The following is a 56929-nucleotide window of genomic DNA, read 5'->3' on the forward strand; positions in this document are numbered from 1 at the left end:
CTGGGACAAGGTCGCCGAGTGCGAGAGCGGCGGCTCCTGGAGTGCCAACTTCGGCAGCGGCGCGTACGGCGGGCTGCAGTTCACCCAGGAGGAGTGGAAGAGCGCCGGCGGACTCGACTTCGCCGAGCGCGCCGACCTCGCGAGCCGCTCCCAGCAGATCGCCGTGGCCGAGCGGGTGCTGGCCTCGCAGGGGCCGCAGGCGTGGCCGCTGTGCGCCACCTCGGCCGGGCTGGAGCAGCAGAGCCCCGCCGCCCAGGTGGATCCCGGTCTGGCCGGCAGCACCGGGACGATCGCCCCCTCGCCCTCCCGCCCGGACGACGCGGTGCCGTCCACCACCGGCGGCGAGCCGGCCAAGGACTTCGGCGCCCCGACCCACGCGGCCCCCAGCCCGACCGGCAGCCCCTTCCTGATCCCCGACGCCCCGTCCGTCGGACTCCCCGTCATGCCGGCGCCGGACGTCCCGACGACGCCTCCCGTCGACCCGTCGCAGCCGACGGTCCCGGGCACCCCGGGCACCACCCCGCTGCCGCCCGTCGACCCGACGGCTCCGACCCTCCCGGTGGACCCCTCGTCGCCGACGACCCCGCCCGCCACCCCGGGGGCGACCCCGACGGACCCGGCCGCCCCGACCGCCCCCGCGACCCCGGGCGCCACTCCGGACGGCGCTGCGGCCGAGGGCAGCGGCAAGCACCGAGGCGCCCCCGCGCCCGAGGCCCCCGTCCCGTCTGACGCCGCGTCGATCCCCACGTACACGGTCCAGGAGGGCGACAGCCTGGCGACCATCGCGGTTGCCAAGGGAGTCAAGGGCGGCTGGAACGGCCTCTACGAGGCCAACGAGCAGGTCATCGGCGAGGACGCCAACCTGATCAAGCCCGGCCAGAACCTGGATCTAACCGCGCAATAAGGACACTTCAGGCGCCCGGAAAGAACTGATTGTCGGTTATCTGTAAGTGAGACATGTGTCTCTTCCGGTCAACTGGCGTGTCCCGCCCCGGGGCTTCCGCAAACCCCGCCCTCACCTGCGCAAACACCCCTGCGGAGAGCGCAAGTAGGGCCCCTCTCTCCCCGATGTTCCTCGTTGAACATCGGGGAGAGACCTGTCTACCTTCTGATTCGCCCGCCACCGCGGGCTCCTTCGACCGCATCGCCGAATCCTGCCGGCGGACGGGGGGAACAGTCGTCGCGTCAAGCGCCGAAGGCAGGAGCGGGGGAACCAAGGTAGGCGCCGGGAGCGGCCGTTGAGAGACGGTCACGCCACCGGCTAGGGGTTAAGACGTGCGCTAGGTCGCACGGCCGGGCAACTCACTCGCCCGAACCCGACAGCTCACCTCGTAGGCGTCGGTGAGGAGAAACTCCATGCTGCTTTCCGGCAAGGGCAAGCACCGTCGCGCCTCCAAGGCCGTCCGCATCGTCACGCTCGCCGGTGTCGCCGGTGTGGCCGTCGCCGCCCCCCTGATGGCCGCGGGCACCGCCAGCGCCGCCACCGCGTCCGAGTGGGACAAGGTCGCGCAGTGCGAGTCCGGCGGCAACTGGTCCATCAACACGGGCAACGGCTACTACGGCGGACTGCAGTTCTCGTCCTCGACGTGGGCCGCGTACGGCGGCAAGTCGTACGCCGCGCAGGCCAACCAGGCCTCGAAGTCCCAGCAGATAGCCGTCGCCGAGAAGGTCCTCAAGGGCCAGGGCAAGGGCGCCTGGCCGAGCTGCGGCAAGGGTCTGTCGAACTCCTCCTACACCGGTGGCGGCACGGAGACCTCGACGCAGAACAAGCCGAAGGCCGACTCGAAGAAGACCGAGCAGAAGTCCACCCCGAAGGCGACCCCGAAGGCCACGCCGAAGAAGGAGACCAAGCGCTCCGAGGCCCCGACCACCCGCTCCGAGCGCCCGGCGGCCCCCGAGGCCCCGAAGACCGGCAACGGCTCGTACGAGGTCAAGCCCGGCGACACCCTCGGCACCATCGCCGAGGCCAACGGCGTCAAGGGCGGCTGGGAGAAGCTCTTCGAGCTGAACAAGGACATCGTCTCGGACGCCGACCTGATCTTCCCGGGTCAGAAGCTGAAGCTCAGCTGAACACTGCGGCAATAGCCGCAGCAGCGCACGCAACGCACAGCGTTCCCCCCGCCCGGCGCGTCTCCCCCCACGCGCCGGGCGGCGGTGTGCGCACCGGGTGACGGGCGGCGAACCAGAGACCTAATGTCCCGGAAGCGGGGTATTCGGTCCCTTTTTCGTCCCAGGGGTCGGGCGGTCGGCCGGCCGAGTGCCCCGGGCCGGTTAGGCTCTAAGCGGCAAGGCCGTCCCACGGCCTGACATGCCACCGCACACCCAGCGTCACATCCCAGAAGGAGATGCTCGTGCCGTCCATCGACGTCGTCGTAGCCCGGGAAATCCTGGACTCCCGAGGCAACCCCACGGTCGAGGTCGAGGTGGGCCTCGACGATGGCAGCACCGGCCGTGCTGCAGTCCCGTCCGGCGCCTCCACCGGTGCATTCGAGGCCATCGAGCTCCGTGACGGTGACCCCAACCGTTACTTCGGCAAGGGTGTCGAGAAGGCCGTCCTCGCCGTCATCGAGCAGATCGGCCCGGAGCTCGTCGGCTACGACGCCACCGAGCAGCGCCTGATCGACCAGGCCATGTTCGACCTGGATGCCACCGACAACAAGGGCTCCCTCGGCGCCAACGCCATCCTCGGCGTCTCCCTCGCCGTCGCGCACGCCGCGTCCGAGGCCTCGGACCTGCCGCTCTTCCGCTACCTCGGCGGCCCGAACGCGCACCTGCTGCCCGTTCCGATGATGAACATCCTCAACGGCGGGTCGCACGCCGACTCCAACGTGGACATCCAGGAGTTCATGATCGCCCCGATCGGCGCGGAGTCCTTCTCCGAGGCGCTGCGTTGGGGTGCCGAGGTCTACCACACCCTCAAGAAGGTCCTGCACACCAAGGGCCTCTCCACCGGTCTGGGCGACGAGGGCGGCTTCGCGCCGAACCTGGAGTCCAACCGCGCCGCGCTCGACCTCATCGTCGAGGCCATCAAGCAGGCCGGCTACACCCCGGGCAAGGACATCGCGCTCGCGCTCGACGTCGCCGCGTCCGAGTTCTACAAGGACGGCAAGTACGAGTTCGAGGGCCAGTCCCGCTCGGCCGCCGAGATGACCGAGTACTACGAGGAGCTCGTCTCCGCGTACCCGATGGTCTCCATCGAGGACCCGCTGTACGAGGACGACTGGGCCGGCTGGAAGACCCTCACCGACAAGCTGGGCTCCAAGGTCCAGATCGTCGGCGACGACCTCTTCGTCACCAACCCGGAGCGTCTGGCCCGCGGCATCGAGGAGGGCTCCGCGAACGCCCTGCTCGTGAAGGTGAACCAGATCGGTTCGCTGACCGAGACCCTGGACGCCGTCGAGATGGCCCAGCGCAACGGCTTCAAGTGCATGATGTCCCACCGCTCCGGTGAGACCGAGGACGTCACCATCGCCGACCTCGCCGTCGCCGTGAACTGCGGTCAGATCAAGACCGGCGCCCCGGCCCGCTCGGACCGCGTCGCCAAGTACAACCAGCTGCTGCGCATCGAGGAGATCCTCGACGACGCCGCGGTGTACGCGGGCCGCAGCGCCTTCCCGCGCTTCAAGGGCTAATCACCCCCCTGAGGGGCTGGCCTCCGTACGTCCCCGCACTCGGTCCCGTACCGTGTGCGGGGACGTATTTGCGTAGTGCGTACACAGGGGAGGCGGACCAATGGCCGGGAACCGGGATCGGTTCTCCACCTTCTCCACCGCGACCAGGCTCAAGCAGCTCGGTGAGCGGACCGCCGCCCACGTCTACCGCTCGCAGTCGCGCCGGCAGGTCCGCCGCAGCCGGCTCACCGGCCGGGCCGCGCTCCTGGTGCTCGTCCTCTGTACCCTGGTCGTCGCCCTCGCGTATCCGATGCGCCAGTACGTCTCCCAGCGCTCGGAGATCGCGGAGCAGCAGCGGGCCGCCGCCACCGCCCGGGTCCGCCTGGAGCGGCTGCGCGACGAGAAGGCCCGCTGGCAGGACGACGCCTACGCGGAGCAGCAGGCGCGCAGGCACCTGCACTTCCTGCGCCCGGGGGAGATCGGCTACATCATGAGCGACCCCGGGGCCCAGCCCCCGGAACCGCACCGGACCGGCCAGGCCGGCTCCGACCGCCCCTGGTACTCGAACGTCTGGGACGGCGTCGACAAGGCCGACCGCCCCGGCGACTGAACCAGTTCCATCCGTCATAGAACCGAACGAAGAGACTTCCTCCAGGCATGCAGACGCCCCCGCCCCAGACCGACCGGACCGAGCCGACCGACGCGGACATCGAGGCGTTCGAGCAGCAGCTCGGCCGCCCGCCGCGCGGGCTGCGTGCCATCGCGCACCGCTGCCCCTGCGGGCAGCCGGACGTGGTGGAGACCGCCCCGCGGCTCCCCGACGGCACCCCCTTCCCCACGCTGTACTACCTGACGTGCCCGCGCGCGGCCTCCGCGATCGGCACGCTGGAGGCCAACGGCGTGATGAAGGAGATGCAGGCCCGGCTCGCCGAGGACCCGGAGCTCGCCGCCGCCTACCAGGCCGCGCACGAGGACTACATCCGGCGCCGCGACGCCATCGAGGTGCTCCAGGGCTTCCCGAGCGCCGGCGGGATGCCGGACCGGGTGAAGTGCCTGCACGTGCTGGTCGGCCACTCCCTGGCCGCGGGCCCGGGCGTGAACCCGTTCGGCGACGAGGCGCTGGCGATGCTGCCCGAGTGGTGGGCCAAGGGCGCCTGCGTCACCCCGTGCGCGGAGAAGAAGGAGTCGGACGCGTGATCCGGGTCGCCGGCATCGACTGCGGTACGAACTCCATCCGGCTCCTCGTCGCGGACTGCGACCCGGCCACCGGCGAGCTGATCGAGCTGGACCGGCGGATGACCATCGTCCGCCTCGGCCAGGGCGTGGACCGGACCGGGCGCCTCGCCCCGGAGGCGCTGGAGCGCACCTTCGCGGCCTGCCGCGAGTACGCCGCGGTCATCAAGGAGCTCGGCGCGGAGCGGGTGCGCTTCGTGGCCACCTCCGCCTCGCGGGACGCCGAGAACCGCGAGGAGTTCGTGCAGGGCGTCAAGGACATCCTGGGCGTCGAGCCCGAGGTGATCTCCGGCGACCAGGAGGCCGAGTTCTCCTTCACCGGCGCCACCAAGGAGCTCGTCGCCCACGATCACCTGGAACGGCCGTTCCTGGTGGTGGACATCGGCGGCGGTTCGACCGAGTTCGTGGTCGGCGAGGACCACGTGCGCGCCGCCCGCTCCGTGGACGTGGGCTGCGTCCGGATGACCGAGCGTCACCTGGTGGTGGACGGGGTCGTCACCGACCCGCCGTCCCCGGCGCAGATCGCCGCGATGCGGGCCGACATCGAGGCCGCCCTCGACCTGGCCGCCGAGAGCGTCCCGCTGGGCGAGGCGCGCACCCTGGTGGGCCTGGCCGGTTCGGTGACCACGGTGGCCGGGATCGTCCTCGGCCTGCCGGAGTACCTCTCCTCGGAGATCCACCACGCGCGGATCTCCTACGAGCAGGTCCGCGAGGTCGGCGAGCGGATGCTGACGGCGACGCACGCGGAGCGCGCGGCGATCCCCGTGATGCACCCGGGCCGGGTGGACGTGATCGGGGCCGGCGTACTGGTGCTCCTGGCGATCATGGAGCGGATCGGCGCCACCGAGGTCATCGTGTCCGAGCACGACATCCTCGACGGAATCGCCTGGTCTATCGCCTGAACGACCTTCGAACGTGGGGTTGGGGGGTCTCCGGACCCGTGATCCACATAAAGTTCGTGAAGTTCTTCACAAGGAAAAGGGGCCTGTAGGGCCGATGGAAGGGCCGTTTGGGCCTCTCCGGAGGCCCTCGGGCCCTTTTCTGTGCCTGTTCGTGCGATCGGCGGACGCTGCGGGTTCCGCGTCAGAGGTATGGACGAACCCCTGTGGTCCAGTCCGGTTGAGGCCTTGGAGGCCAGTTCAGGACGGGTGAACAACGACTCCCGTTACACGGTGGTTCCCGTTGCGCGCCATGACGTCCGTCACGTGGGCGGCGGAGTGTAGCAGAGGCCTTCCGACTCCTTGTGAAGGGGCTCACGAGCGACACCCCTTTGGGTGCTGGATACTCGTTTCCATGAGCACCACGGAGCGTCCCAGGATCCTCGTTGTAGGAGGTGGGTACGTAGGCCTGTACGCGGCCAAGCGGATCATGAAGAAGATGCGCTATGGCGAGGCGACCGTCACGGTCGTCGACCCGCGGTCGTACATGACCTACCAGCCCTTCCTCCCCGAAGTGGCCGCAGGCAGCATCTCGCCTCGGCACGTCGTCGTCCCGCTGCGACGCGTGCTGCCCAAGGCAGAGGTTCTCACCGGCCGGGTCACCAGCATCGACCAGGACCGCAAGGTCGCCGTCGTCACGCCGCTCGTCGGCGAGGCGTACGAGCTGCCCTTCGACTACCTGGTGATCGCGCTCGGCGCCGTCTCCCGCACCTTCCCGATCCCCGGCCTCGCCGAACAGGGCATCGGTATGAAGGGCGTCGAAGAGGGCATCGGCCTGCGCAACCACGTCCTCGAGCAGCTCGACAAGGCCGAGTCCACGACGGACGAGAACGTCCGCCGCAAGGCCCTCACCTTCGTCTTCGTCGGCGGCGGCTTCGCCGGTGCCGAGACGATCGGCGAGGTCGAGGACATGGCCCGCGACGCCGCGAAGTACTACTCCACGATCAAGCGCGAGGACATGCGCTTCATCCTGGTCGACGCGGCCGACAAGATCCTTCCCGAGGTCGGGCCCAAGCTCGGCACCTGGGGCAAGGAGCACCTCGAGTCCCGCGGCATCGAGATCTACCTCAACACCTCCATGGACTCCTGCGTGGACGGCCACGTGGTGCTGAAGAACGGCCTCGAGGTCGACTCCAACACCATCGTGTGGACCGCCGGCGTCAAGCCCAACCCGGTGCTGGCCCGCTACGGCCTGCCGCTGGGCCCCCGCGGCCACGTCGACGCCCAGCCGACCCTCCAGGTCACGGGCACGGACTACATCTGGACCGCCGGCGACAACGCCCAGGTTCCCGACATGGCCGCCCGCAAGGCCGGCGTCGAGAACGCCTGGTGCCCGCCGAACGCCCAGCACGCGCTGCGCCAGGCCAAGGTCCTCGGCGACAACGTCATCTCGGGCATGCGGGGCTTCCCGCAGTCGGAGTACTCGCACTCCAACAAGGGTGCGGTGGCGGGCCTCGGCCTCCACAAGGGCGTCGCGATGATCGTCATGGGCAAGATGAAGATCAAGCTCAAGGGCCGGCTCGCCTGGTACATGCACCGTGGCTACCACGGCATGGCCATGCCGACCTGGAACCGCAAGATCCGCGTCTTCGCCGACTGGACCCTCGGCATGTTCCTCAAGCGCGAGGTCGTCTCGCTGGGTGCTCTCGAAACCCCGCGCGAGGAGTTCTACGAGGCCGCCAAGCCCGCCCCGGCTCCGGCCGCCACGGCCCAGAAGGCCAAGGCTTCCTGACCCGGCACCAGCCGGCAGGACCCTGAGCGACACCTGCACGTCCCCGAAGGGGCCGCCCGCCATCCGTGGTGCGGGCGGCCCCTTCGGCGTACCCGGGCCCCGGGATGGGTAGACGGAGGGGTCGGAGCTTTTGTGGAGGTGCGCCATGACCGACGCCGCGCCGCGGCTGGCTGCTGTTGCCGAGACACTGCTGGGTGCCCCGCTGCCGGTGCGCGTCCGGGCCTGGGACGGCAGCGAGGCCGGCCCGCCCACCGGCCCCGTGCTCGTCGTCCACGACCGCCGCGCCCTGCGGCGGGTGCTGTGGAAGCCCGGCGAACTGGGCCTGGCCCGCGCCTGGGTGGCGGGGGAACTGACCGTCGAGGGTGACCTCTTCGACCTGCTGGACCACGTGGCGGGGGTCCTGTGGGAACGCGGGCGCGCCCCGCTGCCCACCGGGCCGGGGGAGCTCCCGGCGCGCCCGGAACGCCCCCCTGCGGCCACCGTGGCGCCGGGCGCGCGTCCGGGGCCCCACACGGCCCGCAAGGGCATCGCGGCCCGCCCGCGGCTGCCCCGGCTGCCCGAGCTGCCGGGGGCCAAATGGCGGGACCCGGCGCACCGGGCGGCCGTACGGGAGCTGATCGCGCTCGCCGGACCCCTGCCGCCGCCCCCGCCCCCCGCCGAGGAGGCGGTCCGGCGGGGCGGGCAGCGGCACAGCAAGCGGCGCGACCGCCAGGCCATCAGCCACCACTACGACGTCGGCAACGACTTCTACGAGCGGGTGCTCGGCCCCTCGATGGTGTACTCCTGCGCCTACTGGAGCCCCGGCTCCACCCTGGAGCAGGCCCAGCGGGACAAGCTCGACCTGGTCTGCCGCAAGCTCGACCTGCGCCCCGGTGACCACCTCCTCGACGTCGGCTGCGGCTGGGGCTCCATGGCGCTGCACGCGGCCCGCGAGTACGGGGTCCGGGTCACCGGGATCACGCTCTCGCGCGAGCAGGCCGCGTACGGCCGCAAACGGGTCGCCGAGGCGGGCCTGGCCGACCTCGTCGAGCTGCGCATCCAGGACTACCGGGACGTCAGGGACGGCCCGTACGACGCGATTTCCTCCATCGGGATGGCCGAACACGTCGGATCCGACCGCTACCGGGAGTACGCCCGCACCCTGCACGCCCTGCTGCGCCCCGGCGGGCGGCTGCTGAACCACCAGATCGCCCGCCGGCCGGAGCCGGACGAGGAGGCGTACCGGATCGACGAGTTCATCGACGCCTACGTCTTCCCCGACGGGGAGCTCTCCCCGCTCGGCACCACCGTGGGCGAACTGGAGCGGGCCGGCTTCGAGGTCCGCGACGTGGAGGCGCTGCGCGAGCACTACGCGCTGACCCTGCGGGCCTGGGTGGCCAGGCTCCAGGAGCACTGGGACGAGGCCGTACGGCTGACCTCGCCCGGCCGGGCCCGGGTCTGGCAGCTCTACATGGCGGCCTGCGCGCTCGGCTTCGAGCACGGCCGGCTCGGGGTCAACCAGGTCCTCGCGGTGAAGCCCGCGGCGGGCGGCGACGCGGGCCTGCCGCTGCGGCTGCGCACCTGGGGGGTGGCGCAAACCCCGTAGCCGAAACGTATGTGCACAACGGGCAGGGCCCCGGGGCGTGTTGCCCCGGGGCCCTGTCTCGTCGTCGTCCCGCGTCCCGCTACTCGGTCTTGATGGCGGTCAGCATGTTCAGGCGGGCGGCGCTGCGGGCCGGCCACATGGCGGCCAGGACGCCGACCACGGCGGCCAGCAGGAGGAAGATGCCGATCCGGTCCCACGGGAGGACCAGCTCGTAGTTCGGCATGGACTTCGCGATCGTGGTGCCGACGGCCCAGGCGAGGAAGACGCCGATGGCGACACCCAGGACCGCGCCGAAGAGAGAGATCACCACGGCCTCCAGGCGGATCATGTTCTTCACCCGGCTGCGGTCGAGACCGATCGCCCGCAGCATGCCGATCTCCTGGGTCCGCTCGAAGACGGACATCGCCAGGGTGTTGACCACACCGAGCACCGAGATGATCAGCGCCATGCCGAGCAGGCCGTACATGACGTTCAGCATGGTGTTGATCATGCCGCCCATCTCGTTGCGCATGTCCTGCTGGGTGGCGACGGTGATGGCCGGGTTCTTGCCGAGGGCGTCGATGACCTTCTGCTGGCCGGCGGCGGAGGCCCCGCCGTCGACGTTGACGTACACCTGGGGGATGTACTGCTCCTCGCTGTGGGCGCCGAGGATCTTGTTGTCGATGACGTACGGGGAGAGCAGGCCCTCCAGGTCCTTGTAGACCGCGCCGACCTTCAGGGTGCCCTGCTGGCCGTCGTCGAACTGGACCTGGAGCGTGGAGCCGACGGCCAGGTTCGCCTTCTTGGCGGTCTTCTCGGCGACCGCCAGCTCGCCCTTGCCGAGGGCGTCCATCGAACCGCTGACGACCTCGATGTTCAGCATCTGGTCGATGGCGCCGGGGGTGACACCGGAGGCCGAGCGGAAGTCCTCGCCGATCTTGAGGAAGCCGGCGGCCTGCGGGGAGACCGCCTTGATGCCGGGGGCCTTGGCCAGGGTGTCGGCCACCGACTTGTCCAGGCTGCCGATGTCGCTCGCCATGGAGACCCGGTAGTCCGCCTTGAGCTTCTCGGTGCTCATGCGGTCGACGACCTTGCCGACGGTGATGCCGAGCACGGACAGGGTGGTGACCAGGGTCAGGCCGATCGCCAGGGAGGCGGCGGTGACGGCGGTGCGGCGCGGGTTGCGGACGGCGTTCTGCGCGGCCAGCTTGCCGGGAACCCCGAACGCCTTCTGGAGCAGCGGGCGGACCGCCGAGATGACCGGCTTGGAGAGCAGCGGCAGCAGCACGATCAGGCCGATGAGCATGAAGAACGCGCCCGCACCCATGATCATGCGGCCGCTGGAGCCGCCCGTGGACACGCCCAGCAGGACCAGGCCGACGGCGAGGACGCCGATGACGGACCCGATGACGTTGCGCACGATGAGGGACTTCGCCGAGGCCGGCAGGTGGGCGCTGCCCATGGCGGCGACGGGGGCGATCCGGCCGGTGCGCCAGGCGGGCAGCAGCGCGGCCAGCGTGGTGACCAGGACGCCGATGACCAGGGCCGCGATGATGGTGCCCGGGGCGACGACGAGGTCGCCGCCCGGCAGCTTGGCGCCGAAGGAGCCGATCAGGGAGCGCATGCCGATCGCCAGGCCGAGGCCGCTGAGCAGGCCGATGGCGGCGGACACGGCGCCGACGACCAGGGCCTCGGCGAGGACCGAGCGCATGACCTGGCCGCGGTTCGCGCCGACGGCGCGCAGCAGGGCCAGCTCCTTGGTGCGCTGGGTGACCAGCATGGTGAAGGTGTTGTAGATCAGGAAGATGCCGACGAAGAGCGAGATGCCGGCGAACACGAGCAGCATGGTGCTCATGTTGCTCATGCCCTTCTCGATCTGCTTGGCCTGCTCCTTGGCGAGGGCCGCTCCGGTCTGCGCCTTGGTGTGCTTGTCGTCGAGCAGCGGCTTGATCTCGGCGAGCAGCTGGTCGGCGGAGGCGCCGGCCTTGGCGGCCACCGACAGCTCCTGGTAGTAGCCGGGCTTGAGGTAGAGCTCCTGGGCGACCTTGGTGTCGAAGAGCACGAGGCTGCCGCCGGCCTGGACGGCGCCGTCCTCGGTGGTGAAGACACCGGCGAGGGAGTACTCCTTGACCGGGCCGTTGGTGGCGACGCGGACCTTGTCGCCGACGTGGTAGCTGCCCGCGTCGGCGGTCGCCTTGTCGAGCGCGATCTCGTCGGCCTTGGCCGGGCCGGCGCCCTGGGTGAAGACGTAGTGCGGGTCCTTGCCGTCCTTGACGGGGGCGTAGTTGGAGCCCTTGTTGGACCAGCCGGCGCCGATCAGCTTGCCCTTCTCGTCGCCGACGCCGGCGAAGCCGGAGACGCGGCCGGAGACGGAGTCGACCCCGCCGAGGGCCTTGACCTTGTCGAGGGTCTGCTGGCTGAGGCCGGGCTCGCCCTCCTTCTGTCCGTTGTCGTCGCGGCCCTGGCCGTACGAGGTGACGGAGACGGCCACGCCTTCGTAGCTCTTGGCGGACTGGCCGGAGAGGGACTTCTTGAGGGTGTCGGTGAAGACGAGGGTGCCGGAGACGAAGGCGACGCCGAGGGTGACGGCGAGGACCGTCATCAGCAGCCGGGCCTTGTGCGCGAGGACGTTGCGCAGGGCGGTACGGAACATGGGGGATCTCAGTCCTGGGGCTGGAGGTCTGGAGGAGGGCGGGGAGGGAGATCCCGGGTCAGCTGGTGCGGCCCTTGGCGTCGAACGCCTTCATGCGGTCGAGCACGCCGTCGGCGGTGGGCCCGTACATCTCGTCGACGATCCGGCCGTCGGCCAGGAAGATGACGCGGTCCGCGTAGGAGGCGGCGACCGGGTCGTGGGTGACCATCACGACGGTCTGGCCGAGCTCGCGCACCGAGTTGCGCAGGAAGCCGAGGACCTCGGCGCCGGAGCGGGAGTCGAGGTTTCCGGTGGGCTCGTCACCGAAGATGATCTCGGGGCGGGAGGCCAGGGCGCGGGCCACGGCCACGCGCTGCTGCTGGCCGCCGGAGAGCTGGGTGGGGCGGTGGCCCAGACGGCCGGCGAGGCCGACCATGTTGATCACGTTGTCCAGCCACTGCTTGTCGGGCTTGCGGCCGGCGATGTCCATGGGGAGCGTGATGTTCTCCAGGGCCGTCAGCGTCGGCAGCAGGTTGAAGGCCTGGAAGATGAAGCCGATCTTGTCCCGGCGCAGCTGGGTGAGCTGCTTGTCCTTGAGGGCGCCCAGCTCGGTCTCGCCTATGCGGACGGAGCCGGCGGAGAAGGTGTCCAGGCCGGCGACGCAGTGCATCAGCGTGGACTTGCCGGAGCCCGAGGGGCCCATGATCGCGGTGAACTGCCCCTGCCCGAAGTCCACCGAGACGTTGTCCAGGGCGACCACCTGGGTCTCGCCCTGGCCGTACACCTTGGAGAGGCCGGTGGCGCGGGCGGCCACGGCCTGAGTGGTGTGCGGGGCGTAGTTCATGGTGGTCACAGGACGGCTCCTCGATCTGCGGTGCGGGACGTTCCCATCCTCGCCGCGAGCACCCCCGCTCCGGATCAGCCGCCGAGCTTGTTTCCCGGCCCACTGGAGTCTGACAAGGGGCCTCGCTCCTCCTCCTCTGGTATGACAGGAGCCCTGATCGGCGGGGCGGTGGCCCGGGGTGGCGCGGAGGGTGGCGCGCGGGGTGGCGGGGCCGTCGAAATCCCGTCAATCCCGTACAGGTGGTGAGCGGCGCCCAGAACGGGCCGACCGTGCATTCTCGGGTCTGACGATCCCTCAAGCGCCAATAAAATCAGACAACATCGGGTTGACGGGCGATCAACGACGACGGTGTTACGGATAGGCTCGGATCAAGCGTTGAAGGCTTTTCCACGGGGGCCGCCACGCCCTGCCCGGATGGTGGAATGCAGACACGGCGAGCTTAAACCTCGCTGGCCTTCGGGCCGTGCCGGTTCAAGTCCGGCTCCGGGCACTCCGCAGCTCTCGCGAGGCCCGCTCTTTTATCTCCTGCGCTTCGCCCTGCCTTCTCCTAAGATCCTCCTCCAGCAGTAGGGTGCTTTCTTTGCGAGCGCATTACTCTTGTTGCAAGGCCGCGCTCGGTGGCCACGGAGGAGTGAGATGAGGAGCAGTAACCCGGTCTTCTCGCGACGGGGGTTCAGCCGCGACAACGGTGGCCACGCGGGCTTTGAAGCGCCGCAGCACCAGCAGGCCGGGACCAACCCGTACGCGACGAACCCGTACGCGACCGACCCGACCACGGGTATGCCGCAGGCACCGGCGCGCGCCGACGCGATGACCATCGACGACGTCGTGAGCCGTACGGCCATGACGCTCGGCACGCTCATCGTCACGGCAACCCTCTCCTGGGTGCTGCTGCCGGTCGACCCGGCCAACCTCGGCAAGTCGTATGGCATCGGCTTCGCCGCGGGCCTTGTGGCCTTCGTCCTGGTGATCATTCAGTCCTTCAAGCGCAAGGCCTCCCCGGGCCTGATCCTGGCCTACGCGGCCTTCGAGGGTGTCTTCCTCGGGGTCATCAGCGCCGCCGTCAGCACCTACCTCAGCCCCGGCGTGGTCATCCAGGCCGTGATGGGCACGATGTGCGTCTTCGCCGCCGTGCTCCTCGGGTACAAGATGGGCTGGATCCGCGTCACGCGCCGTTTCTACGGCTTCGTGATGGCCGCGACGCTCGGCTTCATCCTCCTGATGCTCACGAACACGCTGTTCGCGGTCTTCGGCGGCGGTGACGGCCTCGGCTTCCGCAGCGGCGGCCTCGGCCTGCTGTTCGGTGCCATCGGCGTCATCCTCGGCGCCTGCTTCCTCGCCCTGGACTTCAAGCAGGTCGAGGACGGCATCGCCTACGGCGCCCCGCGCGACGAGTCCTGGCTGGCGGCCTTCGGCCTCACCGTGACCCTGGCGTGGATCTACGTGGAGATGCTGCGCATCTTCTCGATCCTCTCGGGCGACGACTAGCAGGACCCGCAGGCCACCCCGGCCTGCGCACGCCACACGGCATGGGGAAGGCCCCGCGAGCACACCGCTCGCGGGGCCTTCCCGCGTCCAGGGGAACGGGGGTCGGGGGAGGGGGTCAGCCGAACCGGCGCGCTGCTCTGCGCAGGTCGTACTCGTGGATGATCGCCTTGGCCTGGCCGTACGACAGCTCGTGCGCGCCGCGGAGCCAGCTGACCTTCTCCTCGAACCGGACGAGTGAGGGGCCTTCGTCGACGGTGCGGAGCCAGTCGGAGACCTCACGACCGGTGGTCTGGGGGATTCTGTCGATCATGTTGCGGTGTGTGTGTTCGGAGAACTCTACGGACATGGGCGCCTCCGGAGGTATCGCCGTGCTGTTCTCTTCACGCCACCGTGCCGGAGAGTTCGCCCGTTGGCAATGGTGCCCGGGCGGCGCGTAAGGTCGGCCGGGTGCTTGATACTTCGCCCCTGACCGCCGTCGTGGAACGGTTCGCCGACCGGCTGCGGGCCGCGCCGCAGAGCCGCCTGCAGCAGGGAGCCGCCGCCGCGGCCCTGGAGCTGGCCCGCGAGCTCTCCGTACGGGCGCAGCGGCTGGAGACCCCCGGACAGGCGCCGCGGGAGCTGCCGGACGCCGGCATCTTCGTCGTCGGGGACCAGGTGGCCGTGACCGGACTGGACCTCGCCGAGGCGCTGCGCGCCGCGCCGGCCGGCCCGGACGGCGCGACGGCCCCGTCCGAGGTGCTGGACGAGGCCGTGGGGCTGGTGGAGCAGGCGGAGATCAGAGCGATGCGATGACGCGGTCCGCGAGGATGTAGACGTTGCTGTCGGGGTCCTCGGAGTCACCGCAGGAGAAGGTCAGGGCGTAGGCGCCGGAGATGCCCGAGCCGCCCAGCAGGACCGGGGCGGTGCCCGAACGCAGGGCCTCGGCGAGGCGCTCCGCGGTCTCCCGGTGCCCGGGGGTCATGCAGAGCGTCGTGCCGTCGGTGAAGACGTACACGTCGAGCGTGCCCAGCGGGCCGGGGCGGACGTCCGCGAGGGCCGTACGGGCCTCCGCGAGCTCCTCCAGGCGGTTGACGGTGCGCTCGTGGTCGGCGCCCGGGTGCGAGGCCTGGACCGGTACGAAGTCGGGGTGCGAGGGGTGGCGCCGGCGGGCGGCGGCCAGCTCGGCCGAGTCCTCGGGGTAGCCGGGGAGCTCGTCGAGGACCTCCTCGCCCAGGACGGACTCCAGACCCACCATGTCGGCCTGCCGGGGCAGGAAGACGGGGCTGTCCTCGCCGAGCCCGGACAGGCCGCCCAGCAGCGACGGGGCGTCGGCGGCGTCACGGGCCTCCTGCGCGGCCCAGAAGGCGCGCGCCTCGGCCAGCTCGCGCTCGCGCTCCTCGGCGAGGGCCTCGGCCACGGCGGCTCGTATCTCGGCGGCGGGGGACTCCACCGCGCTGCGGGCGTGCGGGACGGTCGCACCGCGGTGGTGGACCGGCGCCGCCAGCTCGGTGCGCAGGGCGGTGACCTGCTTGCGCAGACCGTGGACGGCGTGCAGCGCAGCAGCGCCCACGGCCGCGGCGGCGGCAGTGGTCAGCAGCAGGGCAAGAGACATGGCGCTCACTGGCTAACTCCTGAGGTGATTCGATCCCCCGACTTCCTACATCAGAGTGTCCCGACCTGGGAATGGCGTGCAGTGCATTACGTCACGAATTGGACAGGGCTTTGGTCACACCGACGCCCCCTGTACTGCCGCTGACCTGCACAAATGCCAATCCCCCAGGAGATAGGTCACATCCTGGGGGAGATTCGGTCACAGGTCGGCCGCGACGGGATTAGATCCGGTGTCAGTACGCCGCAGGGGATCCGGCCGGATCCCTTGCGGCGACTGGGGCCTGCTCTTGATCAGATCGCTTTGGATCAGTTCAAACCGACAGGTTTAGCTCAGGCGCTCGCTTTCTTGGTCGCGCTGAGCTTCGCCACCGCTGCGGGCAGGTGCCGCCCCTCGTTCCTCGGTGCGACCCCTACCCTCCGCTACGGCTCAGCTCAGGCGCTCGATGACCATGGCCATGCCCTGGCCGCCGCCGACGCACATCGTCTCGAGGCCGAACTGCTTGTCGTGGAACTGCAGGCTGTTGATCAGAGTGCCGGTGATGCGCGCACCGGTCATCCCGAAGGGGTGACCGACGGCGATGGCCCCGCCGTTGACGTTCAGCTTGTCGAGGGGGATCTCCAGGTCCCGGTACGACGGGATGACCTGGGCCGCGAAGGCCTCGTTGATCTCGAAGAGGTCGATGTCGCCGACCGTCAAGCCGGCCCGCTTCAGGGCCTGCTTCGACGCCTCGACCGGGCCCAGGCCCATGATCTCGGGGGAGAGGGCGGTGACGCCGGTGGAGACGATCCGGGCCAGCGGGGTCAGGCCCAGCTCGCGGGCCTTGGTGTCGCTCATGATGACCAGCGCCGCGGCGCCGTCGTTGAGCGGGCAGCAGTTGCCGGCCGTGATCAGGCCGTCGGGACGGAAGACGGGCTTGAGGCCCTGCACGCCCTCCAGGGTCACGCCGGCGCGCGGGCCGTCGTCGGTCGAGACGACCGTGCCGTCCGGGGTGGTGACCGGGGTGATCTCGCGGGCCCAGAAACCGTTCTTGATGGCCTCTTCGGCGAGGTTCTGCGAGCGCACGCCGAACTCGTCCATGTCCTGGCGGGTCACGCCCTTGAGGCGGGCCAGGTTCTCCGCGGTCTGCCCCATCGAGATGTAGGCGTCAGGGATCAGGCCGTCCGCGCGCGGGTCGTGCCAGGCGGAGCCCTCGCTCTGCGCGACGGCGGCCGTACGGGCCTCCGCGTCGCCGAAGAGCGGGTTGTGCGTGTCCGGCAGGCCGTCCGAGGAGCCCTTCGCGAACCGGGAGACCGCCTCGACGCCCGCGGAGATGAAGACGTCGCCCTCGCCGGCCTTGATGGCGTGCAGCGCCATGCGGGAGGTCTGGAGCGAGGAGGAACAGTAGCGGGTGATCGTGGTGCCGGGCAGGTAGTCCATGCCCATCTGCACGGCCACGATGCGGGCCAGGTTGTGGCCCTGCTCGCCGCCGGGGAGGCCGCAGCCGAGCATCAGGTCGTCGATCTGGCGCGGGTCCAGCTCGGGGACCTTGGCGAGGGCGGCCTGGATGATCGTCGCGGTCAGGTCGTCCGGGCGGACGTCCTTGAGGGACCCCTTGCCGGCGCGCCCGATGGGAGAGCGGGCGGTGGAAACGATGACGGCTTCGGGCATCGGGACTCCAAGGGGTGCGTCGTTGCGGGACCGCATGCGAAGTTACCGCCCCGTACGGTCGAGGTCACCGGGGTGGGGGTGTGATGCCGGTCGCTCCCGCGGGGGGTGCGGTGCCTTGGGCGGGGCCCGACGCGTTCGAGACGTGCGGCGCCGCTGGTGGGGCCTTGCCCCACACCCCGCGCCTCAAACGCCGGCGAGGCTGAAAGAGCGGGGCTCCGCCCCGCACCCCGCTCCTCAAACGCCGGAGGGGCTGAAAGATCGCCTCAAGCGCCGGCGGGGCTGATGGGGGCGGCTGGAAGGGTGGTCAGGTGGGGCCCGAGACGCCGGCGGGTGGGGATGAGGGGTCTTCGGCCTGTACGCGGCGGCGGCGGCGGTGTTTGAGGAGGACCCAGGGGCCGCGGGCGGCCGTGACCTCGGTGCCCGCCTGGCCCGCCGCGGCGGACGCGGCCTTCGCCACCGGGAGCATGTCCTCGTCGCGGGACACGTCCAGCCGGTCCGACTCCGGCCACAGGCCGAGCGCCGCGCACAGCGTCGGCAGCACGGCCATCGCGGCGGTCGCGTACCCCTCCGCCGACGGGTGGTAGGAGTCCGGGCCGAACATCTCGCGCGGGTTCGCGGCGAACTCCGGGCCCAGCAGGTCACCCATGGAGACCGTACGGGCGCCCAGCGCGACCACTCCTATCGTCTGCGCGGCGGCCAGCTGCCGCGAGACCCGCCGGGCCACCCAGCGCAGCGGCTGGTACACCGGCTCGATCGTTCCCAGGTCCGGGCAGGTGCCCACGACGACCTCGGCCCCCGCCATCCGCAGCCGCCGCACGGCCGTGGTCAGGCAGCGCACGGAGTGGGTCGGCGGCATCCGGCGCGTCACGTCGTTCGCGCCGATCATGATCACGCACACGTCCGGGGCCGGTGCCTCGTCGTTCAGCAGCAGCCCCACCTGCCGGTCCAGATCGTCCGACATGGCCCCCGACAGGGCCACGTTGCGCAGCTCCACCGGGCGCTCGGCCACCGCCGCCAGCCCGGACGCCAGCAGGGCCGCCGGCGTCTGCCGGGCCCGCCGTACGCCGAGCCCCGCGGCCGTGGAGTCACCCAGCATGCCCAGGCGCAGCGGTCCCGGGCTCTGTTCCGGGCCGCCGAACTCGCTCCCGTACAGCCCGTCGGCGCGCGGCGGCTCCCCCAGCCCCGTGCCCACGGTCCGCTTGGCGAACTGCACCTCGGCCAGCACCAGACCCACCGCGGCGGCCCCGACCAGTCCGAGTCCGCCCCCGCCGTACGCTGCCCCCGCCGCGATCCGGCGGGCCGTTCTCGCCCTGGACACCCTTCAGGCCACCTCCTCGGTCCTCATTGATCCCTACCTGCCCCGTACGCACGGTCGGCCAATCCCTTTACGCATACTCTGGCCAGACCTCCCGGAGAACCCGTGGAGTCCCCTCCTTGGAGAACATGGTGCAATTCCACGACTCGATGATCAGCCTCGTCGGCAACACCCCGCTGGTGAAGCTCAACCGTGTGACCGAAGGCCTGCAGGCCACCGTCCTTGCGAAGGTCGAGTACTTCAATCCCGGTGGATCCGTGAAGGACCGGATCGCCGTACGGATGATCGAGGCCGCCGAGCAGAGCGGAGCCCTCAAGCCCGGCGGCACCATCGTGGAGCCGACCAGCGGCAACACGGGTGTAGGACTCGCCATCGTGGCCCAGCAGAAGGGCTACAAGTGCATCTTCGTCTGCCCTGACAAGGTGTCCATGGACAAGATCAACGTGATGCGCGCGTACGGCGCCGAGGTCGTGGTCTGCCCGACCGCCGTCGACCCCGAGCACCCGGACTCGTACTACAACGTGTCCGACCGCCTCGCGCGCGAGCCCGGCGCTTGGAAGCCCGACCAGTACAGCAACCCGAACAACCCCCGTTCGCACTACGAGACCACCGGCCCCGAGCTGTGGGACCAGACGGACGGGAAGATCACCCACTTCGTCGCGGGCGTGGGCACGGGCGGCACCATTTCCGGTACCGGCAACTACCTCAAGGAGGTCAGCGGCGGGAAGGTCAAGGTCATCGGCGCCGACCCCGAGGGTTCCGTCTACTCCGGCGGCTCCGGCCGCCCGTACCTCGTCGAGGGCGTCGGCGAGGACTTCTGGCCGACCGCCTACGACCCGAACGTCACGGACGAGATCATCGCGGTGTCCGACAAGGACTCCTTCCAGATGACCCGCCGCCTGGCGAAGGAGGAGGGCCTGCTCGTCGGCGGCTCCTGCGGCATGGCCGTCGTGGCCGCGCTCAAGGCCGCCGAGGGCCTGGGCCCGGACGACGTGGTCGTCGTCCTGCTGCCGGACAGCGGCCGCGGCTACCTCAGCAAGATCTTCAGTGACGAGTGGATGGCGGGACACGGCTTCCTGGAGGAGGCCGGTCCCGCCGCGCGCATCGGTGACGTGCTGAACGACAAGGAAGGTGGCATCCCCTCCCTCGTCCACATGCACCCCGAGGAGACCGTCGGCGAGGCCATCGAGGTCCTGCGGGAGTACGGCGTCTCGCAGATGCCCATCGTCAAGCCGGGCGCCGGTCACCCGGACGTGATGGCCGCCGAGGTCATCGGCTCGGTCGTCGAGAAGGAGCTGCTGGCGGCGCTGTTCGCGCAGCGGGCCTCCCTGACCGACCCGCTGGAGAAGCACATGAGCTCGCCGCTGCCGCAGGTCGGCTCGGGCGAGCCGGTGTCCGAACTGATGGCGGTGCTCGGCGAGGCCGACGCGGCGATCGTGCTCGTCGAGGGCAAGCCCACCGGTGTGGTGAGCCGTCAGGACCTGCTGGCGTTCCTGGCCAAGTCCGCCAAGTAGCCCGTACGGGGCCGCGCGTGGCCTTCGTGCAAACGGTACGGGCATGACACGTGACGGCAGCACCGGCTTAACACGGCTGGGGCACAGTGGTGGTTGTCGGCAGGGGAGACCGGGAGACCGGAACCCGGCCGGCACCACCGAACGGCGTACGCGTACCTCCGGAGCGGCTCCCGGACCGCGCGGACGTCACGGACGCGGACGGCCCTGACCCGGCCGTGTCCTTCGCGGGGACCGCCGTCGTCCCGCCCCTCGGGCAACCGAGGGTGCGGCGGTCCCCGCGCACAATCTTGTCCGGCCTTATTCGGCGGACCGGCGCCGGAACCGTTTGTTGGCGTGGATGAAGTTCACGCCCACGATCCCGGCCCAGGCGACCAGCAGACCGCTGAAGTCCGCCTGCGCGGCGGCGATGGCCGACAGCGGCACCGCCAGCACCAGCGTGATGATCGCGAAGCCGAAGCGTTCGCCGAAGTTCCCGTCCGCGGGCGAGGCGGAGGGGCGGGTCTCGCCGCGGGCCGCGGCCAGGCGTTCCTCCGCGAGGCGCCGCCGGACCTGGGTGTCGACCTTCTCGACGAACGAGTCCACCAGCGCGGCCTCGTACTCCGGACCCAGCTCCCGCCGGGCGTCCAGCGTGGCGTCGAGTTCCTTCTTCAGCTCTTGGGCGTGGGCGTCCATACCCCCACCGTAGGAAGCGCCGCGGCCCCTGGCACTGGGGCTAGCCCCCGTATCCCCGCGCATCCGCCTCCGCATCCGCATCCGTATCGCGGGCGCGGCTTGCCGAGCTGCATAACCACATGCAGAGTGCTCGGTGACTGAATGGATCCACGGGGACGGAGGGGACGGGAATGAGCGACAGCCCGGCCGCGCGGCTGCAGAAGCTGTTCGAGGGGCACCGGCTGACGCCCACGCAGCGGCGGATCGCGCACTGCATGGTCCGCGGGGCGGCGGAGGTGCCCTTCCTGTCGAGCGTCGAGCTCGCCGAGCTGGCGGGGGTGAGCCAGCCGTCGGTGACCCGGTTCGCGGTGGCGCTGGGCTTCGACGGATACCCCGCACTGCGCCGGCACCTGCGCGAGGTGGCCCCTGCCGAGCGGGTCGAGGCCGCGCAGGAGGACTCGTACAACGAGTACCAGCAGGCCGTCCTGGGCGAGATCGAGAACCTGCGGCAGCTGGCGGAGATGCTCGCCGATCCCGCGCCGGTGGAGGAGGCGGGGCGGCTGCTCGCCGCCTCGGCCCCGCTGCCGGTGCTCGGGCTGCGGGCGGCGTCCTCGCAGGCGCGCGGGTTCGCGTACTTCGCCGCCAAGGTGCACCCGGACGTACGCCTCCTCGACGAGGGCGGCTCGATGCTCGCCGACCGCATCGACGCGGCCGCCGGGGCGGGGGCCTCGGCACTGCTGTGCTTCGCGCTGCCGCGGCATCCCCGGGAGGTGGCGGAGGCGCTGGAGCACGCGCGGGCGGCCGGCCTGACCGTGGTGACGGTCGCCGACTCGGCCTTCGCGCCCGTGGCCCGCCACTCGGACCTGCTGATCCCGGCGCCGGTCGGGACGGGGCTGGCCTTCGACACGGCGTGCGCGCCGATGCTGTTGGGGCGGGTGCTGCTGGAGGCCATGGCGGACGCGCTCCCGGACGCGCAGGCCCGGTTGGAAGCCTTCGACGCCCGAGCCGCCGCGCGCGGCCTCTTCGTGGAATAGCCGCCTCCACCGCCGGCGCGGCCAATAGCCCGAGGCTCGGCCCCAGCCCCCGCGCCTCAATCGCCGGCGAGGCTGAAAACACCGGGGCTCCGCCCCGAACCCCGCCGGGCTCTGCCCGGACCCGCTCCTCAAACGCCGGAGGGGCTGGAAAATCCAGCCCCTCCGGCGTTTGAGGAGCGGGGTCTGGGGCGGAGCCCCAGGTTTTGAAGCGCGCCGGGCCCCCCGCGGCGGTTACAGCAGGGCTTCGGCGTGGGCGGCGCCCGCCTCCGCGACGATGGCCTCGACGGACTGCGCCGGGCGGGCCAGCGCGAAGCGGACACGGCCCTCCGGGCCCACCGTGAAGCCGTGGATCGCCGGGCGGGGGAGGCTGTTGTAGCCGTAGTGGGCCGTGAAGAAGTACGCGCCGGTGTCCGGGACACCGATCAGGTCGCCGGGGGCGAGCCGCGGCAGCTCGCGCGCCGTGGCCAGCAGGTCCCCCGCGAAGCAGGCCGGCCCCGCGACGTCCTGCGCCACCGGCTCGCCGCCCCGCGGGACGCCCTTCGCGTCGTACGCCAGGATCCGCACCGGCCACGCCGCAGGCGCGTACGCGGTGCGGGTCGCCAACTGCACCCCGGCGTGCGTGAGCGCGATCGGCCGGGCGCCGCTGGTCTTGGTGTACTCGACCCGGGCCAGCACCAGCCCGTGCTTCGCCAGCAGGGCCCGGCCGAATTCCGTGACCAGGCCGTACGCGCCGGAGAAGAGCCCGGGGGCCGCCTCGCGCAGCGCGGCCACGTACGTGTCGAACCGGGGCGTGTGCTCGTCCGAGGCGAAGTTCACCGGCAGGCCGCCGCCGATGTCGAGGGTGTCGACCTGGCGGCGTCCGGCCGCCTCGTTGATCTCCTCGGCCAGTGCGTGCAGTTCCCGTACGCCCTCCGCGATCAGGGCCAGGGGGACGCCCTGGGAGCCGGAGTGGACGTGCAGGCGGGTGAGCCAGGGCCGGTCCAGGTACGCCCGTACGAGCCACTCGCGCGCGCCGGGATCCCGTAGCGCGATCCCGAACTTCGAGGTCGACGTGGCGGTGGACAGCGCGTCGATGGTCCCGGCGCCGGTCTGCGGGTTGATCCGTACGCCGATCGGGGACCGGGCCGGGCCCGCTCCGACGAGTGCGTCGAGCCGTTCCAGTTCCTGCGGGTTGTCGGCGTTGACGGCGATGCCCAGGGCCAGGGCCTCGCGCAGTTCGGCCACCGTCTTGGCGGGGGAGTCCAGGACGGTCCGCCCGGCCGGCACCCCGGCCGCCCGGGCCAGCGCCAGCTCGCCGGGGCTGGCCACCTCGCAGCCGAGCCCGGCGTCCGCGAGCAGCCGCAGGACCGGGACGAGCGGGGCGGCCTTGACGGCGAAGGCGTGCAGGACGGGGGTGCCGGGCGCCAGGGCGTCCGCGAAGGCGCTGGTCAGGGCGGCGGCGGAGGACCGGATCCCGGCGGTGTCCAGCAGACAGGTCAGGGGCTCCGCGGAGTCGGCCCCGCCCACGAGTCCCTGTTCGACGGCGGCCCGTACGGCCAGATCCCGACGCGCGGCGGCGTCCTCGTCCGCATGCGTGTGTGCAGCCATGTCCGTCATCCCATCATTCGACGGGGCCGCCCGCAGCTGTTGACTGAATCTATTCAGGACGTCAGGATGTGAATGGATATACCAACATCGGAGGAGGCACCGCCATGTCAGGACCCCGCCCCGTACGTGCCGCGCGAGGCACCGAGCTCAGCACCCTGGGATGGCAGCAGGAGGCCGCGCTGCGGATGCTCCAGAACAACCTCGACCCCGAGGTCGCCGAGCACCCCGACAAGCTCGTCGTCTACGGCGGCACCGGCAAGGCCGCCCGCGACTGGCGCTCGTACGACGCCATGGTCCGCACCCTCCAGACCCTCAAGCAGGACGAGACGATGCTCGTCCAGTCCGGCCGCCCGGTCGGCGTGATGCAGACCCACGAGTGGGCGCCGCGCGTCCTGCTCGCCAACTCCAACCTGGTGGGCGACTGGGCCAACTGGGAGGAGTTCCGCCGCCTGGAGCACCTGGGCCTGACCATGTACGGCCAGATGACGGCCGGCTCGTGGATCTACATCGGCACGCAGGGCATCCTCCAGGGCACCTACGAGACCTTCGCCGCCGTCGCCGCGAAGAAGTTCAACGGCACCCTCGCCGGCACCATCACCCTCACCGCCGGCCTCGGCGGCATGGGCGGCGCCCAGCCGCTGGCCGTGACGATGAACGACGGCGTCGCGATCTGCATCGACGTCGACCCGCGCGCCATCGACCGCCGCATCGAGCACCGCTACCTCGACGTCAAGGCCGACAACCTGCGCCACGCCCTCCAGCTGGCCGTCGAGGCCCGCGACGCCCGCAAGCCGCTCTCCATCGGCCTGCTCGGCAACGCCGCCGAGCTGCTCCCGCAGATGCTCGCCGAGGGCGCGCCCATCGACATCGTGACCGACCAGACCTCGGCCCACGACCCGCTCGCGTACCTCCCCGTCGGCGTCGACTTCGACGACATGGCCGCCTACGCCGCCAAGGACCCGGCCGGTTTCACCACCCGCGCCCGCGAGTCCATGGCCACGCACGTCGAGGCCATGGTCGGCTTCATGGACGCCGGCGCCGAGGTCTTCGACTACGGCAACTCCATCCGCGGCGAGGCCCAGCTGGCCGGCTACGACCGCGCCTTCGCCTTCCCCGGCTTCGTCCCCGCCTACATCCGGCCGCTGTTCTGCGAGGGCAAGGGCCCCTTCCGCTGGGCCGCCCTGTCCGGCGAGGCCTCGGACATCCACAAGACCGACAAGGCGATGCTGGAGCTCTTCCCGGAGAACGAGTCCCTGCACCGCTGGATCAAGATGGCGGGCGAGCGCGTCCACTTCCAGGGCCTGCCCGCGCGCATCTGCTGGCTCGGCTACGGCGAGCGCGACAAGGCCGGCGAGCGCTTCAACGAGATGGTCGCCGACGGCACCCTCGCCGCCCCGCTGGTCATCGGCCGCGACCACCTCGACTGCGGTTCGGTGGCCTCCCCGTACCGCGAGACCGAGGCCATGCTCGACGGCTCCGACGCCATCGCCGACTGGCCGCTGCTCAACGCCATGGTCAACGTGGCCTCCGGCGCCTCCTGGGTCTCCATCCACCACGGCGGCGGCGTCGGCATGGGCCGCTCCATCCACGCGGGCCAGGTCACCGTCGCCGACGGCACCCCGCTGGCCGGCGAGAAGATCCGCCGCGTCCTCACCAACGACCCGGGCATGGGCGTCATCCGCCACGTCGACGCCGGCTACGACATCGCCGAGTCCGTCGCCGACGAGCGCGGCGTCCGCGTCCCCATGCGTGAGGGCGACGACGCGTGACCTTCCACGAGATGTGGGCCGAGCTCGCGCCCATCGGCCGCCACGCCGACAGCGGCGGGTACCGCCGCTACGCCTGGAGCGGGGCCGACGCCGACTGCCGGACCTGGTTCCAGGAGCAGGCCGAGGCGCGCGGGCTGACGTACGAGACCGACCGCAACGGCAACCAGTGGGCCTGGCTCGGCGACCCCCTCGCGGGGGACGCCGTGGTCACCGGCTCCCACCTGGACTCCGTCCCCGACGGCGGGGCCTTCGACGGCCCCCTCGGAGTGGTGTCCTCCTTCGCGGCCCTGGACGAGCTCCGCAAGAGGGGCGCGGAGTTCTCCAGGCCGCTCGCCATCACCAACTTCGGTGACGAGGAAGGCGCCCGCTTCGGCCTCGCCTGCGTCGGCTCCCGGCTCGCCGCCGGGCAGCTGACCAAGGAGAAGGCGTACGAGCTCCGCGACGCCGACGGGATCTCCCTGCCCCAGGCCATGGAGGCCGCCGGCTACGACCCCGAGGCCATCGGGGCCGACCCCGAACGGCTCGCCCGCATCGGCGCCTTCGTCGAGCTCCACGTGGAACAGGGCCGGGCCCTGGACCTGTCCGGGGACCGCGTCGGCATCGCCTCCGCGATCTGGCCGCACGGCCGCTGGCGGTTCGACTTCCGCGGCGAGGCCAACCACGCCGGCACCACCCGGCTGGTCGACCGCCGCGACCCGATGCTCACGTACGCGGCGACCGTCCTGGCCGCCCGTACCGAGGCGGCCCTCGCCGGGGCCGTGGCCACCTTCGGGAAGATCTCGGTCGAGCCCAACGGGGTCAACGCCATCCCCTCCCTCGTGCGCGGCTGGCTCGACTCCCGGGCCGCCGACCAGGCCACCCTCGACACGGTCGTCACCGCCATCGAGAAGGCCGCCCGTGAACGCGCCGACCAGGACGGCATCGACCTCGGCATCGTCCGGGAGTCCTTCACCCCGGTCGTCGAGTTCGAGCACGCCCTGCGCGACGAGATGAACCGGATCCTGGGCGGGGCCGTCCCCGTCCTCGGCACCGGGGCGGGACACGACGCCGGAATCCTCTCCGCGGCCGTCCCGACCGCGATGCTGTTCGTACGGAACCCCACCGGCGTCTCCCACTCCCCGCGGGAGTTCGCCGCCGAGGACGACTGCGTGGCCGGCGTCCTCGCCCTCGCCGACGTACTGGAAGGCCTGGCATGTCGTTGACGACGTACTGGCTGGAGCACGCCTGGCTCGGCACCCATGTCGAGCCGGGCGTGGCCCTGGAGGTCACGGAAGACGGACGCATCGGCGCCCTGCGCACCGGGGTCGAGACCCCGCCGCCGGGCGCCGAGGTGCTGCGCGGCCTGACGATCCCGGGCCTGGCCAACGCGCACAGCCACGCCTTCCACCGGGCCCTGCGCTCCACGGTCCAGGTCGGCTCCGGCACCTTCTGGACCTGGCGCGACTTCATGTACAAGGTCGCCCAGAACCTCACCCCGGACAGCTACTTCGCGCTCGCCCGCGCCGTGTACGCCGAGATGGCGCTGGCCGGCATCACCAACGTCGGCGAGTTCCACTACGTCCACCACGCGCCCGGCGGTACCCCGTACGCCGACCCCAACGCCATGGGCGAGGCCCTGATCGAGGCCGCCGCGGCGGCCGGCATCCGGATCACGCTCCTGGACACCGCGTACCTGTCCTCGGGCTTCGGCGAGGCCCCCAACAGCCACCAGCTGCGCTTCTCCGACGGCACGGCCGAGGCCTGGGCGGAGCGCGCGTCCGCCCTGAAGCCCCGCGAGCACGCCCTGATCGGCGCCGCGATCCATTCGGTGCGCGCCGTGCCCGCCGACCAACTGGCCACCGTCGCCGGCTGGGCCGAGGAGCGCCGGGCGCCCCTGCACGTCCACCTCTCGGAGCAGACCGCCGAGAACGACGCCTGCCAGGCCGCCCACGGCCGCACCCCGACCCAGCTGCTCGCCGACCACGGCGTGCTCGGCCCGCGCACCACCGGCGTCCACAACACGCACCTCACCGACGCGGACATCGCCCTGCTCGGCGGCACCACCACGGGCACCTGCATGTGCCCCACCACCGAACGCGACCTCGCCGACGGCATCGGCCCGGCGACCCGCCTCCAGCACGCGGGCAGCCCGCTCTCGCTCGGCAGCGACAGCCACGCCGTGATCGACCTGCTGGAGGAGGCCCGCGCGATGGAGCTCAACGAGCGCCTGCGCAGCCGTACCCGGGGGCACTGGACGGCCAACGCCCTGCTCGCGGCCGCCACCGAGGACGGCCACGCCGCGCTCGGCCTGGCCGACGCGGGCCGCCTGGAGGCGGGCGCGCTCGCGGACTTCACCACGATCGCGCTGGACTCCGTCCGCACGGCGGGTGCCCTGCCGCGGCTCGGCGCCGAGACGGCGGTCTTCGCCGCCTCCGCCGCCGACGTCCGCCACACGGTCGTGGCCGGCCGCCACATCGTCCGCGACGGCGCCCACACCCTCGTCGGGGACGTCCCGACGGCCCTCGCCGAGTCCATCGCGGCCCTCCGCGGCTGACAGATACGGAGCTCCGCGCCCGCGCCTCAAACTCCCCCAGCGGTAGCTGGGGGAGTTTGAGGCGCGGGGTCTGGGGCGGAGCCCCAGTTACGAGAGGAACCCATGACCACGACCGCCATCACCCACATCGGCAGCCTCGTCACCAACGACCCCTCCGTCGGAGACGGCTCCCCCCTCGGCCTGATCGAGAACGCGACGGTCGTCATCGACGGCGACAAGATCGCCTGGGTCGGCCCCGCCGCCAAGGCGCCGGCCGCCGACGAGGCCTTCGACGCGCAGGGTCGCGCCGTCATCCCCGGCTTCGTCGACTCCCACTCGCACCTCGTCTTCGCCGGCGACCGCACCCAGGAGTTCAACGCCCGGATGTCGGGCCGCGCCTACTCCGCCGGAGGCATCCGCACCACCGTCGCCGCCACCCGCGCCGCCACCGACGCCGAGCTGGAGGCCAACCTGGTGCGCCATCTCGACGAGGCCCGCCGCCAGGGCACCACCACCTTCGAGACCAAGTCCGGCTACGGCCTCACCGTCGCCGACGAGGCCCGTGCCCTGCGCATCGCCGCCGCGCACACCGAGGAGGTCACCTACCTCGGCGCGCACATCGTCTCCCCGGACTACGCCGAGGACCCGGCCGCGTACGTGGACCTCGTCACCGGCGAGATGCTGGCGGCCTGCGCCCCGTACGCCCGCTGGGTGGACGTCTTCTGCGAGAAGGGCGCCTTCGACGGCGACCAGGCCCGCGCGATCCTCACCGCGGGCGCCGCCGCCGGCCTGAGCCCGCGCGTGCACGCCAACCAGCTGTCCTACGGGCCCGGCGTGCAGCTCGCCGTGGAGCTGGAGGCCGCCTCCGCCGACCACTGCACCCACCTGACCGACGCCGACGTGGACGCGCTCGCCCAGGCCGCCGCGACCACGGTCGCCACGCTGCTGCCCGGCGCCGAGTTCTCCACCCGCGCGGTGTGGCCCGACGCCCGCCGCCTGATCGACGCGGGCGCCACCGTCGCCCTGTCCACGGACTGCAACCCGGGCTCCTCGTACACGAGCTCCATGCCGTTCTGCATCGCCCTCGCCGTCCGCGACATGCGGATGACCCCCGACGAGGCCCTGTGGTCGGCCACCGCCGGCGGAGCCCGCGCCCTGCGCCGCGCGGACATCGGCACGGTGACCCCCGGAGCCCGCGCCGACCTGGCCCTGCTGGACGCCCCGAGCCACGTCCACCTCGCCTACCGCCCGGGAGTTCCGCTCGTCTCGGGCGTCTGGCAGCGGGGCCGCCGGGTGCACTGACGAACGGTCAATCCGGGGCTGTCCTTTGTCTTCCCTCCGTAAGACCCCGGGCGTACCTTGAGCCACCAATCTGATGTGTCGTCAGTTTTTTGTGGCCCGAGGGGAAGACGAAGGTGTCCGACCGCAAACGCTCCACCGCGCTCGCGCTGGCCTCCGCGCTGGCCGGATCGGCGGTCCTGCTGGCCGCCCCCGCAGCCCACGCCGCCGTCGTCGACGTGGCCTACGACTGCAAGACCCCCATCGGGGACAAGTCGGCGATCTCGCCCATCGAGATCAAGGCCGTCAAGGACGGCGAGGCGTACAAGCTGACGATGTCCTTCCAGAAGGGCGTCTCGTCCAGCCCCATCGAACTCGGCAAGGGCGCGATGAGCCCCAGCGCCGTCATCCTCGTCGGCGGCGCCGAGAAGGTGTCCGTACCGGTCTCCGGCCCGCCCAACCCCGAGGCCGTGCCCGCCGACACCCCCATCAAGATCACCGACCTCTCGGGCACCTACACGCCCAAGAAGAGCGGCAAGGTCACCTTCACCGCCGGCGTGCTCACCATCAAGGCGATGGGCACCACGACCACCTGCACCCCCGGCAACAGCCCCGGCCCGTCCCTGGAGCTCGACGTCACGGCCGCCGGTGGCGCCGCCCCGTCCGGCGGCGGCTCGGGCGAGGAGACCCTCCCGCAGACCGGGCCCACCGACTCCGCCCTCGCCCTCGGCACCCTCGGCGGCACCGTGCTGCTCTCCGGCGTCGCCGGCGTGCTCTGGCTGACCCGGCGCGGCCAGCGGGCCCGGTCCTGAACGGAGCGCCCCCGGCCATGCCCGTGCTCCACATCCCCCACGTCCCCCAATTGCCCCACGTCCCCCGCGTTCCCCGCGCCCGCCGGCGCGCCGGCCTGGTCCTGCTCGCCGCCGCCGCGCTGTACGCGGCCCCCGCACCGCCCGCGTACGGCGCGCCCGCCGACGAGCCGGGCTGGACCGCCGAGCCCGCCGCGGGCCAGGCCGTCCCCGGCGTCGGCGACCGCCCGTTCTCCGCGCGCCCGTTCTTCTACATGGCGGGCACCGCCGGCACCGTGCTGGAGGACCGCCTCGCCCTGGCCAACACCACCGACCAGGAGCACACCGTCACCCTGCGCGGGGCCGACGCCTACAACACCGCCGACGGGGCCTTCGCCGTGCGCCCCGCCGCCGGGACCACCGGCGCCGGCGCCTGGATCGGCTTCGGCGCCGGAGCCACCGTGAGGATCCCGCCCCACACCCGCGCGGTGGTCCCCTTCACCGTCACCGTGCCGCCCTCGTCCCCGCCCGGCGACCACCCCGCCGCCGTGGTCGCCACCGAAGCCGGCCGCGAGGTGGGCGTACGGGTCCACCTGCGGGTCGGCGGCCCCGCCGTGGCGGCCCTCACCGTCGAGGACGTCGCCGTACGGGGCCGGGGCGCGGCCGCGGTCGTCGCGTACACCCTGGTCAACCGGGGCAACGTCGCCCTCGCCCCCGAACTGTCCCTGCGCGCCGAGGGCCGGTTCGGCGAGGTCCCGGGCCGCGGCGCCCGGGCCCTGCCGGTGGAACTGCTCCCGGGCCAGCGGGTCGAGCTGACCGAACCCTGGCCTGGGGCCCCGGTGCTCGACCAGGTCCGCGTCACCGTCACCGTCACCGCCCCCGGCGGCGCCCGGGCGCAGGGGAGCGCGTCCGCCTGGTTCCTGCCGTGGCGGGCCGCCGGCTGGACGGGCCTCGGCCTGCTCGCCCTCGCCGGGACCACGCTGGCCGCGCTGTTCCTCGTACGGGGCCGGCGCACCCGGCGGGAACCGCCCGCCGGCGAGCGGCCCGGCGAGACGCCCGGGAGCCCCGGCCCGACCCCTGCACCGGAACACGAACTGACGGGAGCGTCCAGGTGAGCGCCATGGTCGGCGGCAAGGTCCGCGGCAAGGCCGGCCGCAGCGTCCGGTCCCTCCTGACGGGGCTGGCGGTGTGCGCCCTCGCGCTGTTCCCCGCGGCGTCGGCCGCGGCCGACGAGGGCAAGCCCACCGTCGCCCTCTCGCTCCAGGAGGCCGCCAAGGGCACCGAGATCACCGTCACCGGCACCGGCTGGCGGGCCAAGACGCTGGTGATGCTGCTGGTCTGCGGGCAGAACATGATCGGCGGCACCAACAGCTGCGCCAACGCCGACGGCGCCGCCGTCTCGGTCGCCGACGACGGGCGCTTCACCGCCCGGCTGGCCGTGGTCGCGCCGCCCAAGCCTTGCCCCTGCGTCGTCAACGTCACCTCCGTCAACGGCGACCAGTCCACCGTCGCGGCCCCCCTGAAGATCACCGACCATCCGGTGGCCGAACTGCCCGCCGAATCCGGCACGGCCCGCCTCGCGATGCTCACCGGGGTCCGGCTGGAGGGCGAGGACGGGGTGCTGACCTGGTTCGGCGCCCCGCCGACCCGGAAGTTCAAGGTCACCGTCGGCAATCTCGGCTCGGCCCCGGTCAAGGACCCGGTCTTCCAGCTCGGCACCGCCCACGGGGTGTTCGCCCCGCTGTGGGAGGAGGCCCGCTGGAAGGGCACCATCCCGCCGGGCGGCAAGGCGGAGATCGCGCTCGACGTCGCCCTCACCGCCGGCGCCCACGGCGACTACACGATCTCCCTCAAGTACGGCGAGACCGTCGTGGCCACCCAGCCCTGGGGCGTGGACCGCCCGTACGGGGTGCTGCTCTTCTGGGGTCTGCTCCTGCTGGTGATCCCGGCCGCGGTGTTCCGCGTCGGCATGGCCGTCGTCGACAAGGTCCGGCCGCGCGCCGGGTCCGCGGCCGGCCGCCACCGGGGCGCGGGGCCCGCGGAGGCGCCATCGGCCGTGACGGCCCGGCTGCCCCGGCTGCCGGCCCTGCGCCCGGCCGGACCGGCCCGCTCCGAGCAGCCCGCGGAGCCCCCTTCGACCACCACGGCGGTCCTGCCGTGGTTCACCCCGGACAGCGCGCCGGAGACAGCACCACAGACGTCCGCACCGTCTGAGAACCGTTCGACGACGAAGGGACCATTGTGAAGACCCAACGGAGGGTGAGCGCGGCCGTGGTCGCGCTGCTGCTCGGCGGCGCGGGCATCGCCATCACGGCTACTCCCGCCCAGGCCGCGGAGACCAAGTTCAACGTCAAATGCGTCCCCCCGGCCGGGGGCGGCAGTCCGGTGGAGGGGGAGACCACCGCCAAGGTCACCGCTCCGGCCTCGGCGAAGGTCGGCGACGAGGTCGACGTGTCCTGGGAGACGGTGAAGCCGGCCTCGAACAACACGGACCTGATGGACATCCCGCAGGACGCGGTCCAGCCCACCGGCTGGATCACCGTGAGCGGCGGTGGCGGTGAGCTGAAGGTCGTCGGGGAGAAGAAGAACCCGCCGATCCCGAAGAAGGCGCCCATGCAGATGTCCGTGATGAAGGGCAAGCTGAAGCTGACCAAGGCCGGGAAGATCACGCTGACCCCCGGCAAGTACGACGTGGCGGTCACCTTCTCCTTCGGCACGTTCGTCACCAAGTGCGCGCCGACCGGCGCCGTGGGCGTCGGGGCCACCATCGACGTATCGGCCGGCTCCAGCGGCGGTACGACGACGGGTGGTACGACGACGGGCGGTACGACCACGGGTGGCACGACCACGGGTGGTACGACCACCGGTGGTACGACCTCGGGCGGCTCCACCACCGGCGGCGGAGGCGGCCAGACCGACTTCCCGGGCAAGGCGGTCGAGGTGGCCTTCGACTGCGGGCCCGTCGTCCCGGGCGGCATCAAGACCCCGGTCACCATCAACGCCAAGAAGAACGGCGGCAGCTACGACCTCACGGTCAAGACGGCCAAGGGAGCGATGGCGGCGCCCATGGCCCTGCCCGCGGGAGCCCTCAAGCCCTCGATGGACGTGAAGCTCGGAGGGGCGGACAGCGGCACCGTCAAGGTCTCCGGCCCGGCCAACGCCGAGCCGATCCCGGACAAGGCCCCCGTCAGCCTCAGCGACATGACCGGCACCTACAAGCCCGGCAAGTCCGGCAAGGTGACGCTCAGCCCGGACCAGCTGACCATCGACGTCACGATGGCCCCCGGCTCCACGCCGATCAACGTCCCCTGCAAGGCCACGAGCAGCGGCGTCTCGCTGGAGCTGGACACCACCGCCCAGCCGGGCGGCTCCGGTTCCTCGACGTCCTCCGCCGCGAGCACCTCGGGCGGCGGCCTCGCCGAGACCGGCGCGGAGGACGAGGGCGGCATCAAGGCCCTGGCCCTGGTCGCCGGCACGGTGATCCTGCTCGGCGGCGCGGTGTTCACCTTCACCCCGTGGCGTCGCCTGCGCGGCACCCGGTAACCCGCCCGGCGCACAGCGGAACGGCCCGGCACACCTTTCGGTGGGCCGGGCCGTTCGGTGGTGCGGGGCGCGAACGCGTCAGCCCGTGGCACCCATCAGCGCGTTGACCTTCTTGCGGTACATGAAGATCGCGAGGCCGGCGAGCACGGCGGCGGTCGCCTGGAAGAGGATCACCCCGACGCCGTTCAGCTGCACGTCGGCCAGACCCATCAGACCGGTGATGCAGTCACCGGCGGTGACGGCGAGGAACCAGACACCCATCATCTGGGAGCCGTACTTCTGCGGCGCCATCTTCGTCGTGACCGACAGGCCGACCGGCGACAGGCACAGCTCGGCGAGCGTGTGCATCAGGAAGATGAGCACCAGCCACCACATGGTGACCTTGGTGTCGTTGCCGGCGGTCTGGCTCAGCGGCAGGGCGAAGACGAAGAACGAGGCGCCGACGATGACCAGGGCCACCGAGAACTTCACGATGGTGCTGGGCTCGCGGTTGCGGCGGGCCAGGGCCACCCACGCGGCGGCGAAGACCGGGGCCAGGGCCACCACGAAGAGCGGGTTCAGCGACTGGAAGATGACGGTGGGGACTTCCCAGCCGAACAGGGCGCGCTGGGAGTTCTTGTCACCGAACAGCGAGAGCGTCGAACCGCCCTGGTCGTAGATCATCCAGAAGACGGCGGCGGCCACGAAGAACCAGATGTAGGCGCTCATCCGGGTCTGCTCGACGGTGGACAGGTCCTTGTCCCGCTTGATGCGCGCCAGGACGGCGACGGGGATGATCAGACCGGCGATGGTGATCGGGTACAGCGCCCACTTGATGGTGTACATGTCCGCGGCGACCACGGCGCTGTAGAAGACCGCGATGACGGCCAGGACGGCGAGCGCCTTGACGATCACGGCCTTGCGCTCGGCGGGGCTCAGCGGGTTCGGGACGAGGCTGCTCTTCGGGCTCAGGGTGCGGCCGGCGAGCAGGTAGACCACGAGGCCGATGCCCATGCCGACGGCGGCCAGCGCGAAGCCGAGGTGCCAGTTGACGAGCTCGCCGACCATGCCGATGCCGACCGGGGCGAGCAGGGCACCCACGTTGATGCCGATGTAGAAGATCGTGAAGCCGCTGTCACGGCGCGGGTCGTCCACACCCTTGTAGAGGTGGCCGACCATCGTGGAGATGTTGGCCTTCAGCAGACCGGAGCCGACCGCGACCAGCAGCAGACCGACGAAGAACGCGATCTGGCCGGGCAGCGCGAGCGAGACGTGGCCCGCCATGATCACGCCACCGGCGATGGCGACCGTCTTGCGGGCGCCCCAGACGCGGTCACCGAACCAGCCGCCGGGCATGGCCATCAGGTAGACCATGGCCACGTAGACGGAGTAGATCGCCGTGGCCGTCGCCGCAGTGAATCCGAGGCCGCCGCCCTGGCTCCCGGTCGCGGCGTCGACACCGCCGGAGACCAAGTACAGGACGAGAAGCGCACGCATGCCGTAGTAGGAGAAGCGCTCCCACATCTCGGTCATGAACAGCGTGGCCAGGCCGATCGGGTGGCCGAAGAGGGTCTTCTCGTGAGCGGGGCTCTGAGAAGCCGTCGTCAGGCTGGAAGCCATGGTCGATCCTTGCTTGCTCGGGACGCTTGGCTTCGTGAGCTCATCCGCGCCCGGTGGGGGGTGGCCGGCACCGGCGACGGATCTCCCACCCCACGCCTCGGGGTCTCGCCCCCCACGGGGGGTGGGGGCGAAGAGAACATCCGTAACCGGGATCCACGCCCGCTCGCGCACCTTCGCGCGAGGGGCCCGGCCCACAGGTCATTCACTGTCATCAAGCCCGGACAGGTGAGTCCCACAAGACTGGCCTGTCCGGTCAGGACAGAAATAGAGACCTTTGGCGCGCTTTTCGGCACAAAGGTCCCTGAGGTAGTGCATCAGGCGTCTCGCCACCATACGACATGACACTGCGGCATATGAAAGGACTTGAGAGATGGATCACAGGCGCGCCGGGAACCGTTCGACCATATTCGAAGGCGCTCAGTCGTTCATAAGCGCAGATAGACAGGGGTGTGCAGGGAGGCCTCTCGATCCGGTCACCGCGGACTACCATCACCCACATGACGCGTGTACTGCTCGCCGAGGACGACGCATCCATCTCGGAACCCCTGGCCCGCGCCCTGCGCCGGGAAGGGTACGAGGTCGAGGTCCGGGAGGACGGCCCCACCGCCCTGGACGCGGGACTGCAGGGCGGCGTCGACCTCGTCGTCCTCGACCTGGGCCTGCCGGGCATGGACGGGCTGGAAGTCGCCCGCCGACTGCGGGCCGAGGGCCACGGCTTCCCCATCCTGGTCCTCACCGCCCGCGCGGACGAGGTCGACACGGTCGTCGGCCTGGACGCCGGCGCCGACGACTACGTGACCAAGCCCTTCCGGCTGGCCGAGCTGCTCGCCCGGGTCCGGGCCCTGCTCCGCCGCGGCGCCAACGAGGCCGCCCAGGCCCCCGCCACCCACGGCGTGCGGATCGACGTCGAATCGCACCGCGCCTGGATGGGGGAGGAGGAGCTCCAGCTCACGGCGAAGGAGTTCGACCTCCTGCGCGTCCTGGTCCGCGACGCCGGCCGGGTCGTCACCCGCGACCAGCTCATGCGCGAGGTCTGGGACACCACCTGGTGGTCCTCCACCAAGACCCTCGACATGCACATCTCCTGGCTGCGCAAGAAGCTGGGCGACGACGCCGCGAACCCGCGCTACATCGCCACCGTCCGCGGCGTCGGCTTCCGCTTCGAGAAGAGCTGACCCGGGGGCGGTGGGCTCCCGGCCCGCGCCGGCCCGCCCCGGACCGGCGCTAGGGCATGCTCTAAGGCATGCGCCGCCGCCTCATCAACTCCACGCTCGCCGTGGTGCTCGTCGTGATCGCCGTCTTCGGCGTCTCCCTCGTCATCGTGGAGACCCGGACCATCACCAGCAGCGCCCAGGACCGCATCGAGTCCGAGGCGCTGCGGCTGGTGGGCATCGTCGAGGCGAACGTCCTGGAGCACAAGCCGATCGACCCGGTCGCCCTCGCCGAGCAGCTGGACGCCGGCCACTACGCCCGCATCACCGTCCCCGGCCAGCAGGCCGTGGAGGTGGGCGCCCCGATCCCCGACAGCGTCATCCGCGGCACCGCGCGCGGCGAACAGGGCGAGGTCGTGACCGTCGAGGAGTCCCGCTCCACGGTCACCAAGGAGGTCGGGCGGACCCTCGCGGTCGTGGGCGCGGTGGCGCTGCTGGCCGTCGTGGCCGCCGTACTGCTCGCCGTACGCCAGGCGAACCGGCTGGCCTCCCCGCTCACCGACCTCGCCGAGACGGCGGAGCGGCTCGGATCGGGCGATCCGCGCCCCCGGCACAAGCGGTACGGGGTCCCCGAGCTGGACCGCGTCGCCGACGTGCTGGACGCCAGCGCCGAACGGATCGGCCGGATGCTGACCGCCGAGCGGCGCCTCGCCGCGGACGCCTCGCACCAGCTGCGCACCCCCCTCACCGCCCTGTCCATGCGGCTGGAGGAGATCACCGTCACCGACGACCTGGACACCGTGCGGGAGGAGGCGACGATCGCCCTCACCCAGGTGGAGCGGCTCACGGACGTGGTGCAGCGGCTGCTCACGAACTCGCGTGACCCGCGGACCGGCTCCGCGGTCCCCTTCGACCTCGACGAGGTCGTCAAACAGCAGGTGGAGGAGTGGCGGCCGGCCTACCGCAGCGCGGGGCGGGCCATCGTGCGCTCCGGGAAGCAGGGCGTACGCGCCGTCGGCACGCCGGGCGCGGTCTCGCAGGTGCTGGCCACGCTGGTGGAGAACGCCCTGATGCACGGTGGCGGCACGGTCGCGCTGCGTACGCGCGTGATCGGCAACCAGGCGGTGCTGGAGGTCACGGACGAGGGGCCGGGGGTCCCGCCGGACCTCGGCAACCGGATCTTCGAGCGGGCCATCAGCGGCCGCAATTCCACCGGGATCGGCCTCGCGGTCGCCCGGGACCTCGCGGAAGCGGACGGGGGGCGCCTCGAACTGCTCCAGACGCAGCCGCCGGTGTTCGCGCTGTTCCTCAGCCGCACGGCTCCGGATCGGGTCGAACCCGAGGCCACCGTGCGCTAGACGCGCGTACTGGTCGTCCTAGTTGTTCGCGGGCTCCGGCTCGGGCACCGGCTCCGGCCGCCGCTCCGGCCTGGGCAGCGGCGCCGGCACGGGCTCGGCGGCCTCGGGCAGGGCCCTGAAGACCCAGGTCCGGTACGACCAGAAGCGGAACACGGTGGCGGTGCCGATGCCGATGAACTTGAAGACGTTGCTGGCCACCGAGCCGTCCCAGCCGAAGCCGTAGGTGGCGGTGTAGAGCACACCGTTCTCGATGACCAGGCCGATGCCGCTGAACGCGGCGAAGAGGACCAGCTCGCGGGTACGGCCGCTCTTGGCGCGGTCCCGGTAGGCGAAGTACCGGAAGCCGAGGTAGTTCGTCGCGATGGCCACGACGGTGGCTATCACGCTCGCGCGCACCACCTGCAGGTCGGTCGTGTGCCGGATCAGGTTGAAGACACCCAGGTTGACCAGCACACCCAGACCACCGACCGCCCCGAACTTGGCGACCTCTCGTACGAGACCGCGTACGCGTTCGAGAACAGATCCGTTCCCCGGCGTGCTCATCAGTAGGTTCAGTCCCTGTCGGTCACCGCCCCGCGAAGGGCGTCCGGTGTTCTCCGTCAACCCGTCCATCGTAAGTGTCCCCCCGCAGCCCCGTCTGTGCCTTCGGACACCGTGCGACGCACGGCACACCTACAGGTATGGGCCAGGGCACGTCCGGATGGCGGAATACCGGCGGATACCCTGGAGGAGTGACGTTCCCGGTAGTCGGCATGGTCGGCGGCGGTCAGCTCGCCCGCATGACCCACGAGGCGGGCATCCCCCTCGGCATCAGATTCAAGCTCCTCAGTGACACCCCACAGGACTCGGCGGCCCAGGTCGTGAGCGATGTCGTCATCGGCGACCATCGCGATCTGGAGACGTTGCGCGCCTTCGCGCGCGGCTGTGACGTGATCACCTTCGACCACGAGCACGTGCCCATCGAGCACCTGCGGGCCCTGGAAGCGGACGGCATCCCCGTCCGCCCGGGGCCCGACGCATTGATGCACGCCGCCGACAAGGGGGTGATGCGCGCGAAGCTCGACGAGATCGGGGCGCCCAGCCCCCGCCACCGGATCGTGAGCGATCCGGCGGACGCCGCGGCCTTCGCGGACGAGGTGGGCGGCTTCCCCGTCATCCTCAAGACCGTGCGCGGCGGGTACGACGGCAAGGGCGTGTGGTTCGTCCGCACCCCGGAGGACGCGGAGGCCCCGTTCAAGGCGGGCGTCCCGGTCCTCGCGGAGGAGAAGGTCGATTTCGTCCGCGAGCTCGCGGCGAACATCGTCCGCTCCCCGCACGGCCAGGCGGTGGCCTACCCCGTCGTCGAGTCCCGCCAGGTGGACGGGGTCTGCGACACGGTGATCGCCCCCGCCCCGGACCTCTCGGAGGCCCTCGCCGGCGAGGCCCAGGCCCTCGCCCTGCGCATCGCCAAGGAACTCGGCGTGACCGGCCACCTGGCCGTGGAACTGTTCGAGACCACCGACGGCCGGATCCTGGTCAACGAACTGGCGATGCGCCCGCACAACAGCGGCCACTGGACCCAGGACGGCGCCGTCACCTCCCAGTTCGCCAACCACGTCCGCGCGGTCCTGGACCTCCCCCTGGGCGACCCCCGCCCCCGGGCCCGCTGGACGGTCATGGCCAACGTGCTGGGCGGGGACTACCCCGACATGTACGCGGCGTACCTGCACTGCATGGCCCACGACCCGCAGCTGAAGATCCACATGTACGGCAAGGACGTGAAGCACGGCCGCAAGGTCGGCCACGTCAACACCTACGGCGACGACCTGGACGATGTGCTGGAGCGCGCACGCCACGCTGCCGACTACCTCAGAGGGACGGTCACCGAATGAGCACCTCCGCCGCAGCCCCCGTCGTCGGCATCGTCATGGGATCCGATTCGGACTGGCCCGTCATGGAGGCGGCCGCGCAGGCCCTCGACGAGTTCGAGATCCCCTACGAGGTCGACGTCGTCTCCGCCCACCGGATGCCGCGCGAGATGATCGCGTACGGGGAGCGGGCCGCCGACCGCGGTCTGAAGGCGATCATCGCGGGCGCGGGCGGGGCCGCCCACCTGCCCGGCATGCTCGCCTCGGTCACCCCGCTGCCCGTCATCGGCGTGCCGGTGCCGCTGAAGTACCTCGACGGCATGGACTCGCTGATGTCGATCGTCCAGATGCCGGCCGGGGTGCCCGTCGCCACCGTCTCGGTCGCCGGCGCGCGCAACGCGGGTCTGCTGGCCGTACGGATGCTGGCCGCGCACGACAAGGACCTCCTGGCCCGGATGCGCGACTTCCAGCAGGAGCTCAACGACCAGGCCACCGAGAAGGGCAAGCGGCTGCGTACGAAGGTCGCGAACGCGGAGTCCTTCGGGTTCGGCAAGTGAGCGCGGCGCAGCGTCTGGACGAGGCGCGCGAGCTGCTGGCCGAGCACCCCGTCGTCGACGGCCACAACGACCTGCCCTGGGCGCTGCGCGAGCAGGTGCGCTACGACCTGGCGCGTCGGGACATCGCGGGCGACCAGTCCGCCCACCTGCACACCGACATCCCGCGGCTGCGCGCCGGCGGGGTCGGCGCGCAGTTCTGGTCCGTGTACGTGCGCTCGGACTACGCCGGCGACGAGGCGGTCAGCGCCACGCTGGAGCAGATCGACGTGGTCGCCCAGCTGATCGACCGTTACCCCGGCGACCTCGTGCGGGCGCTGACGGCGGACGACATGGAGGCGGCCCGCGCCGACGGCCGGATCGCCTCGCTGATGGGCGCCGAGGGCGGCCACTCCATCAACAACTCGCTCGCCACCCTGCGCGCGCTGCACCGGTTGGGCGTGCGGTACATGACGCTCACGCACAACGACACGATCGACTGGGCGGACTCGGCGACCGACGAGCCCCGGCACGGCGGCCTGACCGACTTCGGCCGCGAGGTCGTCCGCGAGATGAACCGCGTCGGCATGCTGGTGGACCTCTCGCACGTCGCCGCGACGACCATGCGGGACGCCCTCGCGGTCTCGGCCGCGCCGGTGGTCTTCTCGCACTCCTCGGCGCGGGCGGTCTGCGACCACCCGCGCAACATCCCCGACGACGTGCTGGCGCTGCTGCCGGCCAACGGCGGGGTGGCGATGGCCACCTTCGTCCCCAAGTTCATCCTCCCGGCGGCCGTCGAGTGGACGCTGGCCGCGGACGAGAACCTGCGGGCGCACGGCTTCCACCACCTGGACACCACCCCCGAGGCGATGGCCCTGCACCGGGCCTTCGAGGCGGAGCGCCCGCGCCCGGTGGCCACGGCCGCCACGGTGGCCGACCACCTGGACCACATGCGCGAGGTCGCCGGGGTCGACCACATCGGGATCGGCGGCGACTACGACGGCACGGCCTTCACCCCGTCCGGCCTGGACGACGTGGCCGGCTACCCGAACCTGGTCGCCGAGCTGCTCACGCGCGGCTGGTCCAGGGCCGATCTGGCGAAGCTGACCTGGTCCAACGCGGTACGGGTGCTGCGCGATGCGGAAGCGGTGGCGCGGGACCTCTCGGCGTCCCGGGGCCCGTCGAACGCGGTGATCTAGCGGCGGCGCGGCGGCACGGCGGATGCGGTGATCGGGTGTGACCTGCGGGTTCACCCGAACGCCACATCCGCCGGGCGTCTCTGCCGTCCCACATGTCACGGTGGCACCATCCCATCTCTCCCTGCTGCCGCCGAGACCGGAGCGAACGCCATGGCCGACCTGCAGGACGAACCCCACTCCGTGGGCATCGGAGCCGAAGACCTCCTCGCACCCGAGGCGGCGGCGGGCGCCCTCGACAGGGCCGTCGCGCTGCTGTCCGTACATCCCGTGGCGGACGGGTGCAACACCCTCGTCTGGACCCTGCGCAAGAGCCCGTACCACGACATCGACACCCCCGACATCGGTGTCGACACCGACATCCCGCGGCTGCGCGCCGGGGGAGTGGGGGCCCAGTTCTGGTCCCTGCTCATCCCGCCGGACCGGCCCCGCGGGGACATGAGCTGCGACCAGGTGGTCTCCGACACCCTGGAACAGATCGACGTGGCAGTGGCCCTGATCCGCCGTTACCCCGACAGCCTGCGCCTGGCGCTCAGCGCCAGCGACATGGCGGACGCCCGCAACCGCGGCCGCATCGCCTCGTTCCTGGGCCCCGTGCCCGGCCGCACGCTGACCGACTCGCTGGGCGCGCTGCGCGCCTTCCACGCGCTGGGCGTCCGGATCCTCGCGCCCGCGGGGGCGCCCTGGGCGCAGGACGACCTGACGGCCTTCGGCCACGAGGTGGTCCGGGAGGCGAACCGGCTGGCGATGGTGCTGGACGTCAACGGCTGCGCGCCGGCGGTCGCCTGCCAGATCGCGGGCGCGTCCAAGTCCCCGGTGATCATCTCGAACACGGCGGCGGCCGCGCTGAACCCGCATCCGGGGAACGTGACCGACGAGGTGCTGCTCGCGCTGGGCGAGGCGAACGGCCTCGCGATGGTCACCTTCGACGCCGCCCGCACCGGGGACTCCCTGCACGCGGTGGCGGACCACCTCGACCACGTACGGGCGGTCGCGGGCCCGCAGAGCGTCGGCCTCGGCGCCGCCTTCGGCACCGAATCCCAGGGCTCCCGCCCGGCCGGCCTGACCGACCCCTCGGGCTACCCGCGACTGATCGCGGAACTCCTGGAACGAGGCTGGCCGGAATCCGACCTGGCCCTCCTGACCTGGGGAAACACCCTCCGCGTGGTCCGCGACGCAGAGTTCACCTCCCGCCGCTCAAAGGTCAGCCCCGCCGGCCAAAACTAGCCCCGCCGGCGTTTGAGGCGCGGGGGCTCGGGGGCAGAGCCCCCGCAACAAGGCTGCACCCGGCATGCGACCGCATCGGGCAGATCTGCCGAGCAACCCCGCAGGGGTCCCGCAGGGGTCAGGCCCGCGGGCGCCCCATCGCCCGGTACGTCCAGCCGGCGGCACGCCACCGTACGGGGTCCAGCGCGTTGCGACCGTCCAGCACGAGCCGGTCCGTCACCACGCCTGCCAGCTCCGCCGGGTCGAGGTCCCGGAACTCCCGCCACTCGGTCAGGTGGAGGACGACCTCCGCCCCCCGGGCCGCCGCCAGCGCGGAGTCCGCGTAGCCGAGGGTCGGGAAGACGCGCCGGGCGTTGTCCATGCCCTTGGGGTCGTAGACGGTGACCTGCCCGCCCTGGAGGTGGATCTGCCCGGCCACGTTCAGCGCGGGCGAGTCCCGTACGTCGTCCGAGTCGGGCTTGAAGGTGGCGCCGAGCACCGCGACCCGCTTGCCGAGGAACGATCCGCCCACGGCCTCCCGCGCCAGCTCGACCATGTGACCGCGCCGCCGCATGTTGATGGAGTCGACCTCGCGCAGGAAGGTCAGCGCCTGGTCGGCGCCGAGCTCGCCGGCGCGCGCCATGAAGGCGCGGATGTCCTTGGGCAGGCAGCCGCCGCCGAAGCCGATCCCGGCCCGCAGGAACTTCGCGCCGATCCGCTCGTCGTAGCCGATGGCCTCCGCCAGCTTCACCACGTCACCGCCGGCGGCCTCGCAGACCTCCGCCATCGCGTTGATGAAGGAGATCTTCGTCGCGAGGAAGGAGTTGGCGGCGGTCTTGACCAGCTCGGCGGTCGGGAAGTCCGTGACGACCAGCGGGGTCCCCTCCGACATCGGGGTCTCGTACACCTCGCGCAGCAGCTTCTCGCCGCGCTCGCCCTGGACGCCGATCACGATCCGGTCGGGGTGCAGGGTGTCCTGCACCGCGAAGCCCTCGCGCAGGAACTCCGGGTTCCAGGCCAGCTCCACGTCCGCGCCCGCCGGGGACAGCTCGGTGAGCTTCGCCGCGAGCCGTTCCGCCGAGCCCACCGGCACGGTGGACTTGCCGACGACCAGGACCGGCCGCGTCAGGTGCGGGGCGAGCGAGGCCATCGCGGAGTCGACGTAGGACATGTCGCACGCGTACTCGCCGTGCTTCTGCGGGGTGTTCACGCAGACGAAGTGGACGTCGCCGAACTCCCCGACCTCCTCGAAGGAGGTGGTGAACCGCAGCCGCCCGGTCGAGCCCGGCAGCCCGGCCACGTGCTGGGCCAGCAGTTCCTCCAGCCCGGGCTCGTACATCGGCACCCGGCCCGACGCCAGCATCTCGATCTTCTCGGGCACCACGTCCAGCCCCAGCACCTCGAACCCCAGTTCCGCCATCGCCGCGGCGTGGGTCGCGCCGAGGTATCCGGTGCCGATCACTGTGATCCTGAGGGGGGCCATGGGTGCTCCAGAGGTGCGGGGCCGTTTGCGGCCACTGAGCATAGTCGGGCCTGTCGGCGGGGACGTTCCCCAGGAGCCCACGGCCGTCGACATCGCTGTCACCCATCTCACGTAGGCCGTCCATATCGCCATCCGTGACCGGGACACTAAGCTTGGGTTACTTAACGGTAGTTAGCATCACGCATCACCCTGGGGAGTGAGAGATCTTGGCGGGTTCTGCCGACTTCGACCTGTACCGCCCGGCCGAGGAGCACGACATGCTCCGCGAGTCGGTCCGCTCGCTCGCCGAGGCGAAGATCCTGCCGTTCGCAGCCGCGGTCGACGAGGAGTCACGCTTCCCGCAGGAGGCCCTCGACGCCCTGGTCGCCAGCGACCTGCACGCCGTGCACGTGCCCGAAACCTACGGCGGCGCGGGCGCCGACGCCCTCGCCACCGTGATCGTGATCGAGGAGGTGGCCCGCGTCTGCGCGTCCTCCTCCCTCATCCCGGCCGTCAACAAGCTCGGCTCGCTCCCGGTGATCCTCTCCGGTTCCGAGGAGCTGAAGGCCAAGTACCTGGGCCCGCTCGCCAAGGGCGACGCGATGTTCTCGTACGCGCTCTCCGAGCCCGACGCGGGCTCGGACGCGGCCGGCATGAAGACCCGCGCCGTGCGCGACGGGGACTTCTGGGTGCTCAACGGCGTCAAGCGCTGGATCACCAACGCGGGCGTCTCCGAGTACTACACGGTCATGGCCGTCACCGACCCGGAGAAGCGCTCCAAGGGCATCAGCGCCTTCGTCGTCGAGAAGTCCGACGAGGGCGTCTCCTTCGGCGCCCCGGAGAAGAAGCTCGGCATCAAGGGCTCCCCGACGCGCGAGGTCTACCTCGACAACGTCCGGATCCCGGCCGACCGCATGATCGGCGCCGAGGGCACCGGCTTCGCCACCGCGATGAAGACCCTCGACCACACCCGCATCACGATCGCGGCCCAGGCGCTCGGCATCGCCCAGGGCGCCCTGGACTACGCCAAGGGCTACGTCCAGGAGCGCAAGCAGTTCGGCAAGCCGATCGGCGACTTCCAGGGCGTGCAGTTCATGCTCGCGGACATGGCCATGAAGATCGAGGCCGCCCGCCAGCTGACGTACTCGGCAGCGGCCAAGTCGGAGCGCGTCTCCGCCGGAGGTGACAAGGAGGACCTGACCTTCTTCGGCGCCGCGGCCAAGTGCTTCGCCTCCGACGTGGCCATGGAGGTCACCACGGACGCCGTCCAGCTCCTCGGCGGTTACGGCTACACCCGTGACTACCCGGTGGAGCGCATGATGCGCGACGCCAAGATCACGCAGATCTACGAGGGCACCAACCAGGTCCAGCGGATCGTCATGGCCCGCAACCTGCCGTAACGTCCTCCCAGGCCGGAGGCGGATGCGCATATCCGTCTCCGGCCTTTGCACGCCCCGGATGGGCTAAATTTGGACCTTCGTACGCCGGAATCGGTTGGGGAGAACGCAATGACGGAAGCGATCCTGCTGGTCGGCGGACAAGGGACGCGCTTGCGTCCGGTGACGGTGAACACGCCCAAGCCGATGGTCCCGACGGCCGGAGTTCCCTTCCTCGCCCACCAGATAGCCAGGGCCGCCGCCGCCGGTGTCACGCACATCGTGATGGCCACCTGCTACCTCGCCGAGGTCTTCGAGCCCTACTTCGGCGACGGATCCGACTTCGGCCTCACCCTCGAATACGTCGTCGAGGACGAGCCCCTCGGCACCGGCGGCGCCATCCGCAACGCCGGACGGCGCCTGACGGGCGGTCCGGACTCCTCCGTCCTCGTCTTCAACGGCGACATCCTCACCGGCCTGGACATCGCGGGTCTCGTCGAGGCGCACGAGGCGGCCGACGCCGACGTCTCCCTGCACCTGGTCCGCGTCGAGGACCCGCGCGCCTTCGGCCTGGTCCCCACCGACTCCGAGGGGCGGGTGCTGGCCTTCACCGAGAAGCCGCAGACCCCCGAAGAGATCATCACCGACCAGATCAACGCCGGCTGCTACGTCTTCCGCCGCAGCGTGATCGACGCCATCCCGGCCGGCCGCCCGGTCTCCGTCGAGCGCGAGACGTTCCCCGGCCTGCTGGCCTCCGGGGCCAAGCTGCACGGCGTCACCGAGAACACCTACTGGATGGACCTCGGCAAGCCCGAGTCCATCATCCAGGCCTCCGCGGACCTGGTCCGCGGCGTGGTCCCCTCCCCGGCGGTCCCCGGCCGCCGCGGCGAGTCCCTGGTGCTGCCCGGCGCCGAAGTGGCGGCCGGAGCGAAGCTCTCCGGAGGCACCGTCGTGGGAGCCGGCGCCCGGATCGAGGCCGGCGCGGTCGTCCAGGGCACCATCGTGCTCGACGGCGCGGTGATCGGCCCGGACGCCCAGGTGAGCGCCAGCCTGATCGGCGCCGGCGCCGCCGTGGGCGCGCGGACCGTACTGGACGGCGCCGTCATCGGTGACGGGGCCGTCGTCGGGGCCGACAACGAACTGCGCTCCGGGGCCCGGGTGTGGTGCGAGGCGCAGCTGCCCGCCGCCGCCATCCGCTTCTCCCCGGACGCCTGACGGGAGTCCGGAACCCGGGGAGCGGGTACCGCCGCGGTCAGTTGCCGCGGACGGTGACCTTCTCGTCGTTCTGGATCTGCTTCACCAGCTGCTGCACCTTCGCCTTGTCCCAGACGAGGTTGCCGCCGCGCTGCCCGGAGATCGGCATGTTCATCGACACGCCGTCACCGCCGTTGACGCCCTTCATCGCGAAGAACATCTGGCCCATGTCGTACAGGCCCATGTCCTTGTCCACGATCAGGGTGTCCAGGCCGGCGCCCAGCATCGGGTAGAGGTCGAACGGGTTGAGGACCGTGGACGGGGTCGCCGCCTGGCTCGCCAGCGCCGACAGGAACTTCTGCTGGTTCTTCGTGCGCTGGAGGTCCGACTCGGCGAAGGCGTAGCGGGTCCGGACGAAGGCCAGCGACTGCTCGCCGTTCAGGGTCTGCTTGCCCGCCTTGAAGTCGGCGCCGGACTTCTCGTCCTTGAAGCCCTCCTCGATGTCCAGCTCCACGCCGCCCAGCGCGTCCACGATGTTCGCGAAGCCGGCGAAGCCGATCTCCGCGTAGTGGTCGATGCGCAGACCGGTGTTGTGCTCCACCGTCCGCACGAGCAGCTCCGGGCCGTCCTCGGCGTACGCGGCGTTGAGCTTGACCCGGCGCCCCTGCGCGGGGAACTTCTTGCCGGACTGGGAGCCGACGAAGGACGGGATCTCCACGTCCGAGTCGCGCGGCAGCGAGATCATGGTGTTCCCGCTGGAGCACTTCGCGAGGATCATCATCGAGTCGGTCCGCTTGCCCTCGGCCGAGCCCGTGTGGAGCTTCTTCTTCTCCTCGTCGGACATGCCCTCGCGGCTGTCGGAGCCGACGATCAGGTACGTGGTGCAGTCGCCTTCCTTGGGGCGCTCGATGACCTTGGAGAGGTCGACCTCGCGACGCACCTTGGAGTCGGCCCAGAAGTAGGTGGAGACCGTGGTCACCAGCAGGGCGGAGACCAGCACGATCGAGCCGACCTTGATCCGCTTGCGCCAGTCCGGGGCGGGGCCGGGCGCGCGGCCGGGACGGCCGGGTCCCGGGGGTCCGCCGGGACCCGCCGGACCGCCCGGGGCGCCGCCGGAGGGCGAACCGTAGACCTGGCCGGTGTTGTAACCGCTGTCGTAACCGCCCTGCATGTCGTGGCCGCCGGCCTGCTGCGGGGGCACGCCGTACGCGGGCGGCGGGCCCGCCGGGCGCTGCGGGCGCGGGGGCTGCGCGGGCCGCGGCGGCTGCTGCGGCTGTCGCCGGACGTGCCGCATCCGCTGTACGCCCTCGGGCTGCGGCTGGGCGCTGCCGCGCCCGTAGCCGTCGTCACGACCTTCTGGCCAGTCATTCATGCGCCCTAGGATGCCTGCCCGGGCGTGCCGTCCGACAGCCCGGGGCGGGATCCGTACCGGGGCTGTTGCAGAGCTGATGCCTCTGGTACGGCTCTAAGGTGTCCGTATGACACAGATACGGGGCGAGCTGCCCGGGAAGCCGACCGCGGCCTCCCGCACGACCCTCAGCCACATCATGACCGCGAACGACACCAACCTCCTCGGCACGGTGCACGGCGGCGTGATCATGAAGCTGGTGGACGACGCGGCGGGCGCCGTGGCAGGGCGCCACTCCGGTGGCCCGGCCGTCACTGCCTCCATGGACGAGATGGCCTTCCTCGCCCCCGTGCGCGTGGGCGACCTCGTCCACGTGAAGGCGCAGTGCAACTGGACCGGCCGCTCCTCCATGGAGATCGGCGTACGGGTCCTCGCGGAGCGGTGGAACGAGTCCACGCCCGCCACCCAGGTCGGCAGCGCCTACCTCGTCTTCGCGGCCGTGGACGCCGAAGGCAAGCCCCGCCAGGTCCCGCCGGTGCTCCCGGAGACGGAGCGGGACGAGCGGCGCTACCAGGAGGCCCAGATCCGCCGCACCCACCGGCTCGCCCGCCGTCAGGCGATCATGGCGCTGCGCGAGGAGCGGGCGGCCCAGGGCTTCGACGACTGAGGCCCCGCGGGCCCCGCGGGGCGGCCCGGAGACGGTCTACGTCCCGCAGACCACCTGGTCGCCGGTGACCACGCCGAAGGTGCCCTGGTACGGGTCCTCCGCGCGGACCGGCACCACCTTGCGGTAGTCCGCGCCCGCGATGACCAGCACCGTCCGGCCCTGGCCCGCCACCGCCCGCAGCTCGCTGCCCGGCAGGGCGGTCGCCACCGAACGGGCGGAGCGGTCCCAGCGCGGGTCGTACGTGATCACCGTGCGCTTGACGTCGCGGCTGGCGCCGTTGCCCGGGGCCCGGGTGGTGTCGAAGCCGGTGGCGCGCAGCGCCGTGTCGACGCGTCCGCCGAGCCCGTCGATCCGCGTCCCGTTCTCCACCTGGACCCGGACCTGCTGCGGCGGCACGTCCACCGGCACCGTCGCGGGGCGGCTGCCGCTCCTCTTCCCGGGGCGGGCCGGAGCCAGCGGGCGGTCCTCCCGCAGGGCCTCGAACAGCTTGGCCGCCTTCGGCTCGTCCCATTTCACGGTGGAGCCGATGCCCTTGAGGCGGAACGAGGGGTCGCCGATGGGCACCGAGGCGAACTCCGAGGAGGACGGGGTGAAGTCCCGCATCGCCTGCCCGAGCGCCAGCATCTGCTCCGAGCCGAAGTCCTTGTCGGCCCGCACCGAGCCGAGCAGGGTGGAGCTGACCTCCTTGAACTTGACCGGGTTCAGCAGCACCCCGCCGCCGGTCGCCTGCTTGATCAGGGCGGCGATGAACCGTTGCTGACGCTGCATCCGGCCCAGGTCGGAGGCCCCGTCGACATGGCGCGAGCGCACGTACTGGAGGGCCTGGCCGCCGCTGAGGCGGTGGGTGCCGGGCAGCAGGTCGAGGCCGGTGTTCGGGTCGCGCATGGTCTTGGCCGTGCAGATGTCCACGCCGCCCATCGCGTCGACCGTCTTCATGAAGCTGGTGAAGTCGACCTCCAGGTAGTGGTCGATCTTCACACGGGTCATGTTCTCGACGGTCCGCACGGTCAGGTTGGGGCCGCCCTCCGCGTACGCCGCGTTCAGCTTCAGGGAGTGGGCCCGGTGCGCCTTGCCGGTGACCAGGTCCCGGTGCGCGGGTACCTCGGCGTAGCTGTCGCGGGGCAGGCTGATGACGCTGGCCCGCTCCTTGTCGGCCGACAGGTGCACCAGCATGATCGTGTCGGTGCAGTGGCAGGGCGCGCCGCCGAGGCGGTACTCGCGCTTCTCCTCCGGGGTGATCTTCTCGCGGCCGTCGGTGCCCACCAGCAGGAAGTTCAGGCCGTGTCCGGCCTGCGGGCGGTTCTTCATGTCCTTGAACGGGTCCACCCGCTCGATCCCGGTGTCCAGGCCGGTCATCACGGCGTGCCCGACGGCCCCGGAGCCCAGCACCACCACCGACAGCCCGGCCGCGAGCCGCACCCCCCACCGGGGGCGCTCGCCCCGACGCCGGGCCGGGCCGCCGGCGCCGCCGCCGCGCCGTGCGCGCTGCGGCTGGGACGGCCCGGCGGGACGGGTGGGACGGTGCGGCTGGGGCACGGTGGACACCTCCGCGGGAGCAGCAGGGAGACCTGTCGAGAGACGAGTCGGATTCAGCTGATTCGACAGAACAGTAGGCCCATACGATCAGCGTTTGTCCTTACCGATCACTCGGCGCGCACCCGGTTCCCCCGTACGCGGTAACGTGACACCGATACCCGACCTTGAAGGACCACATGCCCGCCCAGCAGCCCGCAGTCTCGGTGATCATGCCGGTGCTCAATGAGGAGCACTACCTCCGCGATTCCGTCCGCCACATCCTGGAACAGGAGTATGCGGGCGAGATGGAGGTGGTGATCGCACTCGGTCCGTCCACGGACCGCACCGACGAGATCGCCGCGGAACTCGTCGCCGAGGACCCCCGAGTCCACACCGTCCCGAATCCCACCGGCCGGACCCCGGCGGCGCTCAACGCCGCCATCAAGGCCTCGCGTCACCCGATCGTGGTACGCGTCGACGGCCACGGGATGCTCTCGCCGAACTACATCGCCACCGCCGTCCGCCTCCTGGAGGAGACCGGTGCGCAGAACGTCGGCGGCATCATGCACGCCGAGGGCCAGAACGCCTGGGAAGACGCCGTCGCCGCCGCGATGACCTCGAAGATCGGCGTGGGCAACGCCCCGTTCCACACGGGCGGCCAGGCGGGACCGGCCGAGACCGTCTACCTGGGTGTGTTCCGCCGCGAGGCGCTGGAGCAGCAGGGCGGCTACAACGAGGAGTTCATCCGCGCCCAGGACTGGGAGCTGAACTTCCGCATCCGCGAGGCCGGCGGCCTGATCTGGTTCTCCCCGGAGCTGAAGGTCCAGTACCGCCCGCGGCGCTCCGTCAAGGCGCTGGCCAAGCAGTACAAGGACTACGGGCGCTGGCGCCACGTGGTGGCCCGGTACCACGCGGGCTCCATCAACCCGCGCTACATGGCCCCGCCGACCCTGGTCTGCGCCCTGGCCGCGGGCGTGGTCGTGGGCGTGGCGGTCCACCCCCTGGGCTTCGCCGTCCCGGCGGGCTACCTCGCGGCGATCGTCGCGGGCTCGATCCCGGCGGGCAAGGGCCTGTCGCTGCGGGCCCGGGCGCAGATCCCCGTCGCCCTGGCGACGATGCACCTGTGCTGGGGCTTCGGCTTCCTGACGAGCCCGCGCGCGCTGGCGAACAAGGTCATCGCGAGCCGCCGCCCGGCCGTGCACCGGGACTCCTCGCAGGTCTGACCCGCGGGTCGGCCAGGAACGTACGAAGGGGCCCGGCACGGCGGCTGTGTGCACAGCCGCCGTGCCGGGCCCCTTGCGCGTGCTCAGCGGGTCCGGGGACCCGCTACCAGGTGAAGCCCGGCTGGATCTGCATGCAGGCCTTGTCGTTGTCGCCGTTGAGCGCGTGGGCGGACGTCGGGGCAACGGTCGGGGCGGGCGGCGGCGGGGTCGGCGCGTCGCCGGTCCGCCAGTCCTTGCCGACGAACAGGACGATCCCGGTGACCTGGTCGGACTTCTGGACCGAGGTGGCGGGCAGGCCCAGCGCGGTGGCCACGGCCGCCGCGTCGGCCGCCTGGCCGTCGGTGGCGAAGCGGACCACCGTGGTGTCCTCGGCCCCGGTCTGGGTGTCCGCGCCGGCCTTGGTGAAGCCCTTGGCGGCGAGCAGCGCCGCCACGTCGTTCGCCCGGTTCTTGACCCTGACCTGGGCGCCGTCCTTGCCGCCGGTGGAGTTGCGGACGCTGAGCACGATCTTCGCCGGCGCGGCGGCGGGGGCGGTGGTCGGGGCGGTGGTCGGCTGCTGGGACGGGGCGGACGGGCTGCCGCTCGCGCCCGGCGAGGGCGAGGCGCCGCCCTCCGGGGTGCCGGAGCCCTTGCCGTCGAGCGCGATGTCCTCGCGGACCATCCGGAACAGGTCCTCGGCCTCGCCCGCCATGGGCTCGACGCGTCCGTCCATACCGGGCCTCGTGCTGTAGACCCAGGGCATGGTGGTCATGGTGATCCGCCCCGGCGGAACCTTCTTGAGCTCCATGCTGAGGTCGTACAGCTTGTCGATCTTGTTCAGGCCGGTGTCGACGACCGTGGCCTGGATCGCCGCCTGCGCCAGGCTGTTGAGCTTCACCGGGTTGGTGAGCTTGGCGTTCTTGCGGAACTCCCGGGCCATCGAGTTCATGTACTGGTGCTGGGCGTGGGTGCGCCCGATGTCGGTGCCGTCCTCGAAGCCGTAGCGGGTGCGCAGCCACTGCAGGGCCACCTCGCCCTGGATGATGTTCTCGCCCTTCGGCAGCTTCAGGCCCGAGCCCTTGCCGTCACGGGTGCGGGAGTGGACGTTCTGCTCGACGCAGACCGGGACACCGCCGATGGCGTCCGCCATCGACACCACACCCTTGAAGTCGATCATCATGAAGTGATCGATGGGGATCTTGCTCAGCTCGGTCCACGCGGCGACGGTGCAGCCCGGTCCGCCGCGCTGGAGGGACTCGTTGGTCTGGACGAGCCCCTTGCTGGCGGGGTACACCTTGCCGCCCGGCTCGGTGCACTTGGGCATCATCAGCATCGTGTCGCGCGGCATCGAGACCACGGACATGTTGCTGCGGTCGGCGGACAGGTGCAGCAGCATCTGGACGTCCGCGAGGGGCGGGCCGTCGAAGGTGTCCGTGGCCCCGCCCAGCGCCTGGTTCTCCGCGTCGTTGCGCGCGTCGGAGCCGATGAGCAGGATGTTCAGCGGGGTCTGGCCGAAGGCGTTGGGCTTGGAACCGCCCAGTTTGGTCTCGCCGAGGTTCAGCGCGTCCGTCTGGATGCTGCCGTTCAGATGGCGGTAGTACAGGTATCCGGCCGCCGCCGTCCCGAGTATGAGCAGGGACAGGACGGAGGACACCCAGCGCAGCACGCGCCGCCGCCCCCGTCTGGTGGGGCGCTGGCGGGCGGCCGCACGCCGGACGGCCCTGGAGCCGCCCCGTGGCGCGGGCACCACGCCGGACGCGTCGGCCCCGCCGCCGGGTATGTCCCCGGCGGCCTGGGCGGTCGCCCCCTCCCCCCGCACGCTGCTGTGCCTCACACGTCCCCCCTCAAAATCCTTCTTGGTCGTCTGTGTGCCGGTGCGACCGGCTGCGTCCCGCTACTTGGCGCAGATCGCCTTGTCGGCCTGGGCCTGCTGGACGTCCTCGGGAAGCTGCTGCGGGGCCGACGGCCCGAGCGGTGCCCCCGGCTTGTCGAAGTCCGGACCCAGCGTCAGCTTCATCGGGGCCTTCGCCGCCGCGTCCGCCGTCCCCATCTTCAGCGCGGTGACCGGCAGCCCCAGGGCGTCCGCGAGCGCCCGGGCCTGGTCTGCCTGGTTGGGCGCGTACTCCAGCTGCGTGGCACCGACCTTCGCCGGGGCGTTGCCCTGGTTGCTGGACTTGGACATCCCCTTGGTGTTCTGCAGCCAGTTCAGTGTGGTGGAGGCGGCGCCCGAGGGCCCGCCGCCGTTGTAGACGCTCACCCGTACGTCCCCGGCGGCCGCCCGGTTGCCCTGGAGCAGCGCGTCCTGCTTGGCCTTCGCGTCCGCGTCGGCGGCCTCCTTCGCCGCCTGCTCCTTCTTCTCGACCTCCGTGAGCGAGACGTCCCCCCGGATCATCTGCAGCAGCGGGTCGGCCAGGGACTTCTCGACGACGACGGTCGCCTTCTTGCCCTCCGGCTCGGCCGGATTGTCCTTCACGGGCAGGGTGGTGAAGGTGACGTTCTTCGTGTCGATGTTCTTCAACTCACCGGCCAGGTCGGTGAGCTTGGAGATGGACCCGATCCCCGAGTCCACGCCGAGCGACTTGGTGGCCGCCTCCGCGAGGGACAGGAACTTCTTGGGGCTGGTCAGCGTCTCCTTGGACTTCATCTCACGCATCATCGAACCCAGGAACTGCTGCTGGATCCGGATCCGGTCGAGGTCGCTGTTGTTGCCGAAGCCGTGCCGGGTACGGACGAAGGCGAGGGCCTGCTCGCCCTCCAGCCGGTGTTCACCGGGGCCCAGCTTGAGGTGCGAGCCCTCCTCGTCGTTCACGGCCTTGTCCAGGCACACCGGCACGCCGCCGACCGCCGTGCTCAGCGTCTTGACGGCGTTGAAGTCGGCCATCATGAAGTGGTCGACCTCGATCCCGGTGAGTTCCTTGACCGTGCGCATGGTGCAGCCCGCGTCGCGGCCCTCCTGGCCCAGGCTGGTGTTGAAGCGGGTGTTCTTGGAGGGCGCGATCGTCTTCGTCGAACCGTCCGGCTGCTTCGTCGGGCAGGCCGGGATGTTCGTGATCAGGTCGCGGGGGATGGACAGCGCGGTCGCGTTCGTCCGGTCCTTCGAGACGTGGAACAGGATCGTCGTGTCGGCGTGGCCGACGCTGTCCTTGTCCCCGTAGCCCTCATTGCCGGCGCCGCTGCGCTTGTCGGTGCCGATGACCAGGATGTTGATCGCCTGGTCCTTCTTGAAACCGCCCGTGCCCGCTCCCGCGACGTCGGTGACGCTGAGGTTGCCGTTCAGGTGGTCGTAGTAGAGGTACGCCGCCGTGGCGCCGCCGATCAGCAGGAGCGCGAGCGTCCCGCTGGTGATCAGCAGCGCCTTCTTGCGGCGTCCGCCGCCACCGCCGCCCTTGCGGGAGCGCCCGCCGCGCCGGCCTCCGGGCGGGCCGTCGCCGCGGCGCGGCTTCGGTACGCCGGGGGAGGGGGCGGTGGGCGCGGCAGGGGCCGAGGCCGATCTGCGGGGCGCGCCGACCCTGGGACGCGGCTGCGCCTGCGCAGCGGAGTCGCCCAGTTGCAGTTCGTAGTTGCCTGTGCGGGGATTGAGCACCCACTGGTCGGCGGGGTCGATCTCGTCCGCCCGTCCACGGCTTTGCGCATCCACGGTTGCTCGAATCCTCCGTCGGTGCCTCGCGACGCGCCTCCCCCAGGCGCCCGGTCAACGATCCGGCTGCTGGCACCCGGTCTCTGGTCCGGCCGGGCACCGGATCGCTCACCCTATCCGCCCTGTTCGGCCGCAAACCATGCTGGTGACAAATTCCACTCCCCTTATAACGGGGTGAACCACCCATCCCACTCGGTTCGGTCACCGGCTTTTGGGATTGCTTTACCGGCAGTCGGCGTTCTCCGCCGTGGTGCCGGTAAAGGTGGGGACGGGAACGGAGGGTGTCACGGTTCCACCGGAGGCCGTCCCCGTGGGCGCGGGTGTGGGCGTCGTCACGGGTGTGGGGGTGGGCACGGCCTCCGGCGGGGCGACCGTCACCGGCTGGTCCGCCCGCAGCTGTTGGAACAGCCGCGCCGCGTCCGGCTCCGCCAGCTCGTCCCGGTTCGGGTCCCCGGAGTAGGGCCGGCGGGGCACGGTCAGGAACTTCACCTGGTCCGTCGGTATGTCCCGGATGCCGCGCACGAGTTCGTACAGGCCGCGCAGCGAGGCCAGCCCGGGGTCCGTGGTCACCGAGGAGGTCGCCGCGTCCAGCAGCGGGTACAGCCGCGCCGGATTCAGCAGAACCCCGTTGCTCTTCACCTTCTTGACGAGCGAACCGAGGAACTGCTGCTGGCGCTCCATCCGTTCGGTGTCACTGCCGTTGCCCAGGCTGTACCGGGCCCGGACGAAGCCCAGCGCCTGCTCCCCCTGGAGCGTCTGCCGCCCGGCGGCCAGCCTCAGCTTGGCCTCGGAGTCGTCCACCGGCTCCTTGAGGCAGATCTCGACCCCGCCGATGGCGTCGACCATCTTCTTGAACCCGCCGAAGTCGATCACCATGTGGTGGTCGATCCGGATCCCGGTGAGCTTCTCCACCGTACGGATCGTGCAGGCGGCCCCGCCCCACTGGAACGCCCAGTTGAACTGCGCGAACCGATCGCCGGTACGGCTCCCGTCCGCCTTCAGGCAGGGCGGGATCTCCGTCATCAGGTCCCGCGGTATCGACACCGCCGTCGCGCTCCTGCGGTCCTCCGGCAGGTGCAGCAGGATCGTGGTGTCCGAGCGCTGGGTTCCCTCGTCCTGCCCGTACGGGGCGTTGTCCTTGCCGGAGCGCGAGTCCGAGCCGATCAGCAGGATGTTCTGGGAGCCGGTGGCGAGGTGCTCCGGGCGGTCGCGCTCGTAGCGGCCCAGTTCGGCCGCCGCGGAGGTGTCCTCCGTGATGTTCCCGTCGAGCTTGTTGTAGAGCCACCAGCCGGTGGCCGTCCCCGCCAGGACCAGGAAGGCCAGCCCGAGGCCGATCCAGCGCAGCAGGCGGCGCCGGCGGTTCCGCGGGGGCCGTCCGGCTCCCGCGCCCGCACCGGTGCCGCCCGGTATGCCTGCGCTGCCCGTCACTGGCGTCCGTCCCCTCGCCGCTACGACCTCAGGCCCGGCCGTACGGGTGAGTGCGGCCACTGCCGATCCTGCCCCCGGGCCACCGGAGCAGCCTGGGGGCGGGGGCCTGTCTAGGGCCGTCCGGGTGACAAATCGCCCGTTCCCGCGGTTGAGCAGTGTGGGTGACGGGCGCGGACGGCCCGGGCGGGGACCGCGGAGGACCGGATGGCCCGACCGGCGGTGGACGGTCTACACGGTGTGGGTGACGCGCTCGCTCTCGGTCCGCTGGGCCAGCGCCTGCGCCGACAGCCGGTCCAGGTTCCGGCACAGCACCACGGACCCGCCCGCGGCCAGCGGGCCGTACAGCCCGGCCGAGAGCCCGTCCCAGGTGTCGTAGCCGAGCCCGGTCAGCACCCGTGCGTCCGCGCCGAGGCCGAGCTTCACCGCGTCCTCCCGGGCGCGGGCGGTGAGCGCCGCGTACGAGAGCTCCTCGCCGCCGACGACCAGCCCGGCGTCATCGGCGTTCACCGGCGCGAAGGGGGCGAAGCGGTCGCCCTGGCCCGGCACCTCCACCGCGTAGTCCGCGTACCCGGCCGGCGGCCCCTGCGGGAACCGCCCGCCCAGCGGCCGCAGCGCGAGCGCCACCCGCTCGCCCTGGCATGCCAGACCCTGCTCCAGCGTGTCCGGCCCGCTGACGACGAGGTCCGCACCGGCCGGATCGCCGCCGATCTCGGCCACGACCCCGACCGAGGAACAGGCGAGCAGCCAGACCGCGCTCTGCCAGTGCGCCGGGAGCAGCAGCGCGAGCCGGTCACCGGGCTCGGCGCCCAGGTCGCCCTGGAGCAGATTGGCGGTCTTGGCCACCCAATTGGCGAAGGTCGCGACGGACAATTCGACGCGCTCGCCGGTGGCGTCGTCGTAGAAGGTGACGAGCGGGCGGCCCGGATCGGCGGCGAGCGC

General features: G+C 71.6%; 47 protein-coding genes, 1 tRNA gene and 1 riboswitch (2 of these 49 cut by a window edge). Of the genes, 31 read left to right on the forward strand and 17 right to left on the reverse strand.

Annotation, left to right across the window (positions count from 1 at the left end):
* From ACFYZ4_RS14205 to ACFYZ4_RS14240, 8 genes are all read left to right on the forward strand, one after another.
* Positions 1-904 carry the 3' portion of a transglycosylase family protein gene (locus ACFYZ4_RS14205; protein WP_351292330.1) on the forward strand. The gene continues 134 nt to the left of window position 1, outside the view, so the window shows 904 of its 1038 coding nt (coding positions 135-1038); its start codon lies off the left edge, out of view; the stop codon is at positions 902-904.
* Between the two features lie 276 nt (positions 905-1180).
* Positions 1181-1353: riboswitch (cyclic di-AMP (ydaO/yuaA leader) on the forward strand.
* Between the two features lie 3 nt (positions 1354-1356).
* Positions 1357-2070 (forward strand): transglycosylase family protein, encoded by a 714-nt coding sequence (locus tag ACFYZ4_RS14210; RefSeq protein WP_351292332.1) that lies wholly within the window; start codon positions 1357-1359, stop codon positions 2068-2070.
* Between the two features lie 275 nt (positions 2071-2345).
* A complete protein-coding gene (eno, locus tag ACFYZ4_RS14215; protein WP_073919099.1) occupies positions 2346-3632 on the forward strand; it encodes a phosphopyruvate hydratase in 1287 nt (428 codons plus the stop codon).
* 100 nt (positions 3633-3732) lie between these two features.
* Positions 3733-4221, forward strand: coding sequence for a septum formation initiator family protein (locus tag ACFYZ4_RS14220; RefSeq protein WP_351292334.1), 489 nt, complete (start codon positions 3733-3735; stop codon positions 4219-4221).
* A gap of 47 nt (positions 4222-4268) precedes the next feature.
* On the forward strand, positions 4269-4808 hold the full coding sequence (locus tag ACFYZ4_RS14225; RefSeq protein WP_351292336.1) for a DUF501 domain-containing protein: 540 nt from the start codon (positions 4269-4271) through the stop codon (positions 4806-4808).
* Positions 4805-5746, forward strand: coding sequence for a Ppx/GppA phosphatase family protein (locus ACFYZ4_RS14230; protein ID WP_351292338.1), 942 nt, complete (start codon positions 4805-4807; stop codon positions 5744-5746). Before ACFYZ4_RS14225 ends, ACFYZ4_RS14230 begins: the two co-directional genes overlap by 4 nt.
* 391 nt (positions 5747-6137) lie before the next feature.
* Positions 6138-7514 carry an NAD(P)/FAD-dependent oxidoreductase gene (locus tag ACFYZ4_RS14235; RefSeq protein ID WP_351292340.1) on the forward strand — a complete coding sequence of 459 codons (1377 nt, stop codon included), beginning with the start codon at positions 6138-6140 and terminating at the stop codon, positions 7512-7514.
* Positions 7515-7659: 145 nt separating this feature from the next.
* The gene (locus tag ACFYZ4_RS14240) at positions 7660-9099 is read left to right on the forward strand and encodes a cyclopropane-fatty-acyl-phospholipid synthase family protein (protein ID WP_351292342.1); all 1440 of its coding nucleotides are present in this window, start codon (positions 7660-7662) and stop codon (positions 9097-9099) included.
* A gap of 79 nt (positions 9100-9178) precedes the next feature.
* Here the strand turns inward: ACFYZ4_RS14240 and ACFYZ4_RS14245 are convergent, their stop codons facing one another.
* Positions 9179-11731, reverse strand: coding sequence for an ABC transporter permease (locus ACFYZ4_RS14245; RefSeq protein WP_390784004.1), 2553 nt, complete (start codon positions 11729-11731; stop codon positions 9179-9181).
* Positions 11732-11789: 58 nt separating this feature from the next.
* A complete protein-coding gene (locus tag ACFYZ4_RS14250; protein WP_351292362.1) occupies positions 11790-12554 on the reverse strand; it encodes an ABC transporter ATP-binding protein in 765 nt (254 codons plus the stop codon).
* A 408-nt stretch (positions 12555-12962) separates the two neighbouring features.
* Between ACFYZ4_RS14250 and ACFYZ4_RS14255 the strand changes: the two genes are divergently transcribed.
* Both ACFYZ4_RS14255 and ACFYZ4_RS14260 read left to right on the forward strand, forming a co-directional pair.
* Positions 12963-13044: transfer RNA gene (locus ACFYZ4_RS14255), tRNA-Leu, on the forward strand.
* Between the two features lie 146 nt (positions 13045-13190).
* Complete coding sequence (locus ACFYZ4_RS14260; protein WP_351292346.1) at positions 13191-14042, forward strand: Bax inhibitor-1/YccA family protein; 852 nt, start codon at positions 13191-13193, stop codon at positions 14040-14042.
* Between the two features lie 115 nt (positions 14043-14157).
* On the opposite strand, the gene ACFYZ4_RS14265 is transcribed toward ACFYZ4_RS14260, so the two are convergent.
* Complete coding sequence (locus ACFYZ4_RS14265; RefSeq protein WP_351292348.1) at positions 14158-14388, reverse strand: DUF4287 domain-containing protein; 231 nt, start codon at positions 14386-14388, stop codon at positions 14158-14160.
* A gap of 101 nt (positions 14389-14489) precedes the next feature.
* Here ACFYZ4_RS14265 and ACFYZ4_RS14270 point away from each other — a divergent pair, with 101 nt between their 5' ends.
* Complete coding sequence (locus ACFYZ4_RS14270; RefSeq protein WP_351292350.1) at positions 14490-14834, forward strand: hypothetical protein; 345 nt, start codon at positions 14490-14492, stop codon at positions 14832-14834.
* Here the strand turns inward: ACFYZ4_RS14270 and ACFYZ4_RS14275 are convergent.
* The 3 genes from ACFYZ4_RS14275 to ACFYZ4_RS14285 form a co-directional block, all read right to left on the reverse strand.
* Positions 14818-15633 carry a hypothetical protein gene (locus tag ACFYZ4_RS14275; protein WP_351292364.1) on the reverse strand — a complete coding sequence of 272 codons (816 nt, stop codon included), beginning with the start codon at positions 15631-15633 and terminating at the stop codon, positions 14818-14820. The genes ACFYZ4_RS14270 and ACFYZ4_RS14275 overlap by 17 nt on opposite strands.
* A gap of 426 nt (positions 15634-16059) precedes the next feature.
* A complete protein-coding gene (locus tag ACFYZ4_RS14280) occupies positions 16060-17280 on the reverse strand; it encodes an acetyl-CoA C-acetyltransferase (protein ID WP_351292352.1) in 1221 nt (406 codons plus the stop codon).
* A 304-nt stretch (positions 17281-17584) separates the two neighbouring features.
* Positions 17585-18598 (reverse strand): SGNH/GDSL hydrolase family protein, encoded by a 1014-nt coding sequence (locus ACFYZ4_RS14285; RefSeq protein WP_351292354.1) that lies wholly within the window; start codon positions 18596-18598, stop codon positions 17585-17587.
* A 128-nt stretch (positions 18599-18726) separates the two neighbouring features.
* Between ACFYZ4_RS14285 and ACFYZ4_RS14290 the strand changes: the two genes are divergently transcribed.
* Positions 18727-20109 carry a cystathionine beta-synthase gene (locus tag ACFYZ4_RS14290; protein WP_030016498.1) on the forward strand — a complete coding sequence of 461 codons (1383 nt, stop codon included), beginning with the start codon at positions 18727-18729 and terminating at the stop codon, positions 20107-20109.
* A gap of 297 nt (positions 20110-20406) precedes the next feature.
* On the opposite strand, the gene ACFYZ4_RS14295 is transcribed toward ACFYZ4_RS14290, so the two are convergent.
* Positions 20407-20781, reverse strand: coding sequence for a hypothetical protein (locus ACFYZ4_RS14295; RefSeq protein WP_351292356.1), 375 nt, complete (start codon positions 20779-20781; stop codon positions 20407-20409).
* Between the two features lie 170 nt (positions 20782-20951).
* Between ACFYZ4_RS14295 and ACFYZ4_RS14300 the strand changes: the two genes are divergently transcribed.
* On the forward strand, positions 20952-21794 hold the full coding sequence (locus ACFYZ4_RS14300) for a MurR/RpiR family transcriptional regulator (protein WP_351292358.1): 843 nt from the start codon (positions 20952-20954) through the stop codon (positions 21792-21794).
* A gap of 231 nt (positions 21795-22025) precedes the next feature.
* On the opposite strand, the gene ACFYZ4_RS14305 is transcribed toward ACFYZ4_RS14300, so the two are convergent.
* On the reverse strand, positions 22026-23381 hold the full coding sequence (locus ACFYZ4_RS14305; RefSeq protein WP_351304458.1) for a diaminopimelate decarboxylase: 1356 nt from the start codon (positions 23379-23381) through the stop codon (positions 22026-22028).
* 104 nt (positions 23382-23485) lie between these two features.
* Between ACFYZ4_RS14305 and hutU the strand changes: the two genes are divergently transcribed.
* From hutU to ACFYZ4_RS14345, 8 genes are all read left to right on the forward strand, one after another.
* Positions 23486-25150 carry a urocanate hydratase gene (hutU, locus tag ACFYZ4_RS14310; protein ID WP_351304455.1) on the forward strand — a complete coding sequence of 555 codons (1665 nt, stop codon included), beginning with the start codon at positions 23486-23488 and terminating at the stop codon, positions 25148-25150.
* An 11-nt stretch (positions 25151-25161) separates the two neighbouring features.
* The gene (locus tag ACFYZ4_RS14315) at positions 25162-26352 is read left to right on the forward strand and encodes an allantoate amidohydrolase (protein ID WP_351304461.1); all 1191 of its coding nucleotides are present in this window, start codon (positions 25162-25164) and stop codon (positions 26350-26352) included.
* Positions 26343-27683 carry a formimidoylglutamate deiminase gene (locus ACFYZ4_RS14320; RefSeq protein WP_351304452.1) on the forward strand — a complete coding sequence of 447 codons (1341 nt, stop codon included), beginning with the start codon at positions 26343-26345 and terminating at the stop codon, positions 27681-27683. Before ACFYZ4_RS14315 ends, ACFYZ4_RS14320 begins: the two co-directional genes overlap by 10 nt.
* A gap of 102 nt (positions 27684-27785) precedes the next feature.
* A complete protein-coding gene (gene hutI / locus ACFYZ4_RS14325; RefSeq protein WP_351298936.1) occupies positions 27786-28964 on the forward strand; it encodes an imidazolonepropionase in 1179 nt (392 codons plus the stop codon).
* Between the two features lie 113 nt (positions 28965-29077).
* Positions 29078-29752 (forward strand): LPXTG cell wall anchor domain-containing protein, encoded by a 675-nt coding sequence (locus tag ACFYZ4_RS14330; protein ID WP_351298938.1) that lies wholly within the window; start codon positions 29078-29080, stop codon positions 29750-29752.
* 17 nt (positions 29753-29769) lie between these two features.
* Complete coding sequence (locus ACFYZ4_RS14335) at positions 29770-30843, forward strand: hypothetical protein (RefSeq protein WP_351298941.1); 1074 nt, start codon at positions 29770-29772, stop codon at positions 30841-30843.
* Between the two features lie 5 nt (positions 30844-30848).
* A complete protein-coding gene (locus ACFYZ4_RS14340; protein ID WP_351298985.1) occupies positions 30849-31973 on the forward strand; it encodes a hypothetical protein in 1125 nt (374 codons plus the stop codon).
* A complete protein-coding gene (locus tag ACFYZ4_RS14345) occupies positions 31970-33271 on the forward strand; it encodes a hypothetical protein (protein WP_390784005.1) in 1302 nt (433 codons plus the stop codon). The genes ACFYZ4_RS14340 and ACFYZ4_RS14345 overlap by 4 nt, the downstream gene beginning before the upstream one ends.
* A 78-nt stretch (positions 33272-33349) precedes the next feature.
* Here the strand turns inward: ACFYZ4_RS14345 and ACFYZ4_RS14350 are convergent, their stop codons facing one another.
* Complete coding sequence (locus tag ACFYZ4_RS14350) at positions 33350-34870, reverse strand: oligopeptide:H+ symporter (RefSeq protein WP_351298947.1); 1521 nt, start codon at positions 34868-34870, stop codon at positions 33350-33352.
* A 497-nt stretch (positions 34871-35367) separates the two neighbouring features.
* On the opposite strand from ACFYZ4_RS14350, the gene ACFYZ4_RS14355 reads away from it, so the two are divergent.
* Both ACFYZ4_RS14355 and ACFYZ4_RS14360 read left to right on the forward strand, forming a co-directional pair.
* Positions 35368-36045 (forward strand): response regulator transcription factor, encoded by a 678-nt coding sequence (locus ACFYZ4_RS14355; RefSeq protein WP_030296931.1) that lies wholly within the window; start codon positions 35368-35370, stop codon positions 36043-36045.
* A gap of 68 nt (positions 36046-36113) precedes the next feature.
* A complete protein-coding gene (locus tag ACFYZ4_RS14360; RefSeq protein ID WP_351298950.1) occupies positions 36114-37379 on the forward strand; it encodes an ATP-binding protein in 1266 nt (421 codons plus the stop codon).
* A gap of 18 nt (positions 37380-37397) precedes the next feature.
* On the opposite strand, the gene ACFYZ4_RS14365 is transcribed toward ACFYZ4_RS14360, so the two are convergent.
* Positions 37398-37922: a GtrA family protein gene (locus ACFYZ4_RS14365; RefSeq protein ID WP_351298953.1), complete on the reverse strand. Its 525-nt coding sequence runs from the start codon at positions 37920-37922 to the stop codon at positions 37398-37400.
* 188 nt (positions 37923-38110) lie between these two features.
* Between ACFYZ4_RS14365 and ACFYZ4_RS14370 the strand changes: the two genes are divergently transcribed.
* From ACFYZ4_RS14370 to ACFYZ4_RS14385, 4 genes are all read left to right on the forward strand, one after another.
* The gene (locus tag ACFYZ4_RS14370; RefSeq protein WP_351298956.1) at positions 38111-39250 is read left to right on the forward strand and encodes a 5-(carboxyamino)imidazole ribonucleotide synthase; all 1140 of its coding nucleotides are present in this window, start codon (positions 38111-38113) and stop codon (positions 39248-39250) included.
* A complete protein-coding gene (gene purE / locus ACFYZ4_RS14375; protein ID WP_351298959.1) occupies positions 39247-39783 on the forward strand; it encodes a 5-(carboxyamino)imidazole ribonucleotide mutase in 537 nt (178 codons plus the stop codon). Before ACFYZ4_RS14370 ends, purE begins: the two co-directional genes overlap by 4 nt.
* A complete protein-coding gene (locus ACFYZ4_RS14380; RefSeq protein ID WP_351298962.1) occupies positions 39780-40958 on the forward strand; it encodes a dipeptidase in 1179 nt (392 codons plus the stop codon). Before purE ends, ACFYZ4_RS14380 begins: the two co-directional genes overlap by 4 nt.
* A gap of 150 nt (positions 40959-41108) precedes the next feature.
* Positions 41109-42182: a membrane dipeptidase gene (locus ACFYZ4_RS14385; protein ID WP_351298964.1), complete on the forward strand. Its 1074-nt coding sequence runs from the start codon at positions 41109-41111 to the stop codon at positions 42180-42182.
* Positions 42183-42300: 118 nt separating this feature from the next.
* Here ACFYZ4_RS14385 and ACFYZ4_RS14390 read toward each other — a convergent pair whose 3' ends face one another.
* Complete coding sequence (locus tag ACFYZ4_RS14390) at positions 42301-43644, reverse strand: UDP-glucose dehydrogenase family protein (protein ID WP_384349550.1); 1344 nt, start codon at positions 43642-43644, stop codon at positions 42301-42303.
* 206 nt (positions 43645-43850) lie between these two features.
* On the opposite strand from ACFYZ4_RS14390, the gene ACFYZ4_RS14395 reads away from it, so the two are divergent.
* Together ACFYZ4_RS14395 and ACFYZ4_RS14400 are read left to right on the forward strand one after the other, a co-directional pair.
* Positions 43851-45023, forward strand: coding sequence for an acyl-CoA dehydrogenase family protein (locus ACFYZ4_RS14395; protein WP_351298970.1), 1173 nt, complete (start codon positions 43851-43853; stop codon positions 45021-45023).
* 108 nt (positions 45024-45131) lie between these two features.
* Positions 45132-46214 (forward strand): NDP-sugar synthase, encoded by a 1083-nt coding sequence (locus ACFYZ4_RS14400; RefSeq protein ID WP_351298973.1) that lies wholly within the window; start codon positions 45132-45134, stop codon positions 46212-46214.
* A 37-nt stretch (positions 46215-46251) separates the two neighbouring features.
* Here the strand turns inward: ACFYZ4_RS14400 and ACFYZ4_RS14405 are convergent, their stop codons facing one another.
* On the reverse strand, positions 46252-47565 hold the full coding sequence (locus ACFYZ4_RS14405; protein ID WP_351298976.1) for an LCP family protein: 1314 nt from the start codon (positions 47563-47565) through the stop codon (positions 46252-46254).
* Between the two features lie 106 nt (positions 47566-47671).
* On the opposite strand from ACFYZ4_RS14405, the gene ACFYZ4_RS14410 reads away from it, so the two are divergent.
* Complete coding sequence (locus ACFYZ4_RS14410; protein ID WP_351298979.1) at positions 47672-48208, forward strand: acyl-CoA thioesterase; 537 nt, start codon at positions 47672-47674, stop codon at positions 48206-48208.
* Positions 48209-48244: 36 nt separating this feature from the next.
* Here the strand turns inward: ACFYZ4_RS14410 and ACFYZ4_RS14415 are convergent, their stop codons facing one another.
* Complete coding sequence (locus tag ACFYZ4_RS14415; protein ID WP_351298988.1) at positions 48245-49627, reverse strand: LCP family protein; 1383 nt, start codon at positions 49625-49627, stop codon at positions 48245-48247.
* A gap of 293 nt (positions 49628-49920) precedes the next feature.
* Between ACFYZ4_RS14415 and ACFYZ4_RS14420 the strand changes: the two genes are divergently transcribed.
* Complete coding sequence (locus ACFYZ4_RS14420; RefSeq protein WP_351298982.1) at positions 49921-50946, forward strand: glycosyltransferase family 2 protein; 1026 nt, start codon at positions 49921-49923, stop codon at positions 50944-50946.
* Between the two features lie 103 nt (positions 50947-51049).
* Here ACFYZ4_RS14420 and ACFYZ4_RS14425 read toward each other — a convergent pair whose 3' ends face one another.
* The 4 genes from ACFYZ4_RS14425 to ACFYZ4_RS14440 form a co-directional block, all read right to left on the reverse strand.
* Positions 51050-52759: an LCP family protein gene (locus ACFYZ4_RS14425; protein ID WP_390784006.1), complete on the reverse strand. Its 1710-nt coding sequence runs from the start codon at positions 52757-52759 to the stop codon at positions 51050-51052.
* A gap of 60 nt (positions 52760-52819) precedes the next feature.
* Positions 52820-54562 (reverse strand): LCP family protein, encoded by a 1743-nt coding sequence (locus tag ACFYZ4_RS14430; protein WP_351301058.1) that lies wholly within the window; start codon positions 54560-54562, stop codon positions 52820-52822.
* A 222-nt stretch (positions 54563-54784) separates the two neighbouring features.
* The gene (locus ACFYZ4_RS14435; RefSeq protein ID WP_351301055.1) at positions 54785-55990 is read right to left on the reverse strand and encodes an LCP family protein; all 1206 of its coding nucleotides are present in this window, start codon (positions 55988-55990) and stop codon (positions 54785-54787) included.
* Between the two features lie 228 nt (positions 55991-56218).
* Positions 56219-56929, reverse strand: partial view of a TIGR03089 family protein gene (locus ACFYZ4_RS14440; RefSeq protein ID WP_384351200.1) — the 3' portion only. The gene runs 42 nt beyond the window's last position; the window shows 711 of its 753 coding nt (coding positions 43-753); the start codon falls outside the window, past its right edge; the stop codon is at positions 56219-56221.

It is taken from the genome of Streptomyces sp. NPDC001513, assembly GCF_042894695.1.
GTDB lineage: Bacteria > Actinomycetota > Actinomycetes > Streptomycetales > Streptomycetaceae > Streptomyces.

What these genes read in the sequence shown, in the direction of transcription:
- ACFYZ4_RS14210 (WP_351292332.1), top strand. Translation starts at nt 1,357, where the DNA reads ATGCTGCTTTCCGGCAAGGGCAAGCACCGTCGCGCCTCCAAGGCCGTC.
- eno (WP_073919099.1), top strand. Translation starts at nt 2,346, where the DNA reads ATGCTCGTGCCGTCCATCGACGTCGTCGTAGCCCGGGAAATCCTGGAC.
- ACFYZ4_RS14220 (WP_351292334.1), top strand. Translation starts at nt 3,733, where the DNA reads ATGGCCGGGAACCGGGATCGGTTCTCCACCTTCTCCACCGCGACCAGG.
- ACFYZ4_RS14225 (WP_351292336.1), top strand. Translation starts at nt 4,269, where the DNA reads ATGCAGACGCCCCCGCCCCAGACCGACCGGACCGAGCCGACCGACGCG.
- ACFYZ4_RS14235 (WP_351292340.1), top strand. Translation starts at nt 6,138, where the DNA reads ATGAGCACCACGGAGCGTCCCAGGATCCTCGTTGTAGGAGGTGGGTAC.
- ACFYZ4_RS14240 (WP_351292342.1), top strand. Translation starts at nt 7,660, where the DNA reads ATGACCGACGCCGCGCCGCGGCTGGCTGCTGTTGCCGAGACACTGCTG.
- ACFYZ4_RS14245 (WP_390784004.1), bottom strand. Translation starts at nt 11,731, where the DNA reads ATGTTCCGTACCGCCCTGCGCAACGTCCTCGCGCACAAGGCCCGGCTG.
- ACFYZ4_RS14250 (WP_351292362.1), bottom strand. Translation starts at nt 12,554, where the DNA reads ATGAACTACGCCCCGCACACCACTCAGGCCGTGGCCGCCCGCGCCACC.
- ACFYZ4_RS14260 (WP_351292346.1), top strand. Translation starts at nt 13,191, where the DNA reads ATGAGGAGCAGTAACCCGGTCTTCTCGCGACGGGGGTTCAGCCGCGAC.
- ACFYZ4_RS14265 (WP_351292348.1), bottom strand. Translation starts at nt 14,388, where the DNA reads ATGTCCGTAGAGTTCTCCGAACACACACACCGCAACATGATCGACAGA.
- ACFYZ4_RS14275 (WP_351292364.1), bottom strand. Translation starts at nt 15,633, where the DNA reads ATGTCTCTTGCCCTGCTGCTGACCACTGCCGCCGCCGCGGCCGTGGGC.
- ACFYZ4_RS14280 (WP_351292352.1), bottom strand. Translation starts at nt 17,280, where the DNA reads ATGCCCGAAGCCGTCATCGTTTCCACCGCCCGCTCTCCCATCGGGCGC.
- ACFYZ4_RS14295 (WP_351292356.1), bottom strand. Translation starts at nt 20,781, where the DNA reads ATGGACGCCCACGCCCAAGAGCTGAAGAAGGAACTCGACGCCACGCTG.
- ACFYZ4_RS14300 (WP_351292358.1), top strand. Translation starts at nt 20,952, where the DNA reads ATGAGCGACAGCCCGGCCGCGCGGCTGCAGAAGCTGTTCGAGGGGCAC.
- ACFYZ4_RS14305 (WP_351304458.1), bottom strand. Translation starts at nt 23,381, where the DNA reads ATGGCTGCACACACGCATGCGGACGAGGACGCCGCCGCGCGTCGGGAT.
- hutU (WP_351304455.1), top strand. Translation starts at nt 23,486, where the DNA reads ATGTCAGGACCCCGCCCCGTACGTGCCGCGCGAGGCACCGAGCTCAGC.
- ACFYZ4_RS14315 (WP_351304461.1), top strand. Translation starts at nt 25,162, where the DNA reads ATGTGGGCCGAGCTCGCGCCCATCGGCCGCCACGCCGACAGCGGCGGG.
- ACFYZ4_RS14320 (WP_351304452.1), top strand. Translation starts at nt 26,343, where the DNA reads ATGTCGTTGACGACGTACTGGCTGGAGCACGCCTGGCTCGGCACCCAT.
- hutI (WP_351298936.1), top strand. Translation starts at nt 27,786, where the DNA reads ATGACCACGACCGCCATCACCCACATCGGCAGCCTCGTCACCAACGAC.
- ACFYZ4_RS14335 (WP_351298941.1), top strand. Translation starts at nt 29,770, where the DNA reads ATGCCCGTGCTCCACATCCCCCACGTCCCCCAATTGCCCCACGTCCCC.
- ACFYZ4_RS14340 (WP_351298985.1), top strand. Translation starts at nt 30,849, where the DNA reads ATGGTCGGCGGCAAGGTCCGCGGCAAGGCCGGCCGCAGCGTCCGGTCC.
- ACFYZ4_RS14350 (WP_351298947.1), bottom strand. Translation starts at nt 34,870, where the DNA reads ATGGCTTCCAGCCTGACGACGGCTTCTCAGAGCCCCGCTCACGAGAAG.
- ACFYZ4_RS14355 (WP_030296931.1), top strand. Translation starts at nt 35,368, where the DNA reads ATGACGCGTGTACTGCTCGCCGAGGACGACGCATCCATCTCGGAACCC.
- ACFYZ4_RS14360 (WP_351298950.1), top strand. Translation starts at nt 36,114, where the DNA reads ATGCGCCGCCGCCTCATCAACTCCACGCTCGCCGTGGTGCTCGTCGTG.
- ACFYZ4_RS14365 (WP_351298953.1), bottom strand. Translation starts at nt 37,922, where the DNA reads ATGAGCACGCCGGGGAACGGATCTGTTCTCGAACGCGTACGCGGTCTC.
- purE (WP_351298959.1), top strand. Translation starts at nt 39,247, where the DNA reads ATGAGCACCTCCGCCGCAGCCCCCGTCGTCGGCATCGTCATGGGATCC.
- ACFYZ4_RS14385 (WP_351298964.1), top strand. Translation starts at nt 41,109, where the DNA reads ATGGCCGACCTGCAGGACGAACCCCACTCCGTGGGCATCGGAGCCGAA.
- ACFYZ4_RS14390 (WP_384349550.1), bottom strand. Translation starts at nt 43,644, where the DNA reads ATGGCCCCCCTCAGGATCACAGTGATCGGCACCGGATACCTCGGCGCG.
- ACFYZ4_RS14400 (WP_351298973.1), top strand. Translation starts at nt 45,132, where the DNA reads ATGACGGAAGCGATCCTGCTGGTCGGCGGACAAGGGACGCGCTTGCGT.
- ACFYZ4_RS14405 (WP_351298976.1), bottom strand. Translation starts at nt 47,565, where the DNA reads ATGAATGACTGGCCAGAAGGTCGTGACGACGGCTACGGGCGCGGCAGC.
- ACFYZ4_RS14410 (WP_351298979.1), top strand. Translation starts at nt 47,672, where the DNA reads ATGACACAGATACGGGGCGAGCTGCCCGGGAAGCCGACCGCGGCCTCC.
- ACFYZ4_RS14420 (WP_351298982.1), top strand. Translation starts at nt 49,921, where the DNA reads ATGCCCGCCCAGCAGCCCGCAGTCTCGGTGATCATGCCGGTGCTCAAT.